The organism is Arthrobacter sp. B0490 (assembly GCF_002929355.1).
Lineage (GTDB): Bacteria > Actinomycetota > Actinomycetes > Actinomycetales > Micrococcaceae > Arthrobacter_D.
Map to the genome: position 1 here is coordinate 1 of NZ_PJIR01000019.1, position 44436 is coordinate 44436.

The window sequence follows — 44436 nt, forward strand, 5'->3', positions numbered from 1 at the left end:
CCCGCTTCATCCTCGTCGGGGCCGACGTCGCCCTCCTCGCCCGAGGCTCCGAAACCCTCGCCGCCGGCTTCATCCCGGTCCCCGACGGGAAGGCACCCGCGAGCTACTGACCGGCTAGGACGGGAACAGCTCCCGCAACCCGCGGTGCACGTCGGCAGCGGAGGCCGCCCCCGCCACCGCCTCGTGGGCCAGCCCCGCCACCCGGGCGGCCCCGCGGCCCAGCCCGGCGGGCGGATCGAGCCGGCCGGCGGACGACAGGTCGAGCAGGTCGACGGCCAGGAGGACCTCGATCGCGAGGATGTCCGCGAGCAGTCCGAGCGCCTCCTCGGTCTTCCTGACGGCGAGGACCGCGCCCGTGGCGTGGTCCTCGACACCCCGGTCGAGGACGGTCGAATCCAGGGTCGCGGGGGCCGCCAGTTGTCGGAGGGCGGTGAAGGATGCCGACGCGGCGTACCGGAGCTGGACGCCCGGCAGAGATGCGGGACCCATCGACGGCGGTGGAGCGCCCCGCTCCAGAAGCGCCATGACGGCGTCCCACAGGTGGCTCATGCGCCGCTCGCTGAGTTGCCCCGCGTGGGCGAGGGCCACGCGCAACGCGTCGAAGGAGACCGCCATCACCATCGGATGGAAGTTGCCGTTGCTGATCAGGGTGCCGGATCCGACGTCGGCCAGGGGGTTGTCGCTCGCCGCGTTCAGTTCGATCTCCACGGCGCGCCGCGTGATGCCCAGGAACTCGCGCAGCGCGCCGTGGACCTGCGGGACCACCCGGAACGAGAGCGCGTCCTGGACGGACCGCGGTCCTGCAGCGTCCAGGAGGCGGCTGCCCTCCAGCAGGTCCAGGAGGTGCGTCGCAGCGGCGATCTGGCCGGGGTAGGGTTTGGCGCGGCCGACGGCGGGTAGCACGATGGACGGATTGCCGCCCGTCGCCTCGAGGGAGAGGGCCGCGGCTTCGTCGACGGCGTCGGCGATCCGGGCCGCTCCGGCGGTCACGATGGCGCCGTGCCCCACCGAGACCCCGTTGGACGAGATCAGCGCGAGGCCGTCCTTCCCTTCGGGGTGGAGCGGCGGGATCCCCGCACGGCGCAGCGCCTCCCCACCCGGGAGGGTCTCGCCGCCGTACTCCGCCGTGCCGGAGCCGACGGCCACCTGAGCGATTCCGGCCATGTGGGCGATGTCCGCGGCCCCGACGGATCCTGTCCCGGGCAGGACCGGATGCACGCCTGCGACGAGCATCGAGACCAGGGTCTCGGCCGCCGCGAGGCCGGCCCCGGAGCCCCCTCTCGCCATCCCGTTGAGGCGCACGACCATCGCCGCGCGGACGACCTCCCGGGGGAGTGGCGGACCGAAGGCCCCGCCATGGGTGGCTATGAGCATCCGCTGCTGCCGTTCGACGTCCTCCCGGCGTACGCGCCGGTCCTTGCCGTGCCCCACTTCGGTGGTGAGGCCGTAGACCGGGGCACCCGAGGCCAGCGCTTCGTCGACCAGTGCGCGGCCCGCCGCTATCCGCGCCCGCGCCGCGTCACCGAGCCGCACCTGCGCGCCGTCGACGACAGCGAGGAATTCTTCGAGGGACAGCGGCCGGTCGTCGACGGTGACCTGGTCCATCGTCGCCTCCCGGGCTCGAGCCAGCCGATGATCGTTCCTTCGATCGTGGCGACACTGTACTCCCGCCCGGCCGGCGACGGGAGACCCCGGGAACCCCGTCCGACCGTCGCCCGGGGTCCGTCCGCAGCCCGGGGCAGATCTGCCGTCGGCAGCGCGCCGTTGTCCGGGCGCACCGGCTGGACGAGGGTGGGCTCATGACCGACGAACGCAGACCTCCAGCCCTCGACGACACCCTCACCCAGCAGCTCATGAGCCACCGGATCCTGCTGCTCGGCACCGAACTGGACCAGGAAGGCGGCAATCGGCTGTGCACGCAGCTGATGCTGCTCTCGGCCGAGGACCCGCAGCGCGACATCAGCCTGTGGATCAACTCCCCCGGCGGGTCCGTCCCCGCGATGCTCGCCATCCGCGACGTCCTGCGCCTCATCCCCAACGACGTCTCCACCGTCGTCCTGGGCCTCGCCCTCAGCGCCGGGCAGTTCCTCCTCAGCGCAGGCACGCGGGGCAAGCGGTTCGCGCTGCCCCACGCCCGCATCCTGCTGCACCAGGGCTCCGGCGGGATCGGCGGCACCGCGATGGACATCGCCATCCAGGCCGAGGACCTCCGGCACACGCGGGACACCGTGCTCGGGCTCATCGCCGCGGACACGGGCCAGCCGCTCGAACGTGTCACCTCCGATTCGCTGCGCGACCGCTGGTTCACGGCGACCGAGGCGCAGGAGTACGGGTTCGTGGACCGGGTCATCGACCACCTCGACGACATCCGGCCGGGCCGGCGCCCCGCGGTCAGCCTGGGAGGCGTGCGATGAGCTCCTACACCATCCCCTACGTCACGGTGCGCCACGGCAACGGCTCGCAGCAGACCCTCGACATCTACAGCAGCCTGCTGACCGAGCGCATCATCTACCTCGGCACTCCCCTGGACGACGGGGTGGCCAATGCGCTGATCGCGCAGCTGCTGCATCTGGAGTCCGCGAGCGCGTCGCTGCCGATCGACCTGTACATCAACTCACCGGGCGGTTCCATCAGCGCCATGCTCGCCGTGTACGACGCGATGCAGTACGTCACTCCCCCGGTCCGCACCACGTGCATCGGGCAAGCGACCTTCACGGCGGCGGTGCTCCTCGCCGGGGGCGAGCGCGGTGCCCGCTCCATCCTCCCGCGGGGACGCGTGGTGCTGCATCAGCCGACCATCGACACGGGCAGAGGGACCATCCCGGACCTCATCCTCGAGGCCGACGAGGTGGAGCGCATCAAGGCGCTCCTCGACGAGCTCCTCGCCCGGCACACGGGCCGGACGGTGGAGGGCATCCGGCGGGACACCGACCGGAACCTCGTCCTCGACGCCGGCCGGGCCGTGCGCTACGGGGTGGTCGACCATGTGGTCGAATACCGGAAGACGGATCTGCCCGGGTAGGGACGCTCAGGCAGCGAGGTCGACCCGGGACGAGCCGGCCCGCGCCATGCGGACCGTGGCGTGGGAGCTCAGCGTCCTCACCGTCACGCCGAGCGACCGGGCGATGGCCGCGAGGATCTCCGACGAGGCGTCCTTGCGGCCCCGTTCGATCTCCGAGAGGTACTGCGGCGAGATGGCCGCCCTGCCCGCGACGTCGGTCAGCCGTTCGCCGCGGTCGAGGCGGAGGTCCCGCAGCACGTCGCCGTAGGCCTCGCGGAGCAGCGGTTCGCGCCCCCGGCCGTCCTCGTCCGGGCTCCGTGGGGGACTTCCGGCCCGGCGCTCCCCGCGCGGCGGGACCTCCCGCCGTCGTGCGCCGGCTGCTGGTGACGGAAAATACAGAATCTCGCCCATGCAGCCCGACTGTAGTCCCGTGCGGGACCGCGTGGGGGCTGCTCTGCTGAGGGCAGAGCGGCTGTCCGGGCCGTGATCCCACTCCCGACGCCGATCGAGTGGGAAGGTTCGGACATTCCCACTCGAGGGCACCGAACAAGGGGATCGAAGCCGTGCGCACTGCCTGTTCCGCGTCAGGCGGTCCTGCGGCGGTAGGTGGTTGTGGCGACGGCGTAGGCCACGACCAGGAGTCCGAGCGTCCAGGCCAGGGCGGTCCACAGGTCGCTGCTCACCGGCTGCTGTGCGAACAGGTTCCGGATGGTGTCGACGATCGACGTGACGGGCTGGTTCTCGGCGAACCAGCGCACCGGCCCCGGCATGGACTCCGTCGGAGCGAAGGCAGAGCTGACGAACGGGAGGAAGATCAGCGGATAGGAGAACGCGCTCGCGCCGTCGACGGTCTTCGCCGACAGGCCTGCGATCACAGCCATCCACGTGAGGGCCAGCGTGAAGAGCACCAGCATGCCCGCGACCCCGAGCCAGGCGCCGACGCCGGCCGACGATCGGAAGCCCATGAGGAGGGCCACGCCGACGACGATGACCAGTGAGACGAGATTGGCGGCGAGTGAGGTCAGCACGTGCGCCCACAGCATGCTCGAACGGGCGATGGGCATGGACTGGAAACGCTCGAGGATGCCGCTCTGCAGGTCGAGGAACAGCCGGTAGGCGGTGTATGCGACGCCCGAGGCGATGGTGATGAGCAGGACGCCGGGCAGCAGGTAGTTCACGTAGGGGGTGGACCCGGTGTCGATCGCCCCTCCCAGCACGTAGACGAACAGGAGCATGATGGCGACGGGCATGATCGCCGTCGTCACGATGGTGTCCATGCTGCGGCTGATGTGGCGCAGCGACCGGCCGGTCAGCGCGGCCGTGTCGCCGACGAAGTGCGTGGTCGTGCTCATCAGGATTCCTTCCGGGTCGATCGATCTGCTGCGGCTCCCGCGGACCCGCCGCCGATGATCGCGAGGAACACGTCCTCGAGCGTCGGTTGCTTCTCGACGTACTCGATGCGGGCGGGAGGGAGGAGCTTCCTGAGGTCGGCGAGCGTGCCGTCGGCGATGATCCGGCCGTCGTGGAGGACGGCGATGCGGTCCGCGAGCTGCTCGGCCTCGTCCAGGTACTGGGTGGTCAGCAGTACCGTGGTGCCCTGTGCCGCGAGTTGCCGGATGGCCCGCCACACCTCGAGCCTCGCCTCGGGGTCCAGGCCGGTGGTCGGTTCGTCGAGGAAGATCACGGGCGGGTGGCCGATGAGACTCATGGCGATGTCCAGGCGACGCCGCATCCCGCCGGAGTAGGTCGCGGCCTTGCGGGCCCCGGCATCGGTCAGCGCGAAACGCCGCAGGAGGTCGTCGGCGATCCCGCCCGGATCCTTCAGATGCCGGAGCCTCGCCACGAGCGCGAGGTTCTCGCGTCCGCTGAGCACCTCGTCGACGGCGGCGAACTGTCCGGTGAGGCTGATGGATTCGCGCACCTCCGGTGCCTGCGTGGACACGTCGAAACCGTTGACGGCCGCGGTCCCTGCGTCCGCGGCGAGCAGCGTGGAGAGGATCCTCACGATCGTCGTCTTGCCTGCACCGTTCGAGCCGAGCAGCGCGAAGATGCTGCCGCGGGCCACGTCGAAGTCGACGCCACGGAGGACCTGCAGCCCCTTGTACGACTTCGCGAGCGCCGCCACCCGGATGGCGGGGGCGTGCGTGGTCATGGCCGTTCCTCCGCCTCGGCGCGGTCGATCGCCTGGGCGAGCCGGTCCCGCTCCTTCCGGATCCAGCTCCCGCCGCCGTAGTTCTGCATGAACTCCTCGGCGAACTCGACGGGGTCCGATCCGACGACGTCGCGGAGCGGGGTGCCCGTGGCGACGCTCTGCTCGAGCAGGTCGGCGAGGTCGGTGAGCATCGCGATGAGGCTGCTGCCGTCATTGCTCGGCCCGAGGTTGAGGAGGTAGCGCTCGAGAGCGCCGGCCGCCTGGCGGTAGCCGTCGGGCAACTGCCGGACGCGCTCCCTGTACTCCTTATAGCGCTTCTTCTCGCCGAGGTCCCCGACGATCTTCTCGATCCACATGGTCACCGTCCTCCTTCGCGGAGCTGTTCGAGCCGTTCGGAGAGGAAGCTCCATGTCCTCCAGAACTCGTTGAGGTAGTCCTGCCCCTGTGCGTTGAGTGAGTAGACCTTGCGGGGCGGGCCCTTCTCCGACGGGACCTTCTCGACGTCGACGAGGCCGCGTTGCTCGCTCCGGATCAGGAGCGCGTAGATGGTGCCCTCCGCGATGTCCGTGAAGCCCTGGTCCCTCAACCACGCCGTGATCTCGTACCCGTATGCCGCCCTGCCGGACAGGAGGGCGAGGACGATCCCCTCGAGGGTGCCCTTCAGCATCTCCGTCGCTTGCTTGCCCATGGGCCCTCTCCAACTACTCAGTGACGCTTAATACCGGTACAAAGTAGCACTGGCTACCGGTACATAGCAAGAGAGGGTAGCGAAGACGTCGACCCGGTCGTCAAGGAGCATGGGGCGGAGAAGCCGGGGCTCAGCGCCCGGTGGCGTCGGACCGGACCGGTGGGCTCAGGGCGCCGGTCGGGTCTTCACTTCGTGCTGCCGAGCCAGATCTCGATCTGGACATCCAGCACCATGCGCCGGAGGTCCCTCGCCTCGTCCTCGTTGAAGGCGCGCGGCCGGTCGTCGATGAGGCACAGCGTACCGATCCGCCACCCGTCGACCGTCTCGATGGGGTGGCCGGCGTAGAACCGGACGTGCGGCCCGTCGACGACGAGCGGATGGTTCCGGTACTCGGGATCCGTGCTGGCGTCCGTGATGATCAGCGTGCGGGAGGCCTCGATGGTCCGCGCGCAGAGGGCGGTCTCGCGGGGGAGGTCCTTCCCGATGGGCCCGACGACGGACTTGATGAACTGCCGATCCTCGGCGATGAGGGCGATCGAGGCGGACTTCACCCCGAAATGCTGACGTGCCCGCTGTGTGATGCGGTCGAAGCGGGCTTCGGCTCCCGTGTCCAGCAGACCTGTCGCGTACAGGGCCCGGCACCGCCGGTCCTCGGCTTCCGCCTCGCGCTCCGCCGTGTCATCGACGCCTCGGCCGTTGCAGGAGATCCCGTGGGGAGCGGTGGCCGCGGGGCGGTCGAACCTGTACCTGTCGGGGTCCAGGATGAGCCTGCGGAGATTGTCCCCGTAGCCCGACATGTCGGCGACGTCCATGGAGCTGTAATGGGCGCCGTCCATGGGGAGCCCGCAGTCGTCGATCATCTCGTTGAGCGCGTGCGCGACGAGGTCGCGGTCGGCGGTGGGCAATCGGCCTACCCCCTGCAGATAGGCGGTGACGTCGAGGACGTCTCGCTTCCCTCCGAAGCTCACATACGTGAACCACACCGAAGCCGTCTCGAATTCTGCGGTCCGGAAGGTCTGAACAGCCACCCACTGCTGTACGTTCTGGCTGATCATGGTGCCACTTCCAAGAAACCACAGAGTGGTTGAGTCCGCCGGACGAATGCCGGTCCGGTTCCTACGCTAGCGCCTGCCACCGACACGACTTTCCTCCCTCTCCCGGGCCCGACCCCGGCGACGTGCGCGGCGTGCCGGCGGTCACGCGCCTCCATCGGCTGTCCTGACGCCCCCGAGCGCCCTCTGATCAGGGGCTTTGCGGACGGAACGGGTTCCGGGATGACAGCGTCCCGGCGTCCCTACCGGACACGGCCCATGCTGTCCACCAGCGGGAACTTGATGGATTGCAGCGCAAATGCTCACATTCGGCCGCGCAGGGGCGGTCCGTCACACTCGTGCTGCTTCGCCCCGGCCCTCCTGTCGCACGGCATTCCTCGCTACGATCCGAGGCATGACCCGAAGCCCCGTCCGCCCGGCCGCACAGCAGCGCCCGGCGACCCTCGCCGCCCTCCTCCTCGCCGTCGTCTCCGCCTTCCAGGCCGCTCTCGCCGCCGGCGTGCCGTGGGGGCGCGCTGCCTACGGAGGCATGCACCGGGGTGCCTTGCCGGCGCGGTACCGTGCGTCGAGTGCGGTGGCCTCCGTGATCTACGGAGCACTCGTCCTCGTCACGGTCGGCAGGGGTCCACGTGCCGCGACGAGGCGCCGGATCCTCTCGGGGGCCTCCGCCCTCATGATGCTCGGCACCGCCATGAACCTCGCCTCGCGGTCGCGCCTCGAGCGGACGCTCTGGACACCCGTCGCGGGCACGCTCGCCGTCACCCTGCTGCGCGTGGCGCGTGGCCTGCCGGCGGGTGACGCCCGGCGCGGCTGAACGCCGCACTGCTGGCCGCCGCACTGCAGGGCACTGCACCCTGCCCGACACCGCCGGCCGAGTACCTCCGGTGCCTACGAGCCCTGCAGCTGGTCCTCGAGGTGGAAGACCTCGTCGAGGCGGAGGAAGCCCTCGTCCGGCCGGCCCTCGAGCGCCACGAAGAACGGCGCCATCTCCGCCTGCCATCGGGCATTGACCTCCGTGCCTGCCATCGCGGCCTGGGAAGCGGTGAAGTCCTCGCACTCCACGTACCCGATCAACAGGCCGTCCGGGCGCAGGAAGAGCGAGTAGTTGTGCCAGCCGGTGTCCTTGAGTGCGCGTGCCATGTCCGGCCAGATGGCAGCATGGCGCTCGCGGTATTCGGGGATCAGTTCGGACCGGACCTGCAGCTGGAAGCACACGCGTTCCATGGGTCTCCGTTCGTCGTGGGTGATAGGCGTCTGGGCGATCGGTGGCAGCAGGAGGGGCGCTAGAGCGCCACATGGCGGTGCTCGACGCCGAGGAGGGACGCGGCAGCCTTCACGTCGGCGGCGCGGTGGCCCACGCAGAGGGCCCAGTGGTGTCCGATGCCCGTCTGGCTCCACTCGTCCACCCACAGCCCGGGGTCTCCCCCGAAGTCCACGCGCGACGTCGTATTGCCGATCGCGAGCAGCGGTCCGGGCACCACGGTTCCTTCGGAGGTGATGAAGACGTAGGAGCCGTCCGGGTCCTGGCCGATGCCGAACGTGGTGACGGGCCCGTGGCGTACGTCGAACTCGACCGAGACGCCCCACCCCCGCTTGCCGTGGTACACCCCGAGTCCGCGCAGCAGCGGGTCCGCGGCGCTCACCGCGAGGTGGGCGGGGCCGTCGTGGCCCATCTCCACCACGTCGTCGAAGAAGTTGAGCGCCTGGATCTCGGTGAAGGACCCGCCGGCGCCCATGGCCTGGGCCGCGAGCATCGCGATCGAGGTCCGCAGTTCGTACTCGCCCGCCATGGGGACGCCACGCGCGGTGAGGATCGAGGCGCCGAGGATCATGCCCGCACCCAGGCGTTCGTGCTGCTCCCCCGCCAGTCCGCGGTGGTAGTAGGCGAGGGAATCGAGGTCGAACTCGCCGACGAGCCGGTCGAGCCCCACCGACACCCTCGCGCCCCACGCGAAGTCGTCGTCGTTCACGGAACCGTCCACGGTGAAGAGGCTGCGGGCCAGCGCCACGCGCTCGCGGACCTGCTCGTCCGTCACCTCACCCACGAACTCGCGGAGGTCGTCGAACTCGACCACCTCCACGTGCGAGCCGAACGTCGTCGAGACGGTGGTGAGGTCGGTCGAGACATCGAGCATGCCCGGGTACACGTGCCCCATCAGGCCGTGGCGGGCGTGCCGCAACCTGCCGCGCACCCCTGCCGCATGGACCCACCGGGTGATGCGCTCCCACGCGGACTCCTGCGTGAGATGCCCCGACACCGACCGGAACGGGATGCCCGCGCGCTTGAAGACGTTCGCGACCTCCGGCACGGGGCACTGGCCGCAGTAGGCGAGCCACTTGCCGGTGTCGAAGTTCGCGTGGTCCATGGCCTCGGTGGGCTGCAGGTCGATCACGAGGACCGGCGTCCGCGAGCGCTGCGCGATCGGCAGGACCATCGACGACGTCAGGTAGGTGGTGAGGAAGATGACGATCAGGTCGCAGTCCGCCCGCCGGAGCTCCTCCGCGGCCAGCGCCGCCTCCCGCGCGTCGGACACGAATCCGACGTCGGTCACGTCGGCGTCGAGCGCCTCGAAGCGGGCGGTGACGTACCGCGCCGATTCCTGCAGCTGCGGCAGGAGGTCGGGGAACTGCGGCCAGTACGCGCCGAGGCCTCCCGCGACGAGTCCGAGGCGCGTGCGACGGCGACGGATCGGTTCGAGCAGGCCGGACAGCGCGAGCGGCGCGGCGGACGGGACCGGAGGGTCGGCGGTCATGGGTGCTCCTGGGACGATCGGTGCGACGGGGACGGGCTGGGCGGACGAAGGCGGGGCACCCCGAAGGGCGCCCCGCCCCGGCGACTAGAAGTCGTAGTCGTCGATGTTCTCCGCGTTGAACTGCGTGGGCGGACCGACCAGGACGATTCCGCCCTCGGCGATCTCGCGCTCGCCGAGCTCGCCGGCCTCGAAGGTGTCGCCGACCTCACCGGTGATGTCGCCGTCGGCCAGCGCCTTGCCCGCGAAGGCGGCCACGTAGCCGAGCTGCGCCGGGTCCCAGAGCGCGAACTCGGTGACGGTGCCGTCCTTCACGAACGGCCGCATCTCGTTCGGCAGTCCGAGCCCCGTCAGCGCCACCTTGCCCTTGTACTCCGACGTGGAGAGGTAGCGGGCCGTCGCGGCGATGCCGACCGTCGTGGGCGAGATGATGCCCTTCAGGTTCGGGTAGGCCTGCAGCAGGCCCTGGGCCTCCTGGAAGGACTTGGTGTCGTCGTCGTCACCGTAGACCTTCGCCACGAGCTTGATCTTGGCGTACTCGGGGTTGGCGGCGAGCTCCTCCTCCATGAACTTGATCCACTCGTTCTGGTTGGTGGCGTTGGCGGTGGCCGAGAGGATCGCGACCTCGCCCTCGCCGCCGATCTGCTCCGAGATGAGCTCGAGCTGGATCAGGGCCACGTCCTTGGCGTTGACCTGGCTGACGAAGAGGTCACGGTAGTCGGGGTTGGTGTCGGAGTCGAACGCGACGATCTTGGCGCCCGCGGTGCGGGCCTCCTCGAGGGCCGGCCCGACGGCGTCCGGGTCGTTGGCGGCGATGACGATCACGTTGGTGCCGCGCTGAGTCTCCGCGTTGATGAAGGACACCTGGCTGGACGCGCTGGCATCCAGCGGGCCGACCACCTCGGAGGAGGCGAAGCCGGCCTCCGTCGCGCCGTCCTCGCCGCCGCCCAGCACCACGTCGGTGTAGGGGTTGTTGAGCTGCTTGGGGATGAACGTGATCGTCTGATCGCCGTCCGACCCGCTGCCGCCCTCGCCGCCGCCCTCGGTGGCCGCACCGCCACCGCAGGCGCTGAGGACCAGTGCGGCGCTCGTCGCGAGAGCCGCGAACGCCGCCCGGCGCCGGGTGGATCCGGAATGAATGAACCTCATCGTTTTTTCCTTTCGAAGGGCGCTGGAGTCCAGACGCCGGGTGCAACCCCAGGGGGACGGCCTAGGGAAGTGGTGCTGAGCGGACCTGCCTGGCATGGCGTGCCCGCTGGACGGCGGCGGCGATGTTCGGCGCCACCACGGAGAGGATGAGCAGGGAGCCCGTCACGATGATGAGGACCACCTCGGACACGCGGTCCAGCTTGAGGGCGTAGTTGATCGTGCCGATCAGCAGCACACCCGCGAGCACGCCCGGGATGGAACCCTTGCCGCCGAAGATCGAGACGCCACCCAGCAGCACGGCGGCGATGACCGCGAGTTCGAGCCCGCTCGCGTTGTCGCTGCGGGCGCTCGAGTAGCGGAGCGTCCAGTAGATGCCGGCGAGTGCCGACACGGTCCCGGTGGCCAGGTAGAGGAGGAACTTGGAGCGGGCGACGTCGATGCCCACGAACGTCGCGGCCTCCTTGCTGTACCCGAGGGCGAAGAGCCCGCGGCCGAACGGCGTGAAGTGCAGGACGACGGCGAACGCGATGATCAGGACCACGACGCCGACCATCACGGTGGGGATGCCCGTGCCGCCGATCTTCGAGGTGAAGAACGAGGTGAGCCCCGGAGGGAAGTTCGCCACCGCGTTGTCACCGATCACCACGAGGGCGAGCCCTCGGAACAGGGCGAGCGTGCCGATGGTGACGGCGAGGGACGGCAGGCCGAGATAGGCGATGAGCATGCCGTTGAACGCACCGGCCACGAGGCCCGCGAGCACGCAGACCACCAGGACGAGCGCGATCGGCATGCCGCCCTGCCAGAGGACGCCCATGAGCGCGCTGGTGAGCCCTGCGATGCTCGCCACCGAGAGGTCGATCTCCCCGGAGATGATCACGAGCGTCATCGGCAGGGCGATGAGCAGCGTGGGGATCACGTCCAGGAGCAGGAAGCCGACCGTGACGGGTGAGGCGAAGCGCGGGATCACGAGGCTCGCGTACAGCACGACGACGACGAGCACGTAGATCATGATGGCGTCGCGTCCGAGCAGGATCCGCGCGGCGCCGGTGCGCCCCTTGGGGACGGCGAGCACCCTGGTGGTATCGGCCTTCCCGGCGGCGGGGCGGCGTGCGCCCTTCTCCTCGGAGGTCCTGGTGCCTGGGGCGGCCATGTGCGTGCCTTTCGCTGTGGAGCCGGTCTCCGGCTGGTCCCGTCCGGGCCGGTCCGGGGTGCCGGAACCGGTGCCGGGCCCGGGCTGGGCGTCGAGGCGGTCAGACATTGCGGGCCTCCGCGATCCGGAGCTTGCGGGCCGACCGCACGCTGGCGATGCGGTCGATGACGACGGCGGCGAGGATCAGGATGCCCACGATCGCCTGCTGCCAGAACTTGTCCACGCGCAGGGCCGTCAGGGCGCTGGTGATGGTGGTCAGGAGGAGCGCTCCGATGGCGGCGCCGACCACGGTGCCGCTGCCGCCGAAGATCGCGACGCCGCCCACCACGGCTGCCGCGACGACGTCGAGCTCGAGTCCGGAGCCCGTCGTCGCGCCCACCGAGTTGAACCGGCTGGCGTAGAGCACGCCGGCGAGGCCGGCCAGCAGGCCGTTCACCACGAAGGCGAGGAGCACCCGGCGGGTGACGGGGATGCCGAAGAGGCGGGCGGCGTCGGGATCGGAGCCGATGGCGTAGAGGTCGCGGCCCGGCCTCGTGCCCAGCATGTACACGGCGACGATCGCGACGACGACGACGGCGATCAGGGTGATCACGGGGAATCCGAGGATCGTGTCCACCGAGAGGTTGCCGAACGCCTCGGGGCGGTCACCGGCGAAGTACTGGGTGCCGCCCGCCCAGGCGTTGTTGATGCCGCGGAAGATGTAGAGCGTGCCGAGCGTGATGACGAGGGCGGGGACCTTCGCGATGGTGATGAGCAGGCCGTTCAGGGCGCCGAGCACCGCCCCGAAGAGCATGCCGACCACGAACACCGCGATGATCGGGAGGTTCGGTGCAGCCACGAAGATGCTGCCGGTGCCGAAGGCCACGAGGCCGAGGATGGAGCCGACGGACAGGTCGATGTTCCGGGTGATGATCACGAGTGTCTGGCCGACGGCGAGGATCATCAGGATGGTCGCGTTCAGCAGCAGGTCCTTGATGCCCTGTTCGCCGAGGAACAGCGGGTTGAGGGCCGCGGTCACGGCGACGAGCACCACGAGGGCGAGGATCACCGGGAGTTCGCGGAGCCTGAGGAAGGAGGCGAACGCCGACGGGCGGGAGTGCTCCGGGGTGGGGTGCGCGGGGACCGCACTCTTGCTGTCGAGGCTCATCGCGAGGACTCCAGGGATGCGGTGGCGGCGTGCATGACGGTTTCGGCGGTGGCCTCGGCGCGGTCCAGGCGTGCTGTGATGCGGCCCTCCCGCATGACCAGCACGCGGTCGGCCATGCCGAGCACCTCGGGGAGTTCGGAGGAGATCATGAGGATCGCGATGCCGCGCCCGGCGAGTTCCGAGATGAGGCGGTGCACCTCGGCCTTGGTGCCGACGTCGATGCCGCGGGTGGGCTCGTCGACGATGAGGAGCTTGGGGTCCGTGGCGAGCCACTTCGCGAGGACCACCTTCTGCTGGTTGCCGCCGGACAGCGTGGAGACCGCGTGTTCGGGTGAACCGGCCTTCACCTGCAGGCGCTTCCCCCAGGTCTCGGCGGCCTCGCGCTCGGCGCGGGCGCTGATGATGCCGAACCGCGCGAGCGAGTGCCGGAGGGTGAGGGCCGCGTTGCGTTCGACCGACAGGTCCATGACGAGCCCCTGCTTGCGCCGGTCCTCGGGCACGAAGCCGATGCCGGCGTCGATCGCGGCCCGGGGGTCCTTGCGCCGCAGCGGCCGTCCGGCCATCTCGACGGTGCCCTGCTCGTAGCGGTCGATCCCGAAGACCGCCCGGGCGACCTCGGTGCGCCCGGCGCCCACGAGCCCGGAGAGTGCCACGATCTCGCCCGCCCGGACCTCGAAGTCGATGTCGTGGAAGACGCCGGGGCGGGTCAGCCCGCGAACCCGCAGGACGACGTCGCCCGCCTCCGTCTCGCTCTTGGGGAACAGGGCGTCGATGTCGCGGCCCACCATCTCCCGGACGATCGCCTCGACCGACGTCGAGCCCGTCTCGTGGGTGGCGATGTAGGTGCCGTCGCGCATGACGGTGATGCGGTCGCACAGCCCGAAGACCTCGTCGAAGCGGTGGGAGATGAAGAGGATGCCGCTGCCGGCGTCCCGCAGGCGGCGGGCGACGGCGAACAGGCGGTCCACCTCCACGCCGCTGAGCGCCGCCGTCGGCTCGTCCATGACGAGCACGCGCGCATCGAGCGAGATGGCCTTGGCGATCTCGATGATCTGCTGGTCCGCGATGGAGAGCCCCTCCGCCACGCGGTCCGGGTCGATCGGGACGCCGAGCTGGTCGAAGAGCTCCTTGGCGCGCCGACGCATCTCGACGCGGCTGATCAGGCCGAACCGGCTCTTCGGCTGGCGTCCGATGAAGATGTTCTCGGCCACCGTGAGGTCGGGGAAGAGCGTGGGTTCCTGGTAGATGACGGAGATGCCCGCGGCCTTGCTGTCGGCGACGTTGCGGAAGCTGACGGCCTGCCCCGCGACGAGGAATTCCCCGGCGTCGGGCTGGTGCACCCCGGCGAGGATCTTCACGAGGGTCGACTTGCCCGCCCCGTTCTCTCCCACGAGCGCGTGGATCTCGCCGGCCGCGAGGTCGATCGTGCCGTCGGCGAGTGCGACGACCGGGCCGAACGTCTTCAGCGCCCCGCGGAGGGTCAGCACGGACGTACGCTCCGGGCCCGTCGGGTCGCCGGCCTCGCTGCCAGGACCGGAAAAGTGCGTCAATGCGACTCCTCATCAGAAATGAATCGTTTCAGAGCAACGGTTCACCTCGAATAGTAGGCGTGACCCACATCACCGTCAACAGCCCGAGATCGACCTGTTACGTCGGGCGTCCGGGCATCGGAGGCGGTCAGCCGACCGCGCGGACCGGTGCCTGCGTGCTGCCGCGTTCCACGAGCTCGGGGTCGAAGATGACCTGGCGGCGCCGTGATGCGGGCTCCTCGATCTCCTCGAGGAGGAGCTCGACGGCGGTGCGCCCCATGAGCGTGGTCGGCTTCCTGACGCTCGACAGCGGGACCACCGCCGAGGCGGAGAAGTCGATGTCGTCGTAGCCGATGAGCGCGATGTCCTCGGGGATGCGCAGTCCGCGGATCAGCAGCACCGCCTGCATGACGCCGATCGCCAGGAGGTCGTTCGCGCAGAAGATGCCGCCGGGCAGCTCCTCCCTGCGGCGCTGCGCGATCTCGCCACCCACGTCGCGTCCGGCGAGGACCGTCATCGCCTCGGCCTCGACGACCTCGAGGACGGCGCCGTCCTGCTCCCCGACCGCCTGCCGGGCCCCTGCGAGGCGGTCGGCCACCTGCCGGTAGCCGGCCCGGGTCCCCACGAAGACGATCCGCCGCCGGCCCGCCGCGAGGAGGTGCCGTACGGCCATGTAGCCCCCGGCGACGTCGTCGACGGACACGGAGCTGCAGCGCCGCTGCGCATCGACCCGGTCCACCAGCACCACCGGCATGCCGCGCGCGCGGAGGGCCTCGACGCGGGGCCCGACGTCACCGACGGGCGAGATGAGCATGCCCTGGACGCGCTGCTGCTCGAAGACGTCGATGTACCGGGTCTCGCGGCCGGCATCCTGGCCGCTGTCACCGAGGACCACGGTGCTGCCGTTCTCCGCCGCACAGTCCTCGGCGGCGCGGGCGAGCGAGGAGAAGAACGGGTTGCCGACGTCGAGCACAATCAGGCCGATCGTGCGGCTCTGGCCCGCGCGCAGCTGCCGTGCGGCGTCGTTCCGGACGAAGCCGAGCTCGTCGATCGCTCCCTGGACGCGCCCCCGCGTGGCGGCGGAGACACGTGCGGGGTGGTTCAGCACGTTGGACACCGTGCCGACCGCCACTCCCGCCCGGTCCGCGACGTCCTTGATGCTCACTGGCCGACTCTCCACGACTACCTCGCCTACCTCGACGCCCGGGTCCGGCAGGAGCAGGAGCCGGCAGGACTGTTGACACTCGGTCTTCAGCAAGGATAACTTTGAAACGTGCCAATGAAACGATTCAAAAGCACGTCTATCCGTTGAAGTCCTTCCCGGTCCGTTCCGGGCACGTGAAGACACCCGAACAACCGCCGCCGGCAGTGCCCTCGAGCACCCGGCGGCCGCTCACCCTTCCAACGCTGGAGAGAGTACATGACTGTCATCGACGACATCGCTGCAGAGCTGGACCAGCTCGCCATCGAGGTTCCCTCCTGGGCCTACGGCAACTCCGGAACACGCTTCAAGGTGTTCGCGACCCCCGGCACCCCCCGCACCGTGGAGGAGAAGATTGCCGACGCGGGCATGGTCCACCGGCTGACCGGCCTCGCCCCGAGCGTCGCCCTCCACATCCCCTGGGACAGGGTCGACGACTACGGCACGCTCGCCTCCTACGCCGCGGACCACGGCATGAAGCTGGGGACCATCAACAGCAACACGTTCCAGGACGACGACTACAAGTTCGGCAGCCTGACCCACAGCGACGCCGCCGTCCGGAACAAGGCCATCGACCACATGTACGAGTGCATCGAGGTCATGCACGTCACGGGCTCGCGGGACCTGAAGATCTGGCTCGCCGACGGCTCCAACTATCCCGGCCAGGCCGACATGCGGTCCCGGCAGGACTGGCTCCAGGAGTCCCTGCGGAAGGTCTACGACCGCCTCGGTGAGGACCAGCGCCTCGTGCTCGAGTACAAGTTCTTCGAGCCGGCGTTCTATCACACGGACGTCCCCGACTGGGGCACCTCCTACGCGCACTGCCTCCAGCTCGGCGAGAAGGCGCTCGTCTGCCTCGATACCGGCCACCATGCCCCGGGGACCAACATCGAGTTCATCGTGGCGCAGCTGATCCGCCTCGGGAAGCTCGGCTCCTTCGACTTCAACTCGCGCTTCTACGCCGACGACGACCTCATCGTGGGCGCCGCCGACCCGTTCCAGCTCTTCCGCATCATGGCCGAGGTGGTCCGGGGCGGCGGCCTCGACCCGACGAGCGGGATCGCCCTCATGCTCGACCAGTGCCACAACCTCGAGGAGAAGATCCCCGGCCAGATCCGTTCGGTGCTGAACGTGCAGGAGATGACGGCGCGCGCGCTGCTCATCGACCGGACCGCCCTGGCCGCGGCACAGGAATCCGGTGACGTCCTCGGCGCCAACGCGATCCTGATGGACGCCTTCTACACGGATGTCCGCCCCGCCCTGGCCCAGTGGCGCGAGTCGAAGGGACTGCCCGCCGATCCGATGGCGGACTACCGGACGAGCGGCTACCAGGGCCGGATCAACACCGAACGACAGGGCGGCCGGCAGGCCGGATGGGGAGCATGACAGCCATGACAGATCTGACGACCACCTCCACCAACCCGACGGTCGGCGACCTCGTCGCGCGCTCCAACAGGCTCGGTGCCGACAAGCGCAACACCAATTACGCCGGCGGCAACACCTCGGCCAAGGGCCGCGGCCCGGACCCGGTCACGGGCGAGGACGTCGAACTGCTCTGGGTCAAGGGATCCGGCGGGGACCTCGGGACGCTGCAGGAATCCGGACTCGCGGTCCTGAGGCTGGACCGCATGCGCGCCCTCCAGGGCGTCTACCCGGGCGTGGAGCGCGAGGACGAGATGGTCGCGGCCTTCGACTACACGCTGCACGGCAAGGGCGGGGCGGCCCCGTCGATCGACACGGCCATGCACGGCCTGGTCGACGCGGCCCACGTGGACCACCTGCACCCCGACTCCGGCATCGCCGTCGCGACGTCGGCGGACGGCGAGGCACTGACGACGGGCATCTTCGGGCCGAAGGTCGTCTGGGTGCCCTGGCGCCGTCCCGGCTTCCAGCTCGGCCTCGACATCGCCGCGATCAGGCAGGCCAACCCCGGCGCGATCGGCACGATCCTCGGCGGTCACGGCATCACCGCGTGGGGCGAGACCTCCGCCGAGGCCGAGGCGAACTCCCTGTGGATCATCGAGACGGCGGAGCGCTACATCTCCGAGCACGGGCGACCGGAACCCTTCGGACCGTCCCTCGAGGGCTACGCCGCACTCCCCGAGGAGGAACGCCGGGCGAAGGCCGCGGCCCTCGCCCCGACCATCCGCGGGCTCGCGTCCACGGACAAGGCCCAGGTGGGCCACTTCACCGACGACCCCCGCGTCCTGGACTTCCTCGCCCGCGAGGCGCACCCACGGCTGGGTGCCCTCGGCACGAGTTGCCCCGACCACTTCCTGCGCACCAAGGTCAAGCCCCTGATCCTCGACCTCCCGGCCGACGCCGACGTGGAGAGCTGCCTGCTGCGCCTGCGTGAACTGCACGCCGAGTACCGGGCGGACTACGCCGCCTACTATGACCGCCACGCCACCGTGGAATCCCCCGCCATGCGCGGCGCCGACCCTGCGATCGTCCTGGTGCCCGGCGTCGGCATGTTCTCCTTCGGCGCCAACAAGCAGACCGCCCGCGTCGCCGGGGAGTTCTACCTCAATGCCATCAACGTGATGCGCGGCGCCGAGGCCATCTCCACCTACTCCCCCATCGAGGAGGTCGAGAAGTTCCGCATCGAGTACTGGGCCCTCGAGGAGGCCAAGCTCGCCCGCATGCCGAAGCCGAAGTCCCACGCCGGGCGCATCGCCCTGGTGACCGGGGCGGCCTCGGGCATCGGCAAGGCCATCGCCACACGCCTCGCCGCCGAGGGCGCCTGCGTCGTGATCGCCGACCTGGACATCGACAGCGCGAGCAGCGTCGCCGAGGGCCTCGGCGGGTCCGACGTCGCGATCGGCGTCCAGGCCGACGTGACCGATCCCGTACAGGTGCGGGAGGCCGTCAGGGCCGCCGTGCTCGCCTTCGGCGGGCTCGACCTCGTGGTCAACAACGCCGGGCTGTCGATCTCCAAGCCGCTCCTGGAGACCACCGAGAAGGACTGGGACCTCCAGCACAACGTCATGGCGAAGGGCTCCTTCCTCATGTCGCAGGCCGCCGCGAGGGTGCTGATCGAGCAGGACATGGGCGGGGACATCATCTACATCTCCTCCAAGAACTCCGTCTTCGCCGGCCCCAACAACATCGCCTACAGCGCCACCAAGGCGGACCAGGCCCACCAGGTCCGCCTCCTCGCCGCCGAACTCGGCGGCCACGGGGTCCGCGTCAACGGCATCAACCCCGACGGCGTCGTCCGCGGCTCCGGCATCTTCGCCGGCGGCTGGGGCGCGAAGCGGGCAGCTGTCTACGGCGTGGAGGAGGACAAGCTGGGCGAGTACTACGCGCAGCGGACCCTGCTGAAGCGCGAGGTGCTGCCGGAGAACGTGGCCAACGCCGTCGCGGTCCTGACCTCCGCCGAACTCTCGCACACCACGGGGCTGCACATCCCCGTCGACGCGGGCGTCGCGGCCGCGTTCCTGCGCTGACATGGACGCTGACACGGCAGACGGTCCGGCGGTGTTCGTGGCGGTCGACATCGGGGCCTCCTCCGGCCGCGTGATCCTCGGTGGGCTGACGGACGCCGGCCCGCACCTCACGACCGTTCACCGCTTCCCCAACGGCGCGCAGTTCCTGGGCGGCGCCCTGCGGTGGGACGTCGAGGCCCTGTTCGACGAGGTGCTGGTGGGCCTCCGCCTGGCCGCGGAAGCCGCGGCCAGAACGGGCGACACCGTCGCGAGCATCGGGATCGACACGTGGGCGGTGGACTACGGACTGGTCGACGACGCCGGCACACTCCGCCACCTCCCCTTCAGCTACCGGGACGCGCGCACGGCAGCCGTGATCGACGCCGTGCACCGGGCCGTGCCGCCGGAACGGCTCTACGCGCGGACCGGGCTCCAGTTCCTGCCGTTCAACACGGTGTACCAGCTGGCCGCGGAGCGGTCACTGGCCGGCGTGCAGGCGCTGCTCATCCCCGACCTGCTCGCCTACCGGCTCACCGGCGAGCGCCGCACGGAGTCCACGAACGCCTCCACGACGGGACTGCTCGACGCCGCCACCGGCACCTGGGCTGCCGACCTCTTCGACCCGCTCGGCCTGGCCCCCGACCTGTTCCCGCCGCTCATCGAGGCGGGCGAGACGATCGGGACGCTGTCCTCGCCGGTCGCGGACCGGACCGGGCTCCCGCCGGCGACCAGGGTCGTGGCCGTCGGATCCCACGACACCGCTTCGGCCGTCGCCGCCGTCCCCGCGACGTCGGGCTCCTTCGCCTACATCTCGTCGGGGACGTGGTCCCTCGTCGGCGTCGAGCTCGACGCACCCATCCTCACCGAGGAAAGCCGCGCCGCGAACTTCACCAACGAGCGCGGCGTCGACGGGACCATCCGCTACCTCCGCAACACGGGCGGCCTCTGGCTGCTGCAGGAGTGCCTGCGGGAATGGAGCATCGAAGGGCCGGAGCCGGAGCTCGCCGCTCTGCTGGCCGCCGCCGCGGCCCTGCCGGCCGGCGGGCCGACGGTCAATCCGGACGACGCCTCCTTCATCGCGCCCGACAACATGCCCCGGCGTCTCATGGAGGCCGTGGCGCGCACCGGTCTCGTCCTTCCCGGCCGGCGGGCGGCCATCGTCCGGTGCATCCTCGACAGCCTGGCGGACGGATATGCCCGCACCATCGCCGACGCCGAGCGACTCACCGGGACGAGCGCCGGCGTCATCCATATCGTCGGGGGCGGCTCGCAGAACGCGCTGCTCTGCCAGCTGACGGCCGACGCCGCCGGCCGGAGTGTGCTGGCAGGCCCGGTCGAGGCCACGGCGCTCGGGAACATCCTCGTCCAGGCGCGGGCAGGTGGCCGGCTCGGCGGCGGACTGTCGGAGCTCCGACACGTCGTCGTGGCGGGGGTCACGCCGCTGCTCTACGAACCCAGCCGGAACCCCAGCCGCGACCCCGGTCCCGGCATTGTTCCTACCGTTGAAAGGATCACCCAGTGACCAAGCGCCAACTCCCCGTTCCCGCGGAGATGCTCGAGCTGATGCAGTTCAAGAAGATCGAGCTCAACGGGAAGAAGCGGCGCCTGGATGCCGCGCTCACGATCGCGGACCTGCGCACGATCGCCAAGCGCCGAACGCCCAAGGCCGCCTTCGACTACACCGACGGCGCCGCCGAGGGTGAGCTGTCCCTGAGCCGTGCCCGGCAGGCGTTCGAGGACATCGAGTTCCACCCCTCGATCCTCCGTCCCGCCGAGCACGTCGACACCTCCGTCGAGATCCTCGGCGGACCCAGCGCACTGCCCTTCGGTATCGCCCCGACCGGTTTCACCCGTCTCATGCAGACGGAGGGTGAGACGGCCGGCGCGGGCGCGGCGGCCGCCGCCGGGATCCCCTTCACCCTCTCGACCCTCGGCACGACGTCCATCGAGGGCGTGAAGGCGGCGAACCCGACCGGACGCAACTGGTTCCAGCTGTACGTGATGCGGCAACGCGAGATCTCGTACGAACTCGCCCGCCGGGCAGGCGAAGCTGGCTTCGACACCCTCATGTTCACCGTCGACACCCCCGTCGCCGGCGCCCGCCTGCGGGACAAGCGCAACGGGTTCTCCATCCCGCCGCAGCTGTCCATCGGCACCATCCTCAACGCGGTACCGCGGCCCTGGTGGTGGATCGACTTCCTGACCACGCCGAAGCTGGAATTCGCGTCCCTGACCGACACCGGCGGAACGGTGGGCGACCTGCTGAACGCCGCGATGGACCCCACGATCGGCTACGACGACCTCGCCGTCATCCGCGACCTGTGGCCCGGGAAGATCGTCATCAAGGGCGTCCAGAACGTCGAGGACTCGGTCCGCCTCGTGGACCTGGGCGTCGACGGGATCATCCTGTCCAACCACGGCGGCCGCCAGCTCGACCGCGCGCCCATCCCCTTCCACCTCCTCCCCCAGGTCGTCCGCGAGGTCGGCAGTGACGCCACGATCATGGTCGATACCGGCATCATGAACGGAGCGGACATCGTCGCCTCCATGGCCCTGGGCGCGAAGTTCACGCTCATCGGCCGGGCCTACCTCTACGGGCTCATGGCCGGCGGGCGCGACGGCGTGGACAGGGCCATCGCCATCCTCCGGGACGAGATCGAGAGGACCATGCGCCTTCTCGGCGTCTCCCACCTCGGCGAACTCGAGCCTCGGCACGTCACCCAGCTCACCCGCCTCACGCCGGTCGTCCCTGCGCAGAGTGAGGCGTCGGCTCGCTTCTGACGCACCGGCAGTCCGTGGCAGGTCCCCTTGCTCTTTCCCCCTGACCTCGCGGGCTCCTGACAGGTACTATGCCGTGTGGGCCCGCTCGTCAACACACGTTGACAGGCGGTCGGTTGTCGGCTCTGGGAGGGAGATCGTCATGGTGGCTGGATGGGTGGGGGACGCGGACCTCGTGAACGCCGTGGACCGCGAGTTCCGGGCGTCGACCGCAGCGGTGGCGGTGGTGACCCCGGACCGCGAGATGACGGCGATGGTGGGCTCCGACCACGAGTCCACCTTCGAGATCGGGTCGATCTCGAAGGCGCTCACCGGCATGGTCTACCGGGATGCCGTGGACCGCGGTCTCGTCTCGCAGACGACCGCGCTCGGCGAGCTGCTGCCACCGGTCGGTCATGGGAGGGTCGGGGCCTTGGATCTGGGCTCCCTGGCCACCCACCGCTCCGGGCTTCCGAGCCTGCCCCCGGGGATGCACCCGCTCCGGCGAACCCTCGGGTTCTGGGTGCGCGGGGAGAACCCCTACGGCGATTCGCTCGCCGATCTCCTGGTGCAGACGCGCAATGTGCGCCTCGGCGCACCGAAGCCGAGGTATTCGAATCTCGGTTTCCAGTTGCTCGGGCATGCCGTGGCGGCAGCGGCCGGCCGGAGCTACGGACAGCTCCTGCGGGACGTGCTGGGGCCCGGGTTCCCGACTCCCGCCGGTATGGAGGACCTCGGGCCGGCGGACCTCACGGGGTCGGATCGTTTCGGGCGGCCCATGCACCCCTGGGTCGGTGAGGCCCTCGCTCCCGCAGGAGGCGTCCGCGCGACCATCGGCACCATGCGCGGCTTCCTCGGTTCGGTCCTCGACGGCACGGCCCGGGGCAGCTCGGCGCTCGATCCTGTCACGAGCTTCGGTCCCCGGGTCGGCATCGGCGCCGGGTGGATCACCCTCGAGCACCATGGCCGGGGGATGACCTGGCACAACGGCAGTACCGGAGGCTTCAGCAGCTGGATCGGGGTCGACCGGGGCACGGGCACCGGAGTCGTCGTGCTCAGTGCCGTTCACCGGTCGGTCGACAGGCACGGCTTCAGGCTCCTGACGCAGTTCTCCGCACCCGATCAGGCAGCGCCGGGCCGGTGATGCGAGGATCCCTGCTCACGTGCAGGATGTCCGGTGATCGATGCCGGGAGGCACGATGACCACCGACTGGACGATCACGATCGACTGCCACGACGCCGTACGCCTGGCATCGTTCTGGAAGACCGCTCTGGCGTACGTGGACGCACCTCCCCCGGCAGGATTCGCCACATGGCGGGAGTGGTACCGCACCTGCGATGTCCCCGAGGACGAATGGGACGACGTGGCAACCCTGGTCGACCCCCACGACGTCCTCCCGAGGATCACCTTCCTCAGGGTGCCCGAGGGCAAGGCGATGAAGAACCGCCTGCATCTCGACCTGCAGGTCGGCGGGGGACGTGCGACGCCCGCGGCGGTCCGCCGGCACCGCATCATGGAGGCCGTCGAGAAGCTGGTGGCTGCCGGAGCGTCGGTCCTCGAGGAACATGCCCTCGGCCCGCAGCCGGATCACGTCGTCCTGCTCGATCCGGAAGGCAACGAGTTCTGCGTGGTGTGACGCCCGATCCTCCGGGGATGCGGCTTGCGGCGCCACTGTAACGGATCGCCCCGCCCATCCACGAAGCGATCGACGCCCATGGGCTGCGCCACGAGCCGGGCAAGTTCGTGGAAGAACTTCGGATGCCCGGATCAGGACAAAGGCACTGCTCTTCGACGAAGCATCAACACAAGGAACCTCCGGGTCGTCCCATGCAGGCGATAACCGCGGGGATCTTCCAGCTTTCGAGGCGGCAACCACAGCAAGGGGCTACCCGCTCGTCATCGACGGATCCGACATCGCCCCCCGAGGTGAGCGAGGCGGCCGGCGCTCAGTTCGACGGTCCAGAGGACTTCCCGTCATGGCTGCATCAACTCCACGACGCCCTGCGGTGACGAGAAGAGTTCGGGGTGCTGTGCGCTGAGTGACGGCGTCCGCCTGCATTCCGCGATGATCAGGACATTCAGCTGGCTCGGATCCTCAGGCCTGCGATCCTTTGGGCCGGGCGTCTAGTACTGGCTCAGTACCTCGATGAACTCATCGGCCCGGGCGAGTGTCTTGATCATCGATGCCCGACGCTCCTCAGCGCTGCGCCGGAACACTGTCAGGCGTGATCGGAGGTCGCGAGCCCATTCCTCATCGTCCACCTCCTGCAAGGCATCTAGGATCGTAAGCAGGTCCTTCATCTCCTCGAGCGTGAAACCCAGGGGTTTCATCCGGCGGATCACCATCAGCCGCTCGAGGTCGTCCTCGGTGTAGACGCGGAAGCCGCCCTCCGTGCGGGCCGTCGCCGGCAGGATGCCGACGTCGTCGTAGTGTCGGATGGTCCGTAGAGACAGGCCCGTACGTTCGGCGAGCTCACCGATATGCATCGTCCGGGTCCCGGTGCTCTCCGCCAGGCCGGCAGCCGCGCCCGACGGGCCAGGATCCGACGACTCCGCTGATCGCCCCGGGACCTTCCCTGACACATTTCTCATTACTGTTTCGCCTTCCCCTGACATCTCCCACTCGAAACTCAACCCTAACGTCAGGGTAGAATAGTCGTCGTACGGCGATCATTCCCCGATTCCCTGGACGACGGCGTACGAGCCAGCTTCCCACTTCCAGCGGTGCCTACTCCCCGCCCCCACGCCTCTCCCTGTATCCCCTGACGCATGAAGGAACCTGCCATGCCAGCAGCCGCAGCAAGTCCACCCACCCCGGAACTCACCCCCGTCGAACGCCAGTCTGTCGCCCGGACCCTGCGGAACCCCCGCCTGCTGAAGACCGAGGTCCTCGCGGGGCTCGTCGTAGCCCTCGCTCTGATCCCCGAGGCGATAGCTTTCTCGATCATCGCCGGCGTGGACCCGCGCCTGGGCCTGTTCGCCTCCTTCACCATGGCGGTGACAATCTCCTTCCTCGGCGGCCGGCCGGCCATGATCTCGGCGGCGACCGGAGCGGTCGCCCTGGTCATCGCACCGCTGGTAGCCAGTCATGGGGTGGACTACTTCATCGCAGCCGTCATTCTCGGTGGAATCTTCCAGGTGATTCTCGGCGTGAGCGGCGTCGCCCGGCTGATGCGGTTCATCCCCCGTTCGGTCATGGTGGGCTTCGTCAACGCCCTGGCGATCCTGATCTTCATGTCCCAGGTCCCCGAACTCGTCGACGTGCCGTGGCTGGTGTACCCGATGGTCGCCGTCGGCCTGCTGATCGTCTTCGGACTCCCGCGGCTGACCACAGCAGTTCCAGCACCCCTGGTCGCGATCGTGGTCCTCACCGCCTTCGCGGTCCTTGCCAACATCCTCGTGCCCACGGTCGGAGACAAGGGCGAGCTGCCCGAGAGCCTGCCCTCCCCGTTCTTCCCGAACGTCCCGCTGACCCTCGAGACGCTGCAAATCGTCTTCCCGTTCGCCCTGGCGCTGGCCGCCGTCGGACTTCTGGAGTCCCTCATGACCGCGAAGTTGGTGGACGACATCACCGACACCCGCTCGAACAAGACCCGCGAGTCCTGGGGCCAGGGTACGGCGAACATCATCACCGGGTTCTTCGGCGGCATGGGCGGCTGTGCGATGATCGGCCAGACCATGATCAACGTCAAGGTCTCCGGTGCACGAACCCGGATCTCGACCTTCCTCGCCGGGATCTTCCTGCTCATCCTCGTCGTGGCCCTCGGCAGTACCGTGGCCCTCATCCCGATGGCGGCCCTGGTTGCAGTGATGATCTTCGTATCGATCGCGACCTTCGACTGGCACAGCATCCAGCCCTCTACCTTGAAGCGCATGCCCAGGAGCGAGACCACCGTCATGCTCGCCACCGTGATCGTGACGGTGTGGACGCACAACCTCGCCATCGGCGTCGGCGTCGGCGTCCTCGTTGCCATGGTCGCCTTCGCCCGCCGCGTCGCACACTTTGTCACCGTCGACCGTACGGAGGCCACGGTGAACGGGGACCGGTACGCGACGTACACCGTCAACGGTGAATTGTTCTTCGCCTCCTCCAACGATCTCTACACCCAGTTCCAGTACGCCACCGATCCCCACAGGGTCACCATCGACCTGCACGGCTCCCACCTGTGGGACGCCTCGACCATCGCGGCCCTCGACGCGATCCAGGAGAAATACCGCACTCACGGCACCGACGTGAAGATCGTGGGCCTGAATGAGGCATCCCGGATGATGCGCGAGCGCCTGGGCGGGACGCTCGGCGTCGGACACTAGGACCGGCCTCTGGCTGGAACCCTTACCCACAGATGGACCGTTGTGTCACCTGTTCCACGGAAGGGTTCGGATCGGTCTTCCTGCTCGTCGTACGGTGATCGATCGGTAGGGTGGACAGAGGTGAGCCGGGAAGTCTGGTCGGCAGGTTCTATTGTCGACCCCATACTGAGGAGTTCCCCATGACCGAGAAGACACCCGACAGCCGGTCCGCATCCCCGCCCGCGTCCGCGCCGGGCGGACTCCTGGGCCGCGGTACCTACCCCGAAGCCCTGCGCATCGGCGAGATCCTCCGCAAGGAGACCGTGGGCGGGATCCTCCTCGTCATCGCCGCCGCGGTGGCCATCATCTGGGCGAATTCCCCGGCTTCGGAGAGCTACTTCGCGCTGCGGGATCTCCGGATCGGCTACGCGCCGTGGCATCTGGAGTTGAGCCTCGGCGCATGGGCGGCGGACGGCCTGCTGGCGGTGTTCTTCTTCCTCGTCGGACTGGAGCTCAAGCGCGAGTTCGTCGCCGGAGACCTGCGCAGCTTCTCCAAGGCGGTCGTGCCCGTCGCGGCGGCTTTCGGGGGCGTCGCGGTGCCGGCGATCATCTACGCAGTCATCAACCTGACCAGCGCGGATACCTTGAAGGGGTGGGCGATACCCACTGCTACGGACATCGCCTTCGCCGTCGCCGTCCTCGCCATCGTCGGATCGCACCTGCCCAGCGCGCTGCGGATCTTCCTGCTCACCCTTGCCGTGGTCGATGATCTACTGGCCATCACCATCATCGCCTTGTTCTACTCGGAGGCACTCCACCCTGGCCCGCTGCTGCTGGCCCTGATCCCACTGGCACTGTTCACCGTCCTCGCGCAGGTGTACCGGCGCTTCTTCGGGCTCAAGCCCGCTGCCACCTGGTTCATCCTGCTGCCGCTCGGCTTCGCCACCTGGGCGCTCGTGCACGCGGGCGGGATACACGCCACGGTCGCCGGCGTCCTCCTCGGCTTCGCCGTCCCCGTCATCCGCAGCCAGGCAAGCGGCGGACCCGGCGCGGGCCCCGGACTGTCCGAGATCTTCGAACACCGCTTCCGGCCGCTCTCGGCAGGTTTCGCTGTCCCCGTCTTCGCGTTCTTCTCCGCCGGCGTCGCCGTCGGCGGGTGGACCGGGTTCCTGGCCGCCCTCTCCGACCCCGTCAGCCTGGGTATCATCGCCGGCCTTGTCGTCGGCAAACCCATCGGGATCGTGGGCACCACCTGGTTGCTGACCAAGCTCACCCGCGTCAACCTCGATGCCTCTCTGAAGTGGGTGGACCTGATCGGGGTGGCGCTGCTCGCCGGTATCGGCTTCACCGTGTCCCTCCTCATCGCGGACCTCAGCTTCGGCGACGGCGGTACCACCAACGACCACGCCAAGGTCGGCATCCTCACTGCGTCCCTCGCCGCGGCGCTCCTGGCCTCGGTCGTCCTGCGCACCCGCAACCGCCACTACAGGACCATGCACGCCGAGGAACAGATCGACGCCGACGACGACGGCACCCCCGATGTCTACCAACACCGGCCCTGACCAGCTGACACCACCCCGCCACCCGGACCGATGGCTGTGCTCGACACCCGGTCGGTGAGCGTGGGTGCAGCGACAGCCGCTCGAGGGCAGAACCCCACCATCCGCGATCCGCACCGGAGGAGAACGCAATGATCCACACCCATACCACCCCTGCCGGTCACTGTCCGGGCCCGGAGGCCGAGGGCAGCACCCTGACACCGCATCGGCGGCGCTGACGATGTGGTTCGATTCGTGGGCCGACATCTTCCGGGTCCTCATCGTCGGGGCGGTGTCCTATGTCACGCTCATTGGAGTCCTGCGGCTCTCCGGCAAGAGGACGCTGAGCCAGCTCAACGCTTTCGACTTCATCATCACCGTCGCGCTGGGATCAACCCTTGCCACCATCCTGCTCGGTTCCGACGTCGCGTACGCCGAGGGGCTCACAGCCCTCGTACTCCTGGCCGGCCTGCAGTTCATCGTCGCCGGGGTATCCGCGCGCCGGCCCGGTGCGCGGAACACGATCACCGCGAAACCCGCCGCCCTCGTCGTGGACGGGCGGTTGCAGCACGAGGAGCTCCGCCGCAACCGCCTCACCGAGTCCGAAGTCCTCCAAGCGGTGCGAAGCACCGGCACCGGAGATCTGTCCTCCGTCGCCGCCGTCGTGCTCGAAACCAACGGCAAACTCAGCGTCGTCCCCACCAAGACGCTGGGTGGCGGATCCGCGATGAGCGGCATCGTCGGCTACCCCGGTCATGACGGCTGATCCAGCCGTCATGACCGCGATCCGATGAACCAAGCACCGATAGCCCAGGAAACGGGCCTGCGCCGCGCGGAAGCCGTGGCAGCACGCCTGGACAAGCCCATGGGCATCCTGGGCGTCGTCTTCCTGTTCGTGGTGCTCGGGCAGATCCTGGCCACCAGCACCGGAATGGTCCTCTTCTTCACCGTGCTGGGGTGGGTGTTCTGGACGGTGTTCGTCGCCGAATTCCTGCTCCGCGCCTACATCGCCGGGTTCAGCGGAACGTTCTGGAGGAAGAACTGGTGGCAGGTCATCTTCCTCCTGGTACCGTTCCTGCGCTTCTTCCGGGCACTTCAAGCGTTGCGTTTCATCCGTGTGGCGCGTTTCGCACGCTTCGGCGGAATCGTCTCCGCAGGTGTGCGGGGCTCGCGGTCGGCCGGGCGGCTCCTGTCGAGCCGCATCGGGTGGTTGGCAGCCGTGACCGCAGTGGTCATCCTCGCTTCCAGCCAGTTGCTGTACGCCACGGGAACGCACGCGTCCTACGCGGATGCCCTCTTCGAATCCGCGATGGCCACGATCACCGGCAGTGGACTGTCCCCGACAACGCCCTTCGCCCGCATCCTGCAGGTCATCCTCGCCGTCTACTCCGTCGCCGTGTTCGCCACCCTCGCCGGATCACTCGGGGCGTTCTTCCTCCGCGGAACCGACCCACCTTCACCTCCACCTTCACGTTCACCCGTCCAGGCAAACCCGCCGACGACACCCGAACACCGGTAACTGCGGTCGTTCATGCCGACACGCGCGACTGCTCCTGAACGAGTCCTGACGTGAGGATCGGCAGCTCATTCTCCCGCTCTGATGCGGGCGAGCTTCTCCGTGAGGTTCTGCTGGATCGCCGCGTCCAGGGGGGACTTGCCGATGGCCGTCCTGACTCGTCCCAGCTGGAGCCGGAGTGGCGCGGCGAGCCGGGCCAGGGAGCCCGCATCGGTGGCGCTGGCGGTGATTTCCGAGAGCATGGCGATGGTTCGGCCGGCTGTCCGCGGGTCGGTGAACGCGTAGGTGATGAGTTGATCCATGACCAGTTCGACGAGCTCGATGAAGGTCGGAAGAACCAGATGCACTCGCGCGGCTCCCTCGTCGTCCCTGAGCGTTCGTGATCCCGTGGACCGGTCGGTGAGAGAACAGAGGATCGCGGAGATGTGACCGAGGGCATGGACAGCCGTGGTGGGGTCGTTCACCCCGGGAGACAGGGCCTTGTCGGTCACATCGAGCAGCTGCTGCAGACCGAAGGACGGGTCCTGGCTCGAGGTGCGCTCGAACCCGGTCCGCAACGCTCCGAGCACCTCTTCGGCTATTTCCGCGCTCCGTTCCTCGTCGATGGGAGCGTCACTCGTGCTCCACATCCGCCCGACCGGGATGCCCTTCACAAGAGAGGTTCCCGGGGCGACGTCGACGGAGACGAGCACTGACTGTCGGGTAGCACTGGCCGTGAGGGCTTCCTCGTCGACCCGGGTGAGGAACCCCGAGCGCGGAGCTCTCAGCGGTATCCCCCCGGTGCGTTGGAGCGCACTGCCTTCCGGGTGGGATCCCTGGTCACGATAGATCCGTTCCAGGGTACGGCTCGTCTCGCGGTGCACATCGCGCAGCATGGTCTCCACACGGATCTGCCGTGCCAGGTGAGCCAGGAACAGGACGAGACCGACGACGCTCGCGATGGTCAGCATGAACGCGGTGGTGACGGCGATCTCCGGGACGAAACTCGCCCCGGCACTGCTCTCCACTCGGATACTTCTCAGCACGGTCAGGGAGAAGACGAAGGTCGCAAGGAACAATGCGAGGGTGTTGTGGACGAACCGGTCCCGCGTGAAGGTGCGCAGCAGGCGCGGGGAGAACTGGCTGCTCGCCAGTTGAAGGGTGACGACCGTCAGGGAGAACGTCAGCGACGTCACCGTGATGGTCGAGCTCGCGATCGTTTCCAGCAGCGACCGTGCCGCCTCGGGCCCCCCGCCGAACAGAAGACCGGAGACCGTTTCCGGCAGGCTGTCATCGAGGCGCTCATCCAGGAACGGGAGGAACTGCCCGAACACCAGTGCGAGAACAACAGCAGCCAACGGAATCGGCCACAACTGGGTCCGGAGGGACTCCCGAACGGACTGCCCATCCACACGGCTCACTCGAATCGCCCTCCTCATCCCTCATCCGCCGTCCTCACCACGACCAGGAACAGCGGGCAGAACGCATCCCGTCATTCGCCGGTCGAGGAACCGGCCCTGGCCAGTACTGCTGAACCATCGTGCAGATCAGCAGCACGGCCGATCACCCTACGAACATAGTCGGAGTGATGCCTGCAGGACGGACCTTCGCAGTGTCGATGGACACGACGCCTTTCGGAGCGCATCCGATCCTTGCTGAAGCAGCAAGAATATTTGCCGACGCGCCCAACGTCGGTTCAAGCTGGATCTCAGCCCGGACATGACACCCTTTCCCTCGAGACTGAAAGCGTGGACGCGCGATGAATGATGGAGCCACGACACATGCCGCAGCAGAGACCGCAGTGCCTTCCGTGTTCTGGGAACACCGGTACCAGGAGGCGGGATCCGTATGGTCCGGGCGGGTCAATGTGACGACAGCCGACGTCGCCCGCGGACTCCTGCCCGGGCGGGCCCTCGATCTTGGTTGCGGTGAAGGTGGGGACGCGGTCTGGCTGGCGCAACAGGGCTGGAACGTGACGGGTATCGACATCTCCCCCACTGCCATCACCCGAGCCAGGGCGTCAGCGACCGCTGCCGGCCCGATGCCGGGAACGGCCCGGTTCGACACCGTCGACCTGGAGACCTGGGCAGGTGATGTCGGGCACGCCGAAGACGGGTACGACCTCGTCGCCGCGTCGTTCTTCCACTCCCCCGTTGCCCTCACCAGGACGCGAATCCTGCGAAACGCCGCATCCCGCGTGGTAGCCGGTGGTCATCTACTCATCGTGACTCACGCAGCAGCACCTCCGTGGGCGCCTCCCGAGACGCACAACAACCACACCTTCCTCACGCCCGAGGAGGAGATCGCCGAACTCGAACTCGACCAGAACCCCTGGACGGTGCGCATCTCCCAGGTACGCTCCCGCACGACGACAGGACCCGACGGCGAAGCCGCGACCCTCGACGACGGCGTGGTCCTCCTGCAACGCAGGTAGGGCAACCATCAGCGGCACCTCCGCCCCCTGGGCGCGGATATCGGCAGTCCCTTGCGCACTACATCGTGGCCATCCCGACGTCGCGACGACACCTGCTCACTCTTCTCGTTTCCAGGAACCAGAACCAGCAGAAGAGCAGGATCTCGTACCACTCCACCATCAACACGACGTGCTGACGGACGAACATCCACCCGAGGCCGAGCACGCAGGCCCCACCGAATGACATCAGGCCGAAGATGATCCTGTAGGCATGCCGGAAATCATGATCTGCGGGCTGCACAGAACGTCTCGGGTCGGCTCGCGCCGCGGGTTCCGGCCACCCGTGGCTCGCCACCACCACCAGCAACGAGGCGATCATGAGGATTGCTGCGATATCGTGCACTTCGACGTGAAGCAGACCCAGGGCGACTCCGGGCAGCGAGACCTCGCGTGCAGGGCCGATCAGCCACAGCTGCCAGTACGTCAGGATGACGAAGCAGAGCGCGACCACTGCCGTGCCGATGACTGTTCGCCTACTCCATCCACCACGGACGAGCAGGTCGACGGTGCGGCGGGACTGTCGCAGCTCGTTCCACACCAACCAACCGCACAGCAGGAGAACGGCAGTCAGGGCGACCCGCAGGGACCAGCCGTACTCCTCGGCGGTGAACGCCGGCCGGGCGTTCTCGAGCTCAGCTGCTAGCTCTCCCGCGAGGGCGCTATCGGCCGTCAGGGCCACAAGGGCCGCCTCTCGATCGCGCAGGTCGCCCATGATGGTGCCTAGCCCGTCCGGTACAAGTGCCACGAAGACGGCGAAGAAGCCGGCCACGTTCAACGCGAAGTCTTCGAGCGCGAACCAGCCGCGGTACGCCACCATGCAGGCGGCGGTAGCGATGATCACCCCGACGAAGACGTCCCGGACCGGGCCGCCGTAGTAGGCGCTGATGGAGCCTTCGAAGCTTCCGGTCCTCAACGCGTGGAAGACGGTGACCGTGAGCAGGAGTGCAGGAAGACCGATCATCATCCATCGCAGGACGTCGTAGGTGAGCGGCAGGTCTTCGAAGTCGTCCTGGGATACAACGCCCGTGGCTTCGGCCCCAGTGGGAGGAACCCCGTCCTGCGCCGGATCTGCCATGCCCGCATCCTGCTCCCGCCGCTTATCAGCGTCAAGAGTGCACACAACAGTGGGGCGCCCGACTACCCGGCTCCGCGATCCGGGCCGACGGCAAAGTCGGCTCTTCCCCGGCGGATCCCTGGTCGACATGCGTCGATATGCGTCGATATGCGTCGACATGCATGATCGGGCCGGGGTCTCACGTCACCCCCCGGGGGTGGTGCAAGGGGCTGGGCATCGCCCTACCGTGAACCCATGATCCCTGAACGGTGATACTTCATGACCGACCTCGTAAGGCAGACTGATGAATCCGGTACTCAGCACGAACCTCGCGTGGATCCTCTCGGTGCTCGCACACCTCGCCATGTGCATCACCGCGCTCATCGTCATTCCCAGACGGCGCAAGCCCACGGCGGCGATGGCCTGGCTTCTGGCCATCGCGTTGCTCCCGGTCATTGGCGTGGTGTTGTACCTCGTCATCGGCTCGACCAAACTCCCGAAGCGACGCCGTGCGGAACAGACGCGGATCACCGCTCTCATCGCTGCCGCCGCCGAAGGACTGGACCTGACCCCACAACGAGACAGCTGGCCAGAGTGGTTCGCCAATGTCACCCGACAGAATCAGTTGCTCGGCGGCATCCCGGTCGTGGACGGGAACACCGGCACTCTCCTCAGCGACTATCGACAGGCCATCGACTCCATGGCCGCGGAAATCGACACCGCAGTACGGTTCGTGCACGTGGAGTTCTTCATCGTGTCCTTCGACGACACGACGAAAGGTTTCTTCGCAGCCATGGAAGCCGCCGTCGCCCGTGGCGTGACGGTGCGCCTGCTCGCCGACCACATCTCCTCCGCCAAAGCGGTCCACAGCAAGGAGACCTTCGCTGAACTCGACCGTATCGGCGTGCAATGGAGCTACATGTTGCCGGTCATGCCCTTGAAGGGCAAGTATCAACGACCCGACCTCCGCAACCACCGGAAGCTGGTGGTGGTCGACGGGCGGGTGGGCTTCATGGGCTCCCAGAACCTGATCGACCGCAGTTACAACACCTCGAAGAACATCAGACGCGGTCTGCAGTGGCAAGAGCTGGTGACGCGGCTCGAGGGACCGGTGGTGACGAGCCTGAATGCCGTGTTCCACTCCGACTGGCTGTCCGAGACCGGGGAACACCTCGACCCAGCATCGCCGACAACGAATCTGCCTGTTCGCGCTGCCGCCTTCGATCGGTCCCCGAATGCGATCGAATGCCAGGTGGTGCCGAGTGGGCCGTCCTACGAGACCGAGAACAACCTGCGCCTGTTCCTGTCCCTGCTGTACGGAGCGTCGAAACGAGCGATCATCACGAGCCCGTACTTCGTTCCCAACGAGGCGATGATGTACGCCATCACGTCCGCCTGCCAGCGCGGCCTCGACGTCCAGCTCTTCGTCTCAGAGATCGGTGATCAAGGTCCGGTCCTCCATGCCCAGCGTTCCTACTACGGAGATCTTCTCGATGCCGGGGTAAAGATCTTCCGCTACCCGGCGCCGTACATCCTGCATGCAAAGCACTTGTCGATCGACGACGACCTCGCCGTCATCGGATCCAGCAACATGGACATCCGTTCCTTCAGCCTGAATCTCGAAGTGTCGCTCGTGGTGCGCGGCCGCGTCTTCGTGCAGCAGATGCGCGACGTCGAGGAACACTATCGATCGGTCTCGAGTGAGTTGACCCGTGAAGAATGGGCGCAGGAACCGCTCTCGTCCACCTCGCTGGACGGTGTCGCACGGCTGACGTCGGCACTGCAGTAGCATCCCGCGGTGGGGAATTCCGCGACGAAGCCGGCCAATCACCAAAGTCTCCGTCTCGATCCGATCAGGCCTCCTTCGACTCGATTGTCCCGTCGTCGTCCGGCGCCGGAAACGCCGAGTACGAGAGTGGTAGACCAGGTGGTTCCGCAAGGAATGACAGATTTTCGCGGAGGGTGGGACGTGTCTGCAGAAGGGTCGCGCGTGGTGTTGTAAGGGCCAATTCGACGACGTCGCGAAGGCTTCCGGTTCGGGCATGGATGTCTCGTTGACGCCGTGCCCCAGGTCCCTCTCGCAACATCGCCTCGACGACCGCGGTCACCTCCTCGTACTCCCGATACTCGACCAGGACCGGCCGGAGGAGATCGAGCAGAGCTGCGGTCACCACGTCGGCAGGCTCGAGCCTGCAGGTGACCGGGTCAACCAGCTCATGGTCCAGTCCCCAGCGACTGGCCTGCCAGGACCACGCGCGCAGCGTATTGGTGCTGATCCCACGTGGCGGCTGCCCTGCCTTCCACGCTCGGGCCGCGGTCTCGACCAGAGCTCGAATGATCGCTGCAATGACAGCCGCATGTTCCACCACCATGCAGACGTCGGCGATCCGAACTTCGAGCGTGGGCAGATGATTGCTCAGGCGGGCATCGAAGTAGAGCATTCCTTCGTCCAGCGGGACGCCCGAATCCAGGAGCTCCAGGCAGTGTCGGTCGTATTCTTCTTCCGTTCCGAACAGGTCGCCGGGTCCGCTGGTGGGCCACCGGCTCCAGGCCTGATAGCGATAACTGTTGTATCCGGTGTCCACACCGTTGCAGAACGCAGAGTTGCTGCTGAGCGCCAGGATGGTGGGCAGCCAGGTGCGGATCCGGTCCAGAACGCCCACACCTTCAGCTCTGGACTCGATCCCGACATGCACGTGGAAGCCGCAGGTAAGTTGTTCCCGGGCCGTGAGCCCGAACTGATTCCTGATCCGGCCGTATCGGTCACTGACGACGGGGTGCGGAGCAATTCGGAACGGCGCAGTAGCTAGGGCGGCGGTTCGCCCACCGATGGCTGCGGCTACCCGCTCGGCGAGACCACGTCCGTCCCGGATCGCGCGAAGTTGCCCGGCCAGCGTTTCCTGTGGGGGGCAGACAACTTCGATCTGCTCTTGCTGCAGTTCAAGAGTGACCTGATGGCTGGCTCCGAACCTCTCGTCCCGTCCCTGCCGGCCGTGATGTTCATGCAGTTCGATCGCTTGCTGAGCAAGGGGCAGTGGGTGGAGAGTCACAGGATCCACCAGCAGAAGCTCCTCCTCAACGCCAAACGTTCTCACCGAGCCTCCTTCGAACCAGCGCACGACCCCTGGTCACGGTGGTATCCCGAAAGCGACCGAGTTCTCCTTCTCCGCGGACGCGGCAAGGATCGCTCGTGCCTGGATTCGTCGTCCGGTGGGTGAACACCTGTGCCGGCAACGTGCATGGCCTCGTCGCGCAACCCTTCCTGCCGCTCACCGATCGGGCCGGCGGTTCAGACCGCTACTTTGGCTTTGATCGAATCGAATTCGGTGGGGGTGATGGTCCCGGCGTCCAGAAGACCCTTGGCTTTGGTGATCTCATCGCTGGGGCTCAGGGTCGCCACGCTGCGGATGTAGGCTTCGTGCGCGGCCTGGTACTGACGTTTGCTCGCCATCGATCGTCTGGTCAGGCCTTCACCGCGGGCGATCAGGTACACCAGCACGGTCAGGAACGGCACAAGAACCAGGACGACGAGCCATCCTGCTTTCGCCCAGCCGTTGAGATCGTGATCACGGAAGATGTCGCCGATGACCGTGAACACGGCGAACAGGCAGCCCAGGAACACGTAGAGGCCGATGGACCACCACATAAGGTCCCACAGGTTCTCGAAGAAGTTCATGCTGATCTCGCTTTCTGTCCACTAGGGGCGCGTTTCGTGAACGCGGTATCGGCTGGGGAATGAGTCCGGCCTTCAAGGCGTGGATTCCTGATGCTTCTCGGTGCCGGGGCTCTAGCAGGTGACTCCCTTCACAAGGTCGCCGACGGCGACCTTGAGGTCTGATGCCTCGTTGCGGAGCGATTCGACGGCCTCGCGCACTGTCGCCTGGTCGGGGATGTCATCGACCGCCTTCTCCAGTTTCCGTTCCGCCGCTTCGACGGCAACCCATCGATCTGCGGCGACATCCGCGGCCGCCTGGTCCAGTTCGGTGTAGGTGCTCACGATCTTGTCCCGTGCCGAGCGGAGCTGCTCGATGGTGACCTCGGGGGTGAGTGTGTCCTCGAACTCGGAGACCGCGCTGGTATGAGCAGTGGCGGCATCGCAGATTCGCTCAGAACCTGCCTGTTCCTGGGGACTGTCACTGCCGGTACCGCTGGCACTACTGGTGCTCGTACTGCCGGACGTATCGGTTGTCGTGCCCGAACCACAGCCCGTCAGCAACGCGAGCGTGACTGCTACTGCCATGGGTCCGGCGAGGACCCGATGCGCTCTCGACATGAGAGTCTCCTTATGAACTCGACGGCCGTAAGCAGCCCCCGAACGACCGCTGTGCTTCATTCTCAGTCCGGCGCACCAGGTGAGCCTCACCCTCATGAGATGAGATCCGATACTCCCGGCAGATCGGCAATGCCCACGGATGCGCTGGATCAGGGTCAGCCCGCCGGTCGGCGGCAGAGGGCGAATTCCGTGGCCCCCGCACCAGCGCTGGTGCAGCCCCTCATCGAGGGCGCCGCACACCCCTGGGACGCAGACGGGACGGAGAACTCGAGCGGCCCCCTCCTGGTTCGGCCAAGCGAGCTGCAGCGACGCTCGACCCGCGTGGTCGCTTTCGGGTGTGAACGGCGTCGGAGCTCATGCTCCAGCGAGGGCACGGCCCGACCCTGCAGGGGGCCTGGAGCACGAGGACACGGCTCCACTTCGTCACCATGAACCGATGTTCGGCGATCGCACAGTGTTCTGGAAGCAGTGCCACCAAGAGTGAAGCCTGCGATCGTGACGACCGCGAAGTGGTCCCGCTCGGGGTGAGAGGTGACTACCGCGACGGCCAGGAAGGCCTGCCACCCTCCCCCCGGATGACGGGTCTTCATGCATCCCCTGCACCCCAGCTGCCGTCCTGTCGGGACGGATCGCGGCACGATGCTCCTGATCCTGCCCGGCGCCTCGATCCGACCCGCCTGTGATGGTTGACACACCCCACATCCGGCCCTACTCTCGATAATTGAAACGCTTCAATACCGGGGCGCACACTTTCAAGGAGGAAAACGTGGCCACTCTGCGTACGAAGAACAGGATGCTGCTGCTGGGCGCGAGCCTCGGCACCGCGTCGCTCGTCCTGACCGGCTGTGGTGCAGGAAGTTCAGGGGGTGGTGAGGGCGGGTCCGAGGCCGGCGAGTTCTCCTTCCTGACCAACGTCGAGAACACGACGATCTCCACTGAACTCGAGACCCTGGCGTCGGACCAGTGCAAGACGGCGGCCGACGCCATGCCGCTCAAGGTGGATACCGTGCCGCAGACCAACCTTGACCAGCAGCTTCAGCTGCTCGCCGGGCAGGGCGCCCTCCCCGTCCAGTTCGCGGCCGGCAACGCCCCCGCTCTGACCAAGGAGCTCGCCGGTTCGGGTAACGTCCTGGACCTCGAGGCGACCCTGACCGACCTCGACGTCATCGACCAGATCGAACCGGCGGCGATCGACACGATCAAGGCACTGTACGGCGGCTTCAACGTCCTCCCGTACCAGTACAACGTCGAGGGCGTCTGGTACAACAAGCAATTGTTCGCTGAGAACAACATCGAGGTCCCGCAGTCCTGGGACGACTTCGTCGCAGCCTCCGAATCCCTCAAGCAGAGCGGCGTCACTCCCCTGTCTGCGTCGGGCGAGCAGGGTTGGCCCCTGACCCGCCTCATCAGCGGATACCTCTTCAGCGATCTCGGCAAGGACGCCCTGCAGAAGGTCGCCGACGGTGAGGCGAAACTGACGGATCCCGAGTACGTCGAGGCAGCCGCGCAGGTGGCGTCCCTCGGAGAGAAGGGCTACTTCGGCGAAGGTGTCGGCTCGATCGACTACGACACCGCCATCAACCAGTTCCTCACCGGCGAGGCCGGCATGCTCTACATGGGCAGCTGGGTCCTCGCGAACTTCAACGACGAAGCAGCGAACCAGATCGGCCTCGACAACATCGGCTTCATGCCGTTCCCGAAGGTCGAGGGCGGCTCCGGGGTCGACAACCAGTACGCCGCCAACGTCGGCCTGCCCATGGCCATCTCCCAGAAGGCCTACAACGAGGGAACCGGGGAATGGCTGAAGTGCATCTCCGAGAACTACGGTAGCTCCGCACTGGGGAACCAGGGGTCGATCTCGGGCTTCAAGGTCAACGAAGAAGTCGACGTCGATCCCCTCACCCAGACCGTCCAGGAAACCATCTCCTCGACGAGCGAGAGTGTCCTCTGGTTCGAAGCCCTCTTCGACACGCAGGCCACCACAGCCAGCCAGACCAATGCCGCACCGCTCGTCACCGGGAGCATGAGCCCCGAGCAGTTCATGGAAACGGTCCAGTCCGCCCTCAAGTAGGGCCCACTCGCGCCGGGGAGGAGCGGAGGGACGGCCCTCCTCCCCGGCACATTCCCCCTTCCGGGTCATGGCGCAATGCGGAAACCAGACGTAGACAAAGGACCACCATGCAGTCAGTACTGGGCGACAAGAAAGCCCTCGCGATCCTCCTCGGCCCGGCACTGCTGGTGTACACCCTGGTGATGCTCGTGCCCATCATCTGGTCGATGGGCTACACCTTCTTCTCCGGCAATGCCATCTCCGGTTTCACGTTCGTCGGCACGGACAACCTCACCCGTCTGTTCACGGACCCTGAAGTCCGCACCGCGCTCTCCTTCACCATCCGGTACGCCGTCGTGATCACGGTAGGCCAGATCCTCATGGGCTACCTGCTGTCACTGATGTACGTGTTCATTCTCAAGAAGTCCTCGAACGTCATCCGGACGCTCGTCTTCTTCCCGGTCGTCCTGCCGACGGTCGCCGTCGCCCTCCTCTTCCAGAAGATGTTCGAGATCGCCCCTCAGAACGGGCTCGTCAACAGCCTGCTCAACGGCGTGGGCGTCGAATCGGTCGACTGGTTCGGCAGTGCCTCCAGCGCCTTCTGGGTCATCGTCCTCATGGACATCTGGCGATCGATGGGCTTCTACGCCGTCCTGCTCTACGCCGGACTGGTGGACATCCCCGAAGACATGCTCGAGTCCGCACGGCTCGATGGCGCTACCGGGTGGCGGCTCATCAAGAACATCGTCCTTCCGCTCTCCCTGCCGGTCCTGCTGTCCTCGATCATCTTCAGCATCAACGGAACCCTCAAGGTCTTCGACTCCATCGTCGCCCTGACCAACGGCGGCCCCGGGTCCTCGACCACGCCGCTGACGCTCTACATGTTCCGTACGTCCTTCACCTTCGGTGATTACGGGTACGGCAGCTCGATCGCCCTGCTGCTGACGCTGCTGTGCCTGATCGTGACCATCTTCATCTTCCGGTCCTCGCGCCGCGACCTCACCAAGGACTGACGCCATGAGCACACAGGTACCCGCCACCAAGGCGCCCCTCGAGGCGATGCAGCGCCAGGAGCCACGCCGCTCACGCTCCCGTGCCGGCAGACGCTGGGCAAAACTCCCCGTCCATCTGCTGATCGCCCTCCTGCTCGTCGTCGAGCTCTACCCGCTGCTCTGGCTGGTGCTCGGCTCCTTCAAGACGCAGCAGGAATTCCTCAACGACCCCGTCTGGTCCCTGCCGGGATCGCTGAACTTCGACAACTACATCGAGGCTTGGACGACCGGCAATATCGCGGTCTTCGTGGCGAACTCCTTGATGGCCACCCTGCCCTCGCTGGCCCTGATCATCATCCTCGGTGTCGCCGCCGGGTTCGCGCTCGAGGTCATGGTCTGGAAAGGGCGCAACGGCGTCCTGCTGATCTTCCTGACCGGCATCATGGTGCCGGGTCAGATGATCCTGCTCCCCCTGTTCTCCGCCTATTTCAACACCGGCCTGACCGGGACACTCTGGCCACTGATCATCACCTACACCGCCACCGGCCTGCCCCTGACGGTCTTCATGATGGCGACCTACTTCCGCGCGGTACCCCGTGAGGTGTTCGAGGCCTCCACCCTCGACGGCGCAAGCATCATCCGGTCGTTCATCTCCGTCGGCTTCCCGATGGTCCGCAACGCCGTCTTCACCGTGGCGCTGGTGCAGTTCTTCTTCATCTGGAATGACCTCCTGATCGCGCTGACATTCGCCAACAACAGCGACCTCAGCACCATCCAGGTGGGACTGCTGAACTTCACCGGCCAGTTCGGCGCGGTGCAGTACGGCCCCCTGTTCGCGGCCATCTGCATCAACGTCTTCGGAACCCTCGCCATCTACCTGTTCCTCAACCAGCGTGTCATGAAGGGACTGGCAGCCGGCTCCGTGAAGGGCTGACGCCCTCCCCCCGCTCCATCCCACCGCACCTCCTCCGCCACCTCGCGGCGAATCAGCACCGAAGGAACTCCATGCCCATCACCGTCAGTCCCGTCTCGTTCGAGCACCACCGCGAACCCCTGGGGATCGGGGAGCGGCGACCGAGGCTGAGCTGGAAGACGACGGCAGAGCCCGGTTGGATCCAGCATCGGTACGAGATCGAGGTGACACGAGATTCCGGCGAGGGAGCATCGTCACTGGTCGTCATCTCGCCCGATTCGGTCCTGGTGCCGTGGCCCGCAGAAGACCTCGCCACCCGGACGGCCGTAACGGTCCGGGTCCGGGTCTGGGGCACGGACGACGTCACCCCGAGCGAGTGGAGCCCCGCTGCCGCCGCCGAGACCGGCCTCCTCGAACCCTCCGACTGGGTAGCACAAGCCATCGCTCCCGACTGGGACGAGAACCCGGAGGCACTGCGGCGTCCACCGCTCGTGCGACGCGAGTTCGCCGTGAAGAAACCCATCCGGGCAGCCCGCCTCTACGTCACCGCGCACGGCCTCTACGAAATGGAGATCAACGGCCGACGCATCGGTCACGACGCACTATCTCCCGGGTGGACCGTCTACGGGCAGCGCCTGCGGTACTTCACCTACGACGTCACCGACGCTGTCGCCCAAGGCAGGAATGCGATCGGGGCATGGCTGGCCGACGGTTGGTACCGCGGACGCCTCGGCTTCCACGGAGGCTACCCGAATCTTTACGGCACCGATATCGCCCTGCTCGCCCAACTGCACGTCACCCACGACGACGGATCCACGACGGTCATCGCCAGCGACAGCAGTTGGCGCGCCGGATTCGGGCCGATCATCACTACCGGCCTCTACGAAGGGGAGCTCTACGACGCGCGGCAGGAAGCGTCAGGGTGGTCGACACCCGGGTTCGACGACGCCTCCTGGTCCACCATGCGGGTCGTCCCTCGTGACCCTGCGACCCTGGTCGCTCCGGACGGTCCACCCGTCCGCTGCACCGAGGAGGTAGCACCCGTAGGGATAGTCACCTCCCCCTCGGGGAAGATGATCATCGACTTCGGCCAGAACCTCGTGGGCCGGTTACGGCTGCGGCTGTCCGGACTTCCCGCAGGTCAGGAGATCCGGCTGCGACACGCCGAAGTCCTCGAACACGGTGAACTAGGCACACGCCCGCTCCGCGGAGCCGCGGCAACCGACGTCTATATCGCCGCCGGCATGGAAACCGTGGAGTGGGAACCCCGCTTCACCATCCACGGCTTCCGCTATGCGGAAATCACCGGGATGACCGACGGCAACCCGATGACCGACATATCAGCGCGCGTCCACCACACGGACATGGAGCGCACCGGCTGGTTCGAGTGCTCGGACCAGGACGTCAACCAGCTTCACGAGAACGTGCGCTGGAGCATGCGCGGCAATTTCGTCGACATCCCCACGGACTGCCCCCAGCGTGATGAACGCCTGGGCTGGACCGGTGACCTGCAGGTGTTCGCCCCGACCGCCACCTTCCTCTACGACTGCTCCGGCATGCTCGGCTCCTGGCTCAAGGACGTCGCCGCCGAGCAACTCGACGACGGCACCGTGCCCTGGTACGTGCCGGTCATTCCGGGAGGCGAGGAGTGGACGCCGATCCAGCCCGGCGCCGTCTGGGGTGATGTCGCCGTCCTGACCCCTTGGACGCTCTACCAGCGGTTCGGCGACACCGGTGTGCTCGCCACCCAGTACGCCAGCGCCAAGGCATGGGTCGACCTGATGGCACGACGTGCCGGGGAATCCTACCTGTGGAACAGGGGCATGCAGCTCGGCGACTGGCTCGACCCCGCCGCCCCACCGCATGATCCTGCCGACGCCACCACAGACCGCTACCTCGTCTCGACCGCGTACTTCGCCTGGTCCTCCCAGCACCTCGCCGACATGGCGAGCGTCCTCGGCCACACCGCCGACGAGCTCCACTACCGTGAGCTGGCACGGAAGGTTCGTGAAGCCTTCGCCCGCGAGTTCATCTCCCCGTCCGGTCGTGTCGTCAGCGACGCCCAGACCGCCTATGCCCTGGTGCTCGCTTTCGGCCTGGCTCCGACCGAGGATCAGAGGCGGCGCGGCGGTGAGCGCCTCGCGGAGCTGGTCCGCCGGGCGGGGAATCGCATTGCGACCGGATTCGCCGGGACCCCGCTCGTGACGGATGCCCTCACGGGCGTCGGTGAGATCGAGACTGCCTACGACCTGCTGCTCGAGAAGGAGTGCCCGTCCTGGCTGTACGCGGTGGAGCAGGGCGCAACCACCATCTGGGAACGCTGGGACAGCATGCTGCCGGACGGCTCCATCAACCCTGGGAACATGACGTCGTTCAATCACTACGCACTCGGCGCTGTCGCCGACTGGATGCACCGCACGGTGGCAGGAATGGCTCCGGCGGCCCCGGGTTACCGCTCGATCCTCTTCCGACCGCGGCCGGGCGGCGGACTCACCTCGGCGAGCGCGCGGCACGAAACGCCGTACGGGCCGGCGTCGATCTCCTGGACGCTGGACAACGGGGCGTTGTCGGTGGAGGTCGCGGTCCCTACAGGGTGCACGGCCACCGTGGACCTGCCGGGGCAACCGCCGGTTCCCGTCGGCTCCGGGACACACGCTTTCACCCAGGTGGCGATCGGCTCCTGACGGTCGCTTAATATGAGGGATAACCTGCGAGTCTGCCGCCCCGCCCGGGCGTCATACAGTGCCGAACCCGATCGAGGTGCCGTGACAGCCGTCCAACCAGCGAGCGATGATCTGGCTGCTGCCCCGAGCATGAACGATGTCGCCCGCCTCGCGGGCGTCTCGCTCGGCACGGTTTCGCACGTCCTCAACAAGCCTGAGATCGTCTCGGCAAAGACCATCGCACGCGTCACCGCAGCAATCGACGAGCTCGGATTCGTACGGAACGACGCCGCACGGTCACTCGCCGCCGGGAAGAGCAACACCGTGGGGCTGATCCTCACCGACGTCGGGAACTCCCTCTTCGTCGACATCGCACGTGGGGCGGAGAAAGCAGCCAGTTCGACCGGGCGGTCCCTGCTGCTCGCGAACAGCGACGTGACCTTCGAGAAACAGGAGTCCTATCTCGACATCTTCGATGAGGCACGCGTCGCAGGCATCATCCTCGCGCCGCTCGACGCGGCACTCGACGGAGTGGACCGGGTGCGACGGCATGGTCGCAACATCGTGCTCGTCAACTACGCCGGAGACCGGACCGATTGCTGCAGCGTGGTGGTCGACGAGGAGCACGGCGGCTTCCTCGCCGCCCAGCACCTCATGGACATCGGCCGGAAGCGCCTGCTCTTCGCCGGT

General features: G+C 67.8%; 40 protein-coding genes and 1 pseudogene. 21 read left to right on the plus strand and 20 right to left on the minus strand.

Annotated elements, in window-relative coordinates; translation table 11 throughout:
- Positions 1–110: pseudogene (locus tag CXQ97_RS20435) on the plus strand (2-dehydro-3-deoxyglucarate aldolase); the annotation flags it as partial.
- A gap of 4 nt (positions 111–114) precedes the next feature.
- Here CXQ97_RS20435 and CXQ97_RS17145 read toward each other — a convergent pair.
- The gene (locus tag CXQ97_RS17145) at positions 115–1605 is read right to left on the minus strand and encodes an aromatic amino acid ammonia-lyase (RefSeq protein WP_104182103.1); all 1491 of its coding nucleotides are present in this window, start codon (positions 1603–1605) and stop codon (positions 115–117) included.
- A gap of 194 nt (positions 1606–1799) precedes the next feature.
- On the opposite strand from CXQ97_RS17145, the gene CXQ97_RS17150 reads away from it, so the two are divergent.
- Complete coding sequence (locus tag CXQ97_RS17150; RefSeq protein ID WP_104182104.1) at positions 1800–2414, plus strand: ClpP family protease; 615 nt, start codon at positions 1800–1802, stop codon at positions 2412–2414.
- Complete coding sequence (locus CXQ97_RS17155; protein ID WP_104182105.1) at positions 2411–3022, plus strand: ATP-dependent Clp protease proteolytic subunit; 612 nt, start codon at positions 2411–2413, stop codon at positions 3020–3022. Before CXQ97_RS17150 ends, CXQ97_RS17155 begins: the two co-directional genes overlap by 4 nt.
- Before the next feature lie 6 nt (positions 3023–3028).
- Here the strand turns inward: CXQ97_RS17155 and CXQ97_RS17160 are convergent, their stop codons facing one another.
- From CXQ97_RS17160 to CXQ97_RS17185, 6 genes are all read right to left on the minus strand, one after another.
- Positions 3029–3412, minus strand: a complete 384-nt coding sequence (locus tag CXQ97_RS17160; protein WP_104182106.1) for a helix-turn-helix domain-containing protein — start codon at positions 3410–3412, stop codon at positions 3029–3031.
- A gap of 173 nt (positions 3413–3585) precedes the next feature.
- The gene (locus CXQ97_RS17165; RefSeq protein ID WP_104182107.1) at positions 3586–4353 is read right to left on the minus strand and encodes an ABC transporter permease; all 768 of its coding nucleotides are present in this window, start codon (positions 4351–4353) and stop codon (positions 3586–3588) included.
- Positions 4353–5153: an ABC transporter ATP-binding protein gene (locus CXQ97_RS17170; protein WP_104182108.1), complete on the minus strand. Its 801-nt coding sequence runs from the start codon at positions 5151–5153 to the stop codon at positions 4353–4355. Before CXQ97_RS17170 ends, CXQ97_RS17165 begins: the two co-directional genes overlap by 1 nt.
- Entirely contained in the window at positions 5150–5509 is a 360-nt protein-coding gene (locus CXQ97_RS17175) for a DUF1048 domain-containing protein (RefSeq protein ID WP_219815461.1), read from the minus strand. The genes CXQ97_RS17170 and CXQ97_RS17175 overlap by 4 nt, the downstream gene beginning before the upstream one ends.
- A gap of 2 nt (positions 5510–5511) precedes the next feature.
- Positions 5512–5841: a PadR family transcriptional regulator gene (locus CXQ97_RS17180; protein WP_104182110.1), complete on the minus strand. Its 330-nt coding sequence runs from the start codon at positions 5839–5841 to the stop codon at positions 5512–5514.
- A 185-nt stretch (positions 5842–6026) separates the two neighbouring features.
- A complete protein-coding gene (locus CXQ97_RS17185; protein WP_104182111.1) occupies positions 6027–6896 on the minus strand; it encodes a GAF domain-containing protein in 870 nt (289 codons plus the stop codon).
- A gap of 391 nt (positions 6897–7287) precedes the next feature.
- On the opposite strand from CXQ97_RS17185, the gene CXQ97_RS19985 reads away from it, so the two are divergent.
- Positions 7288–7707 carry a hypothetical protein gene (locus CXQ97_RS19985; RefSeq protein WP_181035131.1) on the plus strand — a complete coding sequence of 140 codons (420 nt, stop codon included), beginning with the start codon at positions 7288–7290 and terminating at the stop codon, positions 7705–7707.
- A gap of 74 nt (positions 7708–7781) precedes the next feature.
- Here the strand turns inward: CXQ97_RS19985 and CXQ97_RS17195 are convergent, their stop codons facing one another.
- The 7 genes from CXQ97_RS17195 to CXQ97_RS17225 all read right to left on the minus strand — a co-directional run bounded on the left by CXQ97_RS17195 (position 7782) and on the right by CXQ97_RS17225 (position 15783).
- Entirely contained in the window at positions 7782–8117 is a 336-nt protein-coding gene (locus tag CXQ97_RS17195) for an L-rhamnose mutarotase (RefSeq protein ID WP_104182113.1), read from the minus strand.
- Positions 8118–8176: 59 nt separating this feature from the next.
- A complete protein-coding gene (locus tag CXQ97_RS17200) occupies positions 8177–9646 on the minus strand; it encodes an L-fucose/L-arabinose isomerase family protein (protein WP_104182114.1) in 1470 nt (489 codons plus the stop codon).
- An 84-nt stretch (positions 9647–9730) separates the two neighbouring features.
- Positions 9731–10792 carry a rhamnose ABC transporter substrate-binding protein gene (gene rhaS, locus CXQ97_RS17205; RefSeq protein ID WP_104182115.1) on the minus strand — a complete coding sequence of 354 codons (1062 nt, stop codon included), beginning with the start codon at positions 10790–10792 and terminating at the stop codon, positions 9731–9733.
- Between the two features lie 61 nt (positions 10793–10853).
- Positions 10854–12050, minus strand: coding sequence for an ABC transporter permease (locus CXQ97_RS17210; RefSeq protein ID WP_258062715.1), 1197 nt, complete (start codon positions 12048–12050; stop codon positions 10854–10856).
- Complete coding sequence (locus tag CXQ97_RS17215; RefSeq protein ID WP_104182116.1) at positions 12043–13089, minus strand: ABC transporter permease; 1047 nt, start codon at positions 13087–13089, stop codon at positions 12043–12045. Before CXQ97_RS17215 ends, CXQ97_RS17210 begins: the two co-directional genes overlap by 8 nt.
- Positions 13086–14576: a sugar ABC transporter ATP-binding protein gene (locus tag CXQ97_RS17220; RefSeq protein ID WP_104182139.1), complete on the minus strand. Its 1491-nt coding sequence runs from the start codon at positions 14574–14576 to the stop codon at positions 13086–13088. The genes CXQ97_RS17215 and CXQ97_RS17220 overlap by 4 nt, the downstream gene beginning before the upstream one ends.
- Positions 14577–14766: 190 nt before the next feature.
- Positions 14767–15783: a LacI family DNA-binding transcriptional regulator gene (locus CXQ97_RS17225; protein ID WP_258062716.1), complete on the minus strand. Its 1017-nt coding sequence runs from the start codon at positions 15781–15783 to the stop codon at positions 14767–14769.
- Between the two features lie 255 nt (positions 15784–16038).
- Between CXQ97_RS17225 and rhaI the strand changes: the two genes are divergently transcribed.
- The 6 genes from rhaI (at position 16039) to CXQ97_RS17255 (ending at position 23641) form a co-directional block, all read left to right on the plus strand.
- On the plus strand, positions 16039–17205 hold the full coding sequence (gene rhaI, locus CXQ97_RS17230) for an L-rhamnose isomerase (protein WP_104182117.1): 1167 nt from the start codon (positions 16039–16041) through the stop codon (positions 17203–17205).
- Positions 17206–17210: 5 nt separating this feature from the next.
- Positions 17211–19268, plus strand: coding sequence for a bifunctional aldolase/short-chain dehydrogenase (locus tag CXQ97_RS17235; RefSeq protein ID WP_104182118.1), 2058 nt, complete (start codon positions 17211–17213; stop codon positions 19266–19268).
- 1 nt (position 19269) lies between these two features.
- Positions 19270–20769: a rhamnulokinase family protein gene (locus tag CXQ97_RS17240; RefSeq protein WP_104182119.1), complete on the plus strand. Its 1500-nt coding sequence runs from the start codon at positions 19270–19272 to the stop codon at positions 20767–20769.
- Positions 20766–22028, plus strand: a complete 1263-nt coding sequence (locus CXQ97_RS17245; protein ID WP_104182120.1) for an alpha-hydroxy acid oxidase — start codon at positions 20766–20768, stop codon at positions 22026–22028. Before CXQ97_RS17240 ends, CXQ97_RS17245 begins: the two co-directional genes overlap by 4 nt.
- 139 nt (positions 22029–22167) lie before the next feature.
- Complete coding sequence (locus tag CXQ97_RS17250) at positions 22168–23148, plus strand: serine hydrolase (RefSeq protein ID WP_104182121.1); 981 nt, start codon at positions 22168–22170, stop codon at positions 23146–23148.
- A 55-nt stretch (positions 23149–23203) separates the two neighbouring features.
- A complete protein-coding gene (locus CXQ97_RS17255) occupies positions 23204–23641 on the plus strand; it encodes a VOC family protein (RefSeq protein WP_104182141.1) in 438 nt (145 codons plus the stop codon).
- A gap of 488 nt (positions 23642–24129) precedes the next feature.
- Here the strand turns inward: CXQ97_RS17255 and CXQ97_RS17265 are convergent, their stop codons facing one another.
- Positions 24130–24492, minus strand: coding sequence for a MerR family transcriptional regulator (locus CXQ97_RS17265; RefSeq protein ID WP_258062720.1), 363 nt, complete (start codon positions 24490–24492; stop codon positions 24130–24132).
- 297 nt (positions 24493–24789) lie between these two features.
- Here CXQ97_RS17265 and CXQ97_RS17270 point away from each other — a divergent pair, with 297 nt between their 5' ends.
- From CXQ97_RS17270 to CXQ97_RS17285, 4 genes are all read left to right on the plus strand, one after another.
- Positions 24790–26316 (plus strand): SulP family inorganic anion transporter, encoded by a 1527-nt coding sequence (locus CXQ97_RS17270; protein WP_104182124.1) that lies wholly within the window; start codon positions 24790–24792, stop codon positions 26314–26316.
- 179 nt (positions 26317–26495) lie between these two features.
- Positions 26496–27857: a Na+/H+ antiporter NhaA gene (gene nhaA, locus CXQ97_RS17275; RefSeq protein WP_104182125.1), complete on the plus strand. Its 1362-nt coding sequence runs from the start codon at positions 26496–26498 to the stop codon at positions 27855–27857.
- Positions 27858–28074: 217 nt separating this feature from the next.
- On the plus strand, positions 28075–28599 hold the full coding sequence (locus CXQ97_RS17280; protein WP_104182126.1) for a YetF domain-containing protein: 525 nt from the start codon (positions 28075–28077) through the stop codon (positions 28597–28599).
- Between the two features lie 24 nt (positions 28600–28623).
- Positions 28624–29352, plus strand: coding sequence for a hypothetical protein (locus CXQ97_RS17285; RefSeq protein WP_181035133.1), 729 nt, complete (start codon positions 28624–28626; stop codon positions 29350–29352).
- A 65-nt stretch (positions 29353–29417) separates the two neighbouring features.
- Here the strand turns inward: CXQ97_RS17285 and CXQ97_RS17290 are convergent, their stop codons facing one another.
- A complete protein-coding gene (locus CXQ97_RS17290; protein ID WP_104182127.1) occupies positions 29418–30767 on the minus strand; it encodes a DUF2254 domain-containing protein in 1350 nt (449 codons plus the stop codon).
- Positions 30768–31087: 320 nt separating this feature from the next.
- Between CXQ97_RS17290 and CXQ97_RS17295 the strand changes: the two genes are divergently transcribed.
- Complete coding sequence (locus CXQ97_RS17295) at positions 31088–31762, plus strand: methyltransferase domain-containing protein (protein ID WP_104182128.1); 675 nt, start codon at positions 31088–31090, stop codon at positions 31760–31762.
- A 58-nt stretch (positions 31763–31820) separates the two neighbouring features.
- On the opposite strand, the gene CXQ97_RS17300 is transcribed toward CXQ97_RS17295, so the two are convergent.
- Entirely contained in the window at positions 31821–32876 is a 1056-nt protein-coding gene (locus CXQ97_RS17300) for a hypothetical protein (protein ID WP_104182129.1), read from the minus strand.
- A gap of 283 nt (positions 32877–33159) precedes the next feature.
- On the opposite strand from CXQ97_RS17300, the gene cls reads away from it, so the two are divergent.
- Positions 33160–34644, plus strand: coding sequence for a cardiolipin synthase (gene cls / locus CXQ97_RS17305; RefSeq protein WP_104182130.1), 1485 nt, complete (start codon positions 33160–33162; stop codon positions 34642–34644).
- 64 nt (positions 34645–34708) lie between these two features.
- Here cls and CXQ97_RS17310 read toward each other — a convergent pair whose 3' ends face one another.
- The 3 genes from CXQ97_RS17310 to CXQ97_RS17320 all read right to left on the minus strand — a co-directional run bounded on the left by CXQ97_RS17310 (position 34709) and on the right by CXQ97_RS17320 (position 37128).
- Entirely contained in the window at positions 34709–35950 is a 1242-nt protein-coding gene (locus CXQ97_RS17310; RefSeq protein ID WP_104182131.1) for a glutamate--cysteine ligase, read from the minus strand.
- A gap of 194 nt (positions 35951–36144) precedes the next feature.
- Positions 36145–36531: an SHOCT domain-containing protein gene (locus CXQ97_RS17315; protein ID WP_104182132.1), complete on the minus strand. Its 387-nt coding sequence runs from the start codon at positions 36529–36531 to the stop codon at positions 36145–36147.
- Positions 36532–36642: 111 nt separating this feature from the next.
- Positions 36643–37128: a hypothetical protein gene (locus CXQ97_RS17320; RefSeq protein WP_104182133.1), complete on the minus strand. Its 486-nt coding sequence runs from the start codon at positions 37126–37128 to the stop codon at positions 36643–36645.
- Positions 37129–37894: 766 nt separating this feature from the next.
- Between CXQ97_RS17320 and CXQ97_RS17325 the strand changes: the two genes are divergently transcribed.
- The 5 genes from CXQ97_RS17325 to CXQ97_RS17345 form a co-directional block, all read left to right on the plus strand.
- A complete protein-coding gene (locus CXQ97_RS17325; RefSeq protein WP_258062722.1) occupies positions 37895–39199 on the plus strand; it encodes an ABC transporter substrate-binding protein in 1305 nt (434 codons plus the stop codon).
- Between the two features lie 107 nt (positions 39200–39306).
- Positions 39307–40191, plus strand: a complete 885-nt coding sequence (locus CXQ97_RS17330) for a carbohydrate ABC transporter permease (protein ID WP_104182135.1) — start codon at positions 39307–39309, stop codon at positions 40189–40191.
- A 4-nt stretch (positions 40192–40195) separates the two neighbouring features.
- Positions 40196–41104 carry a carbohydrate ABC transporter permease gene (locus CXQ97_RS17335; protein ID WP_104182136.1) on the plus strand — a complete coding sequence of 303 codons (909 nt, stop codon included), beginning with the start codon at positions 40196–40198 and terminating at the stop codon, positions 41102–41104.
- Between the two features lie 71 nt (positions 41105–41175).
- Positions 41176–43767: a glycoside hydrolase family 78 protein gene (locus CXQ97_RS17340; RefSeq protein ID WP_104182137.1), complete on the plus strand. Its 2592-nt coding sequence runs from the start codon at positions 41176–41178 to the stop codon at positions 43765–43767.
- Positions 43768–43896: 129 nt separating this feature from the next.
- Positions 43897–44436, plus strand: a 540-nt coding sequence (locus CXQ97_RS17345) for a LacI family DNA-binding transcriptional regulator (RefSeq protein WP_258062723.1), incomplete at its 3' end; no start/stop codon positions are given.

Bases quoted from the DNA above. Each gene is read 5' to 3' on its own strand.
- cls (WP_104182130.1), top strand. From the start codon at position 33,160: ATGAATCCGGTACTCAGCACGAACCTCGCGTGGATCCTCTCGGTGCTC.
- CXQ97_RS17255 (WP_104182141.1), top strand. From the start codon at position 23,204: ATGACCACCGACTGGACGATCACGATCGACTGCCACGACGCCGTACGC.
- CXQ97_RS17300 (WP_104182129.1), bottom strand. From the start codon at position 32,876: ATGGCAGATCCGGCGCAGGACGGGGTTCCTCCCACTGGGGCCGAAGCC.
- CXQ97_RS17250 (WP_104182121.1), top strand. From the start codon at position 22,168: ATGGTGGCTGGATGGGTGGGGGACGCGGACCTCGTGAACGCCGTGGAC.
- nhaA (WP_104182125.1), top strand. From the start codon at position 26,496: ATGACCGAGAAGACACCCGACAGCCGGTCCGCATCCCCGCCCGCGTCC.
- CXQ97_RS17195 (WP_104182113.1), bottom strand. From the start codon at position 8,117: ATGGAACGCGTGTGCTTCCAGCTGCAGGTCCGGTCCGAACTGATCCCC.
- CXQ97_RS17285 (WP_181035133.1), top strand. From the start codon at position 28,624: ATGAACCAAGCACCGATAGCCCAGGAAACGGGCCTGCGCCGCGCGGAA.
- CXQ97_RS17315 (WP_104182132.1), bottom strand. From the start codon at position 36,531: ATGAACTTCTTCGAGAACCTGTGGGACCTTATGTGGTGGTCCATCGGC.
- CXQ97_RS17330 (WP_104182135.1), top strand. From the start codon at position 39,307: ATGCAGTCAGTACTGGGCGACAAGAAAGCCCTCGCGATCCTCCTCGGC.
- CXQ97_RS17340 (WP_104182137.1), top strand. From the start codon at position 41,176: ATGCCCATCACCGTCAGTCCCGTCTCGTTCGAGCACCACCGCGAACCC.
- CXQ97_RS17290 (WP_104182127.1), bottom strand. From the start codon at position 30,767: ATGAGGAGGGCGATTCGAGTGAGCCGTGTGGATGGGCAGTCCGTTCGG.
- rhaI (WP_104182117.1), top strand. From the start codon at position 16,039: ATGACTGTCATCGACGACATCGCTGCAGAGCTGGACCAGCTCGCCATC.
- CXQ97_RS17280 (WP_104182126.1), top strand. From the start codon at position 28,075: ATGTGGTTCGATTCGTGGGCCGACATCTTCCGGGTCCTCATCGTCGGG.
- CXQ97_RS17320 (WP_104182133.1), bottom strand. From the start codon at position 37,128: ATGTCGAGAGCGCATCGGGTCCTCGCCGGACCCATGGCAGTAGCAGTC.
- CXQ97_RS17335 (WP_104182136.1), top strand. From the start codon at position 40,196: ATGAGCACACAGGTACCCGCCACCAAGGCGCCCCTCGAGGCGATGCAG.
- CXQ97_RS17155 (WP_104182105.1), top strand. From the start codon at position 2,411: ATGAGCTCCTACACCATCCCCTACGTCACGGTGCGCCACGGCAACGGC.
- CXQ97_RS17160 (WP_104182106.1), bottom strand. From the start codon at position 3,412: ATGGGCGAGATTCTGTATTTTCCGTCACCAGCAGCCGGCGCACGACGG.
- rhaS (WP_104182115.1), bottom strand. From the start codon at position 10,792: ATGAGGTTCATTCATTCCGGATCCACCCGGCGCCGGGCGGCGTTCGCG.
- CXQ97_RS17185 (WP_104182111.1), bottom strand. From the start codon at position 6,896: ATGATCAGCCAGAACGTACAGCAGTGGGTGGCTGTTCAGACCTTCCGG.
- CXQ97_RS17235 (WP_104182118.1), top strand. From the start codon at position 17,211: ATGACAGATCTGACGACCACCTCCACCAACCCGACGGTCGGCGACCTC.
- CXQ97_RS17270 (WP_104182124.1), top strand. From the start codon at position 24,790: ATGCCAGCAGCCGCAGCAAGTCCACCCACCCCGGAACTCACCCCCGTC.
- CXQ97_RS17165 (WP_104182107.1), bottom strand. From the start codon at position 4,353: ATGAGCACGACCACGCACTTCGTCGGCGACACGGCCGCGCTGACCGGC.
- CXQ97_RS17295 (WP_104182128.1), top strand. From the start codon at position 31,088: ATGAATGATGGAGCCACGACACATGCCGCAGCAGAGACCGCAGTGCCT.
- CXQ97_RS17150 (WP_104182104.1), top strand. From the start codon at position 1,800: ATGACCGACGAACGCAGACCTCCAGCCCTCGACGACACCCTCACCCAG.
- CXQ97_RS17170 (WP_104182108.1), bottom strand. From the start codon at position 5,153: ATGACCACGCACGCCCCCGCCATCCGGGTGGCGGCGCTCGCGAAGTCG.
- CXQ97_RS17215 (WP_104182116.1), bottom strand. From the start codon at position 13,089: ATGAGCCTCGACAGCAAGAGTGCGGTCCCCGCGCACCCCACCCCGGAG.
- CXQ97_RS17145 (WP_104182103.1), bottom strand. From the start codon at position 1,605: ATGGACCAGGTCACCGTCGACGACCGGCCGCTGTCCCTCGAAGAATTC.
- CXQ97_RS17210 (WP_258062715.1), bottom strand. From the start codon at position 12,050: ATGTCTGACCGCCTCGACGCCCAGCCCGGGCCCGGCACCGGTTCCGGC.
- CXQ97_RS17240 (WP_104182119.1), top strand. From the start codon at position 19,270: ATGGACGCTGACACGGCAGACGGTCCGGCGGTGTTCGTGGCGGTCGAC.
- CXQ97_RS17200 (WP_104182114.1), bottom strand. From the start codon at position 9,646: ATGACCGCCGACCCTCCGGTCCCGTCCGCCGCGCCGCTCGCGCTGTCC.
- CXQ97_RS17180 (WP_104182110.1), bottom strand. From the start codon at position 5,841: ATGGGCAAGCAAGCGACGGAGATGCTGAAGGGCACCCTCGAGGGGATC.
- CXQ97_RS19985 (WP_181035131.1), top strand. From the start codon at position 7,288: ATGACCCGAAGCCCCGTCCGCCCGGCCGCACAGCAGCGCCCGGCGACC.
- CXQ97_RS17175 (WP_219815461.1), bottom strand. From the start codon at position 5,509: ATGTGGATCGAGAAGATCGTCGGGGACCTCGGCGAGAAGAAGCGCTAT.
- CXQ97_RS17265 (WP_258062720.1), bottom strand. From the start codon at position 24,492: ATGCATATCGGTGAGCTCGCCGAACGTACGGGCCTGTCTCTACGGACC.